The organism is Weissella hellenica (genome assembly GCF_005405545.1).
Lineage (GTDB): Bacteria > Bacillota > Bacilli > Lactobacillales > Lactobacillaceae > Weissella > Weissella hellenica.
On the sequence record NZ_BJEG01000001.1, the window covers coordinates 1 to 57,671 of the forward strand.

Here is a 57,671-nt window from a genome sequence, read left to right on the forward strand (position 1 = left end):
TTTGTCAGATTCGCAAGCTATATTTCACAAACTCTTTAAGTCAATTTCACGATTTTCACGCTGTTTGACATAGAGCCCTTCTTTTTAGTATCTATTAATTTGCTTGTGTAACGTTTTGATAGTCAATTACTGGCTTGATAAATTCTTGGTATGATTGTTGAGACAAGTAAGTAAAAGTTGGCCAGAAGCGATCATCAACCATAAAGTTCAAAGCTTTTACAGTTGCTTCCCATAATTCTCTAGCTTTATCTTCTTGCCCATTCAACGTTAATTTAAGAACCTCTGATAATTTTTTAACAAATATAAAATAACTACCATAGTCAGGAAATTTATTTTCTTCAATATAACGCATGGTTAACGTAACATTTTTTGTATCACCATTTTCTAATGCTAACAACAACATTTGAAAATTTAATAGCCCGACATTCCAAACTGCTGCTGGTGCAAAGTGATCCATTTCAACTAAACCATAGCCTTCTAAAGAAACAATTTTTTCAACCTGCTTTGTCATTTCACCAACCATTGTTTTGACAGAATCATATGGCACATGACGAATAATATTTGCAAACAATAACATGTCAGTAGATGAGTATAACTCACGCTTTTTCAGGAACTTCACAATAGTTGGTCGTGCAATTTCAACCAAACGATATCGTTGGCCAAAATCCACAACTTGCGAATTAATCGCACGCACAACATTTAATAATAAACGGGTATTGTGCGTTTCTTCAAATAAAGCAAGCACTTGATAAACCATATCTTCATTCGGTGTTGTGGTATAAGACTGTAAGTCCAATCCTAACTCTTTAATTGTATCATCCACTAATTCCGGTTGTGTCAAATAAATATGTAATAATAATTCATCGTATGACACATCAATTGTCGTCAATAAATTTACAAAAGTCGTTGCACTAACACGACCATTGCCCTTTAAGTAATCATATAAACGCGATCTTGAGATATCAACAGATTCTAAAATTCTTGGAATAGAAATATTACGTTTTTTAATAAAATGTATTAAGGCATTCCGAACTGCTTCGGCGGGCACACGATTTTTTTCCATTAATAATTATCTCCCACAACGTATTTCTTATAATTACCATTATACAGCTAATTAAGTGCTTTACTAAAAAATTTATAGATTTTATACTAATTATTTTTACTAGATTAGTACCATATAAAAAACATTTAGGTCACTTTTCAATAACCTAAACGTTTTTAACTCAATCATGATGCAAATTAATCTTTGAATTTATTATGATAATTAGCACCTGGGAAATACCAATTTGCTTTACCAAATATTTTAATTGTTGCTGGAATAATTATCAAACGAACAAAGAAAGCATCAAATAAGATACCACTTGCTAATGAAATTCCGATTGCCTTAATAGTTGGATCTTGCACCAATGCAAAACTACCAAACACAGCAATCATAATTAATGCAGCTGTGATAATAACAGGACCACTCTCTTGTAGCCCAGCCTTCACTGCACGTTTATTGTCACCTGTCGTAATATAAACTTCACGAATTCTAGATACCATAAATACTTCATAATCCATTGCTAGACCAAAGATAATACCAATAACAATTACTGGTAAGAATGCTAAGATTGGTGCTTTTTCACTAATATTGAAAAGACCATCTTGCATAATCATGGTTGTTAATCCCAATGAAGCAAACAATGATAAGCCAAATCCAACAATCGCCATAAGCGGAATAATGAACGATTTAAACATAAACATCAACAAAACGAATGCTAATGCCATTACAATTCCCGTAAACATTGGGATAGCGTTATTTAGTTTTTCTGAAATATCGATATTAACGGCATTATTTCCCGTCAAAGTTATCTTCGTATTATCACTCTTTTGCAATGAATCCGAATAGCTATTAATTTTTTGTGCTAGCGTTTCAGTTTTAGCTGAAGCTGTATTTGTCTTAGGCATCACAATAACTAATGCATATTTCTTATTCTTACTAATCTGAGCTGGAATACCTGATAAAGCTGCTTTTTGGGCTTCTTGTTTAATCTTAGCTTGATACTCTTGCGTTGCTTTTTGAATTATTTGTTGTTGCTCTGCCTGACCGGCAGTTGGCTTAGACTTCATGAAGTCCATCACCTTAGCCTGCACATACTTTTGACCATCAGCCTTAATTTTTTCTTGCATAGCTGGTGACTTATACTTTGCAACAGCTTCTTCATCAACAACAGGTGCTAACATTTTCACATTATCCATCTTAGCGATATGATTAGTAGCCTTAGTTAAAATTTGCTTATTTTGTGCATCAGAATTTGACGTATCTAATTTCACAACACCCACTAAGGTTGCATTATAGCCATCCCCAAATTTATCTGCCGTCATATCATACGCTTGGCGTTGCGTACTATCTTTAGGTAGCGCCCCATCAAAAGGCATACCTAGTCGCATATGTGTTACTGGTAACATAAATGCCCCTAACACAATCACACTAATAACTACCATAATAATTGGGTGATTAATAATCGACTTTGTGATAACACCGTCTTTTTTAACCTTAGTTGCCTTAACGACTTTATCAGATGGCTTAACAAACTTACGCAACAATGAAATTAGTGCTGGCAATAATGTCACAGCTGATAATACCGCAAAGATAACACCAACCGCCGCAGCAATTCCCATCTGTGTTAGGAAATCAATACCAACTAATGACAACCCAACTAAGGCAATAATAACAGTGATACCAGCAAACAAAACAGAACTGCCCGCACTAGCTAAAGTAACGCCCATTGCTTCATCTGCAGGTGTCACTTTACCAGTATGATGTATTTCATTTTGGCGACTTGTTTTAACTCACCAATAAAACGGTGCAAAATAAACAACGCATAGTCGATACCAACTGCCAAACTAATCATAATTGACAAAGTTTGCGCAACACTGGCAATTGAAAAAACATTCGTGCCTAGCATTACTACAATTAATCCACTTACTAGACCAACGATTGCCGTAATAATTGGCAAACCAGCTGTTACAAATGATTTAAATAATACTAATAACAATACAAAGGCAATCAAAATACCAATGATTTCTGATGTTCCACCAATGTCAAAGTCTTGCATGACATTTCCTGAATAAGCAACTTTCAAGTTTTGTGAGTTTACTTTATCATTCGTAATTGCTTGAATATCATTTACAACACTTTTTGAAACATTATTAGCATCTTTTTTGAATATAATGCTGATAATACCAGTTGTCTTATCTTCACTAATTGTTTGTGAATCATAAGGACTAGTAATACTTTTAATATTATCTTGATGATCAGCTTTAATTTGTTTAACTGCTGCATTAATTCGCTTCTTATCATCTTGCGCTTGAATACTGTCGTCTTGTTTATTTTGAACAACAATATTCATCGTCCCTGCATCAACTGACTGATTAAATTCTTCCTTTAAAACATTTTGCACATCGGTTGATGGTACACCTGAAATCTTCAAATTTGTATTAAAATGAGATCCCATGGCAATTAAACTACCAATGAAAACAATTAAAATCACTACCCAAGAAATAATGACTTTAAACTTATTGTTATAAGTCCATTTACCAAACCTCGCTAAAAAATTATTCATCTATTGTATCTCCTCCATATTAAACAATTACCTTATAATGTAATTGATTTTATAAATAGTGTCCATGTACAATAAATGTGAAGTGCACATCAAATGGTCATCGGAGGATATTTATATGAGTAATTTAAGTCAAAAACGGATGAACAAAATTATTTTCACAAGTTTCAAGGAATTACTGACAACAAAAAAGTTTTCAGATATTAGCATCACCATGATTGCTAATCAAGCCCTTATTCATAGAAATACCGTTTATCATCACTTTACTGATAAATATGATTTACTAAATAAATATATTGAGTACGAAGCCCAAAACTTTCCGATTGATTTTAGTGATTTTAAAAACCATCCATTCAAAAATATTCATGATTTGCTCGTCAATTCATTTGAAAAAATTACGAGCTATCAAAAAGATGATCATGATTTTAATTTAATCATTCAAAATGGTTTCTTAAGATTAATCGTCAACGCCCAAAAAGATGATCAAATTTTTTGGTTCATTGGCAAAATTGGCAGTATCTTACTGTGGAATGAATTTCACAATAATTATTACGAATTAATTCGTGACTACCAAGCATTAGATGAAATTTATCAAACAGGTATTTTCCCCAATGTCGATTAATTCATTCCAACCAATAAAAAACAATCCCCGTATTGTTTCATACGAGGATTGCTTTATTTTGTTTATTAAATATTATTAACTTGCATCTTTTTTGAACGACGGTACTTATCTAGCTCAGCAACAACCAAAACAAGCAGCCCAATTACGATAACAACTACCCAATCAAATAGTGACAAAGGTCCAGTTGAGAATATGTTATTCATAAATGGTACATAGGTAAAGACTATTTGTAGCACAACCATCAGACCAATAGCTCCAAACGCCATCGGATTTGTCCAAAATGATTTACTCAATACAGAAGCTTCTGTTCTAATATTAAATAGATAGAAAATCTTACCAAATATAATCGTATTAACAGCCATCGTACTTGCTACTGAGAAGCCTACTGAGTTATCAAACACTTCGAAAACAACCAAAGCACCAGCAGCAATAATGACACTCACATAAATCATTTGAAAAACATCATGACGGTTCATTAATTTTTCGATTGTTTTACGTGGTGGTCGCTTCATAATACCTGGTTCAGCAGGTTCAAAAATAAACGCCAATTGTAATGTTAAAGCTGATACCATATTGATCCACAACAATTGAATTGCTGTCATTGGCATTGTTTGTTGCAATAAAATACTAAACACAACAATTAATCCTTCAGCAAAACTTGTTGGTAACAAGTATAGAATCGTTTTCCGAATATTGTCATATAGACGTCTTCCTTGTTCAATAGCTGTTTTAATCGTTGAAAAATCATCATTTGCTAAGACCATATCGGCAGAATCTTTGGCAACATCTGTTCCCTTGATTCCCATTGCAACACCAATATCTGCCTTCTTTAAGGCTGGTGCATCATTAACACCGTCACCAGTCATTGCCGTAACTAAATTATTAGCTTGATAAGCTGCTATAATACGCAATTTATCTTGCGGTGTTGTCCGGGCAAAGACGTCATAGTTTGTAACAATCTGTGCTAATTGATCATCAGACAAGTTTTCCACTTCTGCTCCTGTAATAACCTGAATATTTTCAGCCAAGCCCAATTGCTGTCCAATAGCTTTGGCAGTATCTGGACTATCACCTGTAATCATTTTCACGTGAATACCAGCCTGCCGCATATTCGTAATCGCCTCAATAACTTCTGGACGTGGTGGGTCAATAATCGCAGCTAACCCAAGAAAGTTTATACCATATTTTTGCAACGTATCGTGGGTTACTTCTGACACATTTTGTTCGACATTAATATAACCAACTGCAATAACACGTTTTCCTGATTGAGCAAACTGTGACGCCAAATCAGACCAGTACTGACGATCAAATTTTTCATCATTTGCCGCTAAATCAAACAGTTTATCAGGTGATCCTTTTATTACGATAAATCGCTCTTGCTGTTTATTTTCTGCTAAACGGGCCATATAACGATAGTCAGAATCAGATGGCATCCGATCAATTTCTTTTAACTGCGGTTCTTTTTGACCAAATGCTTTATAGTAGGCTGATAAAAATGACGCATCCGTAGGTTCACCATTAATATCCCAAACACCATCTTCTTCAGTTAAGAAAGTATCATTAGCTTGATGTCCCATCGTTAAGAACATTTCTAACTGCTGATCTTGCGCAACATCTACGGGATTACTATCGTATAAAATATCACCTACCGGGGCATATCCAGTTCCCGTAATCGTATAATGTTTTTTATCAATAACGATATCTTGAATCGTCATCTCATTTTTCGTCAATGTTCCTGTCTTATCGGAAGCAATAATATCTACTGCACCTAATGTCTCAGCAGCAGGCAATGTTTTCACAATCGCATCTTTTTTTGTTAACTTTTGAACCCCTGTTGCCAAAATGATCGATGTTGCAGCAGGCAAACCTTCAGGGACCGAACCAACAATCATTGCAATGATCGCCATCACTAATGTTGGTAATTCATAGATATTTAATACCCATCCTAGAATAAATACCAATAATGCGACAATAATAATTACCCAAGAAATACCATTTCCTAAGTGATCTAATTCCCTAGTCAATGGTGATTTTTCACCAGAAACATCCGCAACACTTTGCGAAATTTGACCAATTTGTGTATCAATTCCTGTCGCCACAACCATTCCTGTTGCACTTCCATTTGTAACAGATGTTGACGCATATGCCATATTAACTCTTTCTGCTAATGGCACTTTACCAGTCAAAGTCGATTCGTCTTTTAACACAGAATCAGACTCTCCTGTTAATGAAGACTCCTGAATTCGTAAATTATCAGCATCAAGAATTCGTAAATCGGCAGGAACGTTATCTCCTGCTTCTAAATAAACCAAGTCACCTGGAACCAATTCACGTGCAGGCACATCAAATCGCTCACCGTCTCGTATAACTGTTGCTTCAACGGACAGCATGTTTTTAATTTTATCTAGCGCATTGCTTGCATTTACTTCTTGGATATAACCAATTAATGCATTCACAATAACAACTAATCCGATAACCACCGCATCTGAATAATGCCCCATTAACATTGTTAAGGCTGCTGCAACAATTAAAATGTAAATGATGACACTATTAAATTGTCGCAAAAGAATCAGCCATTTCGGGACTGATTTCAGCGTGACTTCATTATATCCGTGTGCTCACAATCGTTCATCTATTTCATTTGATTGCAGCCCAGCTGGGTAATTTGATTGTAAATCATCAATAACCTGTGACCAGTCTTGATTATAAAAATCGGACTTGTTTAATAACGGGCCGTCGTCTGATTCACTATTTGATCTATTCATTTGTACACTCCTTTAAGGGAAAAATATTCTCTGCGTCTTGCTATTTAAGGTTGGCCGCTAGATACCTAATCTAGTTAGTCAGTTTCCCACGCGTGCGCGCCGCTACTCCCGCAAGTGATACAAATAAAAAGTAAGTTAATTGCGAAAATCATAACATGGTTAACTTAATTTTCACATAAATACTATTTCAAATAGCTAACAGACTTTTTCACTTCAATTTTCGTACCATCATACGTATCCTGAATATATTTTTGAATAGTTTGATCATGATATAAAGTAACTAATTTTTGATAATTTTTTTTATCCTGATTACTAACATCGGAAGCTGTCGCTAAAATATTGATATTTTGCCGTGTGCTCTGATTAATTTTTTCATGATATAAGGAATCTTTCATAACATTTAGCTTTCCTTCTAGCGCAACCGTATTTGAAATTAATGCAGCACCAACACTATTCAAAATACGAGGCCCGGTTGTATCATCAATTTTTTTAAATTTTAAGTTACGCGGATTTGACACAATATCATCCGTGTTACCTAATGAATCAAAACCAGCTTTTAATTTAATCAAACCGGCATCTTGCAACAACAATAACCCACGTGATGTATTCGCAGGATTATCAGCAATTGCAATTGTTGCACCAGTTGGAATATCCTTGATTTTCTGATACTTATCTGAATATATGCCCATTGGTTCTAAGTAAGTCGTTCCTAAATTCATTAGCTTATGCTTTGGATTTTCATGATTATAAGCCTTCAAATATGAATAAGACTGAAAGGCATTCACATTCACGTTATGTTCTGCTGTAGCGTTGTTTAATTGCACACCATCATTAATTTGTTTAACCGTAATTTTCAAATTGAGCTTTTTTGCTTCCTTACTTTTAGCAATATGTTGCCAAACTTGATAATCACTTCCCATTGAACCCACAGTAATCTGCTCCGGTGCGTGCGCTATTTTATAGCTATTATACGTATGCAAACCAACTGCAACAACACCAAGAACCACCAAACTGCTGATAAATATTAACCAATTTTTTATTTTCACAGTTATGCCTCCTATATTTTGATTTGATAAGCTTAAAATCGTTCAACTTTTTTGGCGATCCAATCACCAATTATCTGAACAATGAAAACCATCACCAAAATAACTAGCAAAGCAGCAATCGTGACGTCATTTTCAAAACGCGCATAACCGACGCTAATCGCAATATCACCTAGTCCACCAGAACCAATTGCCCCCGCCATTGTCGTCAATCCTAACAAACTAATAATAGTTACAACAGAAACACGCATAATATCAGGCAAGCATTCACGTAAATAAATACGATAAATAATTTCACCTGTACTTGAACCCATTGCCTGCGCTGCTTCAATCACTGATGGTTCAATACTTAAAAGTGCATTTTGAACTTGGCGCGCATAAAAAGGAAAAATACCGACAATTAATGGTACTAGTGCAGCAGGCGTACCAACAGTTGTGCCAACAATATACTTTGTTATTGGTGCCATCACCGCCAATAAAATAATAAACGGCACTGACCGCAACAAATTAACCAATTTATCTAAGAAGTTATAGAACGGTGGGTCAGCATTAATACCACCAGGCTGCGTCACCACTAAAAAAATCCCTGTTCCTAATCCTAAAACACCAGCAATTAAAGCTGACCAAAAAGTCATATACAATGTTTCCCAGGTTGCCTGCACAAATTGCGGCCAAATTGGAACAACATTTGGAAACCAATTAGCTAACATAAACCTGCTCCTCTCCCATAGAAAAATCAGTTACGACCACCCCAACTGTTGTCAGATAGTCCAATATTGTCGCAAAGTGTTCATCTGACGCAGTTAATACAATTAACATATAGCCTAATGACAACTGGTCAACTTTTTGAACATTCGCAAATAAAATACTAGCCGATATACCATATTTAATCCCCAAAGATGAAATAACCGCTTCACTGGTGACCTCACTAGAAAAACGTAAATATAACAATCGTTCGTTAGGTTGTAAGTTTTCAACCAGCTGATCATCACTAATCTGTTGACGCATTTCTGTGACATTAGCTGCAGACTCGACAAACTTTTGCGTTAAAGTCTGTTTAGGAGCAGTAAACACTTCACTAACTGAACCGTTTTCAATAATGCGACCATTTTCCATGACGGCAACATTTTGACAAATTGACTTAATTACTTGTATTTCATGCGTAATTAGAACAATCGTTAAGTCCAATTTTTCATTTAAGTGCTTCAACAATTGCAAAATATCTGCCGTAGTTTGTGGATCTAATGCGCTTGTCGCCTCATCGCTAATTAAAACGTCAGGATTATTAGCCAACGCTCTAGCGATCGCAACACGTTGCTTTTGCCCACCTGATAATTCATCTGGATAAGCTTTAGCGTACTCCTCCAAACCAACTAATTTTAATAATTCTAATGCTTTCGCATGTCGCTTACTACGTGACATTTTTTGACTTAACAATGGGTACTCAATATTATTTAAAACTGTTCGCGACCGTAATAAATTAAAATGTTGAAATATCATCCCCACTTTTTTTCGCACACCACGTAATTCTTTATCATGCAAAGATAACAAATCCTGTCCCAAAATATTAACGGATCCTGCATTAGGTCGTTGCAACAAGTTGATGATGCGTACTAAAGTACTTTTCCCGGCCCCAGAATAACCGATAATGCCGTAAATGCTACCTTTTTCAACTTGCAATGACACATTATCTAGCGCAACTAAACTTTCATCATTGCGTTTAAATGTCACGTTTATCTCTTGTAAATCAATTGCGATATCAGCTGCGCTCATACATCAGCCCTCCTTCCCTTTTTCAATGATTGTATTAGCTAAAGTGCATCCCACCATCAACTAACAATGTTTGACCAGTAATATAAGCAGCGTTTGGTGAAGCAAACCAAGCAATCACCTCTGCAACATCTGCGGGGGATCCTTCACGCCCCAAACCAATTTCTGTTAAGCAATTAGCTTGCTGTTCTGGTACTGAAAGTCCTTTGATTTCAGCTGTTCTCGCATCAATACTGTCACGCAAAGGTGTTCGTACAATACCTGGACTATATGAGTTAACAGTAATTTGATCAGCGGCTAACTCCTTAGCTGCCGATTGTGTTAAACCACGAATACCAAATTTTGATGCTGAATAAGCACTTTGTAGTGCTGACGCTTCTACACTAGCTAGTGATGCTGCATTAATAATGCGCCCCCCATGACCTTGTGTTTTAAACGTAGTTGCTGCAGCCTGAATTCCCCAGTAGGTTCCCTTCAAATTTACGTCAAACAAACGTGAAATTTTATCCGGATCAGAATCAATCACCGAATCAATAAAAGCAACACCCGCATTATTAACAAAAACAGCTAATTCACCTAAATCATTAATCGCATCGTCAACTAATTGAAAAACCGCTTCACGATCAGCGACATCAATTACATAGGCTTTTGCCTCAAATCCTTGATTACGTAAATTCTGTGCGACTTGTGTCACTGTTTGTTCATTAATATCAGCAACGGCGATATTAAAGCCATCTTTTGCTAATCGATATGCGGTTGCTTCTCCAATACCTTGTCCTGCACCAGTAATAATTGCTGTTTGTCCCATGTTTTTCCCCTTATTCTGTATTATTCAAATAAAAAAGCCCCACTCCTGTTAAAAACAGAAGCGAGGACGTCGCGATACCATTCTGATTTGTTTGCCGATTACTCTAACAAACCTCATTACCCAAAATTGGGTTAGTCAAATAACGGTGACAAACCGCCTAACGCTTACAATATCGTTCACGTTACGTGATCATCGGCCATTTTTCATGTGCAATCCTTGTTACGACTCTCATCAACTGTCGTTTTTCTGTAAACTTTTTTGCCATTACTTTCCGAATCATATCATTTTAGTTTTTTATTAAAAAGCCTTGATAAACGTCAAAAAACGCCCTCAAGAAATAAATTTCTCAAGGGCGTTCATCCGCGGTACCACCTTAATTCCTGGTAAAAAACCAGCTTATTATGTCAGCTAACATCCTTCCTAACTGCATAATGAACTCGATATTAGTAGTCAACCATTGATGGTTTGCGTGCGCTCACCAATCTTTTGCTCCAAGACCATCTTCGATTAGCTTCATTATTTGCTCACACCACCCGCAAATTCTCTGATAACACCACTGATCTACTCATCTCTTCATCGCTTTTTAATTTGTTTTTAATATGACATGAATTTTATACTCATTTTTATAAACTGTCAACACTGTTTCACATATGAATTTTTGTTACACTAATCGTATAGAGGAGGCGTTAATTTATGACAAAACAATTTCGTGATAACTTAATTGGATTAATTGCCGGATTTATTTTTATAGTGCTCATGTTTATGACTGATCATCTCTTCTGGTTAATTTTAATTATTTTCGGTCCTAGCTTATTAATAACTTGGTTACTTAACAAATATAAGCCTTTAGAAAAAGGACCCGAAATCGCTTGGTGGAAAGAATTGCTCTGGGGTACTTTTTTCTTCATTTTTATTTTAGTTGCTTACAAAATTAAATTTAACGAAACTATTTTTAGTTGGCGAACTCTTTATCTATTTATTATGTGGTTATTAGGTGCAACTTTAGGAATAGCACATCGCCGTTTGAATACAAAATAATCCTACAAACAGCTAAAAAGGAGGCCAGAACACAATGTTCTAGCCTCCTTTTACAATAAACAGTTCAATTCTATTCAGAACTGCTTATTCGTATTTACTTTTCTTCATCGTCTTCTGCGCGTTGCAATAATTCTGCAACTTCACTTGGTTGTTCACCATTTTTAGGAGCCATTGGTAGATCATCAGAAGCTGTTTCCTCTGGATTTACCGTTTGTGTTGTCTCCTCTTCAGGCATAACATATTCGACCTTAGCAAAAGTTGATACGGAAGAATCATCATCCAAACGGATAACACGCACACCTTGTGTTGCACGACCAGTTTTAGAAATTGAATCAACAGTGAATCGAATCATAACTCCTTTGTTAGTCGTTAACATGATATCTTCACTACCATCAACAACCTTCAAACCAGCCAATGGACCATTCTTTTCAGTGACTTGAGCGGTCTTGATACCTTTACCACCACGACCCTTAATTGGATATTGATCAACAGGCGTTTGCTTACCATAACCGTTCTTAGTAATAATCAAAACGTGTCCATTTTCAACTAGTACTTGCGCACCAATTACATAATCATCTGGACGTAATGTAATACCACGAACTCCTGCAGCTGAGCGTCCCATTGAACGAACTGCTTCACTATTAAATGAAACGGCATAACCACCATGCGTACCGATAATAATATCTTGTGAACTATCAGTAATCAAAACGTTAATCAATTCATCCCCATCGTGAAGGTTAATGGCCTTCAAACCATGAGTACGGATATTACCAAATTCATTAACTGGCGTCCGCTTTACAACACCTTCACGTGTCGTAAAGAATAGATAGTCTTCACTTTCGGCAGCATCACCGCGCACATTAATAATGGCTTGAATACTCTCACCACTTTCAATACCTAACAAGTTAACGACTGGGATTCCCTTAGCAGTACGACCATATTCAGGTATCTCATACCCCTTCATCTTGTAAACTTTACCCGAATTAGTAAAGAACAATAGGGTATCATGCGTTGATGTACCAATTAATTCATCGATGAAATCATCATTGTTCACACCCATACCTTGAATACCACGACCACCACGGTTTTGTGCACGGAAGTCTGCTTGTGGCATACGCTTAATGTAACCCGCATGTGTTAGTGAGACAATAATGTCTTCTTCTTCAATCAAATCTTCATCTTCAATGCTTGTCACATCACCAATTTGTAGTTCAGTACGACGAGCATCACCGAATTTATCTTGAACTTCAAGTAATTCAGTATAAATGATTTCATCAATTCTTTCAGGCTTAGCCAAAATATCTTTGAAATCATTGATTGAAGCTAACAAACCTTGATACTCTTTTTCAATCTTATCGCGTTCCAAACCAGTCAAACGAACTAAACGCATATCCAAGATAGCTTGTGATTGTTTATCTGACAAAGCATAATCTGACATCAACTTTTGCTTAGCAATTTCTGACGTTTGCGATTGACGAATAATTGCAATAATCGCATCGATGTGATCAAGCGCGATTCGTAACCCTTCCAAAATATGGGCACGTGCTTGCGCCTTACGCAAATCAAATTCCGTTCGACGACGCACCACTTTTTGTTGGTGAGCAAGATAAGCAACTAACATTTCTTTTAGACTTAATAACTTTGGACGACCATCTTCAACAGCTAGCATATTAAAGCTAAAGCCAGTTTGCATCAAAGTGTTTTTGTACAAATTATTTAGCACAACTGAAGCTGAGACATCACGACGAATTTCAATCGCAATTCGGGTTCCTTCTTGATCAGACTCATCATTAACACCAGTAATACCTTCAATACGCTTGTCACGACCTAACTCAGCAATACGCTCAATTAGCTTTGCCTTGTTAACCATATATGGCAACTCATTGACAATAATATGTTCTTTACCAGACTTTTCGGTCTCAATTTCCGTCTTTGCACGAACAGTGACCACACCTTTTCCAGTTTCGTAAGCCTTACGAATACCAGACTTACCCATCACAATCGCACCAGTTGGAAAATCTGGTCCTGGAATGGCTTCCATCAACTCAGCAATTGTAATATCAGGATTCTTCATCAACATATGAAGACCTGAAATGACTTCACCTAAATTGTGTGGTGGAATATTAGTTGCCATTCCAACGGCAATTCCGTTGGCACCGTTGACTAGCAAATTAGGAAAACGTGCTGGCAAAACAACTGGTTCACGATCAGTACCATCATAATTGTCTTGGAAATCAATCGTATCTTTATTGATATCGCGCAACATCTCAGTAGAAATTTTACTCAAACGTGCTTCAGTGTAACGCATAGCGGCAGCTGGGTCACCATCGACTGATCCAAAGTTTCCGTGACCATCGACTAGCATATAACGATATGAAAAGTCTTGTGCCATACGAACCATTGAATCATAAATTGCTGAGTCTCCGTGTGGATGGTACTTTCCCATGACATCCCCAACAATACGCGCCGACTTCTTATGTTGCTTATCCGGCGTAACACCCAATTCATTCATGCCGTATAAAATACGACGATGAACTGGTTTTAACCCATCACGCACATCAGGTAACGCACGTGCCACGATAACTGACATGGCATAATCCAAGAAAGATGTTCGCATTTGCTCACCAAGTTTGGCAGGCTTAATGCGGCTGTTCTTTTGTTCTTCTTCAGCCATTTGATTTCCTTTCTCTTACTTTAAATGTTTACACAGTAATGAACCTAAACGTCTAATTCAGCGTATTGTGCATTTTCTTCAATAAACTTGCGACGAGGCTCAACCTTGTCACCCATAAGCATTGAGAACACTTGATCTGCCTCAATCGCATCATCCATTTCAACACGTAACAAACGACGTACGGATGGATCCATGGTTGTTTCCCATAATTGGCTAGCATCCATTTCACCAAGTCCCTTGTATCGTTGGATAACTGGCTTTGGTGATGCTGGTAACGTTGGCAACAACGCTTCAAGTTCTTCATCAGCATCCAAATACTGAATAAACTTACCTTGGCGAACTTGATATAGCGGTGGCTGCGCAATATAAATGTATCCTGCTTCTAACAATGGACGCATGTAACGATAAATTAGCGTTAGCAACAACGTACGGATGTGTGCACCATCGACATCGGCATCAGTCATAATAATTAATTTATGATACTTAGCCTTTGTAACATCAAACTCATTACCAAAACCCGTTCCCATTGCTGTAAATAATGAACGGATTTCTTCGTTGGCTAAAATCTTTTCCATTGATGCTTTTTCAACATTCAAAATTTTTCCACGAATAGGCAAAATAGCTTGTGTTAATCGCTCACGACCTTGCTTAGCGGAACCACCGGCAGAATCACCCTCAACAATAAACAATTCGGAAATTTTAGGATCTTTTGACGTGTTATCAGCCAATTTACCAGGCAAGTTTGCAATTTCTAGTCCTGACTTCTTACGTGTTGCTTCACGTGCACGCTTAGCGGCCATACGCGCCTTACCTGCAAGAATACCTTTTTCAACAACTTGCTTAGCAATTTTGGGGTTTTCCATCATAAAGCGTGCGAAAGTATCTGAAAACATACGATCAACTGCTGTACGTGCATCGGAATTACCCAACTTAGTCTTTGTTTGCCCTTCGAATTGTGGATCAGGATGTTTGACAGAAACAATTGCCGTTAATCCTTCACGAACATCATCTCCAGAAAGGGTGTCATCATTTTCTTTTAGAATTTTATTCTTACGTGCATAATCATTAATGACACGCGTCAAAGCTGATTTAAACCCTGTTTCGTGCGTTCCACCTTCATACGTGTGAATATTATTAGTGAATGATAGTAAATTACTGTGGAAATCATCCGTATATTGCAATGACACTTCTACGGCAATATCATTTTCCATTCCTTCAACATAAATAGGCTCATTAAAAATAACATCCTTATTGACGTTTAAGAAATTAACATATTCTTTAATCCCACCTTCATAGTGGAATGACTCAACAATTGGTTCATTCAGACGCATATCTGTAATCGAAATACGTAACCCTTTATTTAAAAAGGCTAACTCACGAACACGATTCATCAATGTTTTGTAATCAAAAACTGTTGTTTCCCGGAATATATCTGGATCCGGTGCAAAACGAACAATTGTTCCACGTGAAACAGGAGCATCCTCTGCAGAAACTTCATGCATGCTTGTTTTAACATGACCACGCTCAAAGTCCATCGCATAGCCTTTACCGTCACGAACGACTAATACGTCTAAACTTGTTGATAGCGCATTAACAACTGAAGCTCCCACACCGTGAAGGCCTCCAGAAACTTTATAACCGCCACCGCCAAATTTTCCACCAGCGTGCAAAATCGTAAAGACTGTTTCAAGTGCTGATTTACCAGTTTTTGCTTGAACATCTACTGGGATACCACGACCGTTATCAATAACCGTAATTGAATTATCTTTTTCAATAGTTACTGTAATATGATCCGCAAATCCTGCCAAAGCCTCATCAATACCATTATCGACAATTTCCCATACAAGATGGTGTAGTCCTTGACTAGATGTCGAACCAATATACATACCTGGACGCTTACGAACCGCTTCTAATCCTTCTAAAACTTGAATTTGACTGGCGTCATAGGCATCTGCTTGCGTATGCATTTGTGAAACATCTTCTTCAGCCATGATTCCCTCCTTAAACTTAACAACTAGTTATCTTTACTAACATTATTTTCAGCTTCTACTAAATGCCCCGAATCAACATGAAATACTTTTGGTTCATGAATTAATTGTCGCGCTACATCACTTAATGAGGGCGTCGTAATAAACGTCTGTACCTTATCTTGCATAGCAGCTAGTAAATGGGTTTGCCGATTACTATCTAATTCAGAAAGAACATCGTCCAATAACAATACTGGATATTCACCTGTCTCTTCTTTCATCAAATCAATTTCGGCTAATTTAATGGCTAATGCTGTCGTTCTTTGTTGGCCCTGTGAGCCAAAACTAGCCACATCATGCTGATTAACTTCAAAACTCAAATCATCACGATGTGGGCCTAACAAGGTTGTCCCCATAATAATTTCACGTTCACGCAATTGTTCAAATCGCGTTAACATTTCTTGTTTAATTAATGTCACATCTTGTAAATGATTAACATCAAGCTGTGAAACATAATGAACCTGTAATTTTTCATTATTTTGTGTAATGGCAGCTTGAATTGGTTGTGCAGCATTATTTAATTTCACAATTAAATTTTTCCGCCACATAACCAATTCACTACCAAAATTGACTAATTGTTCTGTTAAAACATCTAAATATAATTTATCAGTTGCTTGCTTACTTTGTAGTTGCTTTAAGTAACGATTTCGTTGTTTTAAAACACTTTTATATTGATTTGCAATATACAAATATTTCGCACTCATCTGACTAAACTCACGATCAATAAATTGACGCCTAATTGTGGGCGCCCCTTTAACTAAATCTAAATCTTCTGGTGCAAATAAAATAACATTTAATTGCCCAATATAATTAGCTAATTTAGCTTGGTCCAAATGATTGATTCGTGCTTTTTTACCTTTACTAGTAAGTTTTAATGATAATGGCACATCACTATATTGTCGTGCTACCGTTCCGGCAACCCGTGCTTCTTTTGCTTGCCAACCAATTAATTCTTTATCGGATGACGTACGATGTGAACGAGTTAAAGCTAAAACATAAATGGCTTCCAATAAATTGGTTTTACCCTGTGCATTCGGTCCCAAAAAGACATTTACACCAGACGAAAAAGTGACATCTAAAGTATCATAATTTCGAAAATTGTTTAGTTCTAACGACATTAATTCCATTAGTTTGTACTAGCACCTGTTCCATTAATTACAAAACGATCTCCTGATGGAATTGCAACAACATCTCCTGGATACAACTTACGACCACGACGATCGTCAGGTTCTTCATTTACCAAAACTATATTTTCTCGCAAATACCATTTTGCCTGACCACCAGTTGCAATAACACTCTCTTCTTTTAATAATTGCCCTAATGTAATAAATGGGGCTTGAATTTGAACTTCTGTTGCCAATGTTTAGTCCTTCCTATCGTTAAAAATAACGACATTTACACGATTTCATATTAAATATATTATACGCTTTTTTTTAACTTTCCACAATCTCAAAAAGGCACTACAGCCCTTCTCAGGTTGTTTAATAACTTTTAAATAAAAAAGCCAAAAAATGCTTTTTCTTCGTAAAATAGCATTTTTCGGCTTTTTTATATTTTTAGTAAGTTCGAACTGGTGTAATCAGTTGAATAAAGTTTGTTTCATTATTTGTGGGTACCAATGTAAATGGATCCAAAGCTGTCTTAAAACCAATTTGAATTTGCTCATCACCAAATGAACGAAGTGCTTCACGCATGTAATCTGGATTAAATGAAATTGTCAAATCATCCCCTGCCGTTTCAGCAGCAAATATTTGCTCTTCAACACGTCCAATTTCAGGTGAATTAGATGAAATCAAAGACTTTTCACTTGTAATGGCAAATTGAATCACATTTGAACGGCCTTCATGACTAAGTAAAGCAGCACGCTCAATTGTTTGTAACAAATCATGGGCATTAATTGTTAGAGTTGTCCGCTTTTCAGTTGGAATTAAACGTGATGCATCAGGATAATTTCCTTCTAGTAGTCGTGAATAGAAAGTTGTATTTTCACCTAACTGGAAAATCACTTGATTTTCAGCAACGCGAACATCAACTTTTTCAACATCGTCCAACATTGCTTGTAATTGTGATAGTGAAGCACCAGGTACGATGATATCTGCATTAACATCTGAGTCATCAAATCCGACAGAGCGTTGTGCTAATCGATGACGATCAGTAGCAACAGCCGTTAAATTACCACTAGCTAAGATAAAGTGAACCCCTGTTAAAATGGGTTGGCTTAATTGCTTAGAAACCGCAATAACGGTTTGCCCAATAATCTCATTTAAAGTATCTGCAGCTAAAGTCAAATTATTTCTAACTTCAATTTCTGGTAAATGTGGGTAAGCACTAGCATCTTGCCCATTAATATCAAATTCTGCACTTTCAGATTGAATTTTTGTTTGTAATCCTGATGTATTTGTTAATTTAAATGTTTCACCAGGCAATCGTTTAACAATATTTGAAAAGAAATTAGCTGGTAAAACAATGGCGCCTGATTCAACGATTTGTAAATTAGCTTCATCATCATTAACTGGAATTAATATTTCAATTGAGATGTCTGTATTTGATCCCGTCAAAACAAGACCTGTTTCATCAAGAACTAATTTAATTCCTTGTAAAATTGTCATTGATGTTCGTGATGAAATAGCACGATTAACATTATTCATTGCTTTTATAAAAGCTGCTCGATTAATTGTAAATTCCATTAGATCTCCTTAATGTACAAAATCATAATTATGAAGTGCGTAATAACTTACTTAATTATAAATAAAAAGATAATAATAATAATAAGGGGTGTGAATATTGTGGAAAACTCTTGTGTATACCAATGTACCAAGAAATGGTCTATGTATACAACCCTGTGGATAACTACGCATCGGTTTGTCGTTTATTCACAAGCACTATTATTACCCATTGCTCAATTCTTCACGAATTTTTTGAACTTGTTCAGCTAAAATACTATCATTTTCGATGGCATTTTCAATTTTTTCAGTTGAATGCATAACCGTTGTGTGATCTTTACCACCAAATGCACGGCCAATTTGTGGCAATGAGTCTTGCGTTAATTCACGAGCGATATACATCGCAATTTGACGTGGGACAACAATTTCTTTGTTTCGTTTTTTTCCATTTAGATCTTGAACAGTAACATTGAAAAAGTTAGCAACAGCTTCTTGAATTAATGGAATCGTAATCGCACGTTGGCGTTTGAAATTCATTGTTTCTAAGATTGTGCGAGCCGTTTCAACTGTAATCGGTACATTTGAAAAACGCATTTTTCCCACAACTTGGTTAAATACGCCTTCCAAATCACGGACGTTGGTATCTACTGCTGCAGCAATTTCATCAATGACATCGTTAGGAATACTTAGATTTTCAAGATCGGATTTGTTTCTTAAGATAGCAACACGTGTTGGTAAATCAGGCTTGGTAATATTAGCTGAATAGCCTTGACCAAAGCGGGTTACTAAACGCATTTCTAATCCCGGTATTTCTTTGGGTAACTTGTCAGATGTTAGAACAATTTGATGATTTTCACGAGTAATGGCGTTGAAAGTATTAAAAAATTCTTCTTGGATTTTTTCTTTGCCGGCTAGGAATTGAACATCATCTACCATCAGTAAATCAGTTGAACGATATTCACGTTTAAAAGCTTCGGTCTCTTTTTGGCCACGACGTAAAGCTTCCGTAAAATCATTGATAAAATCTTCAGTTGTAATGAATTTAACATTAGCATTTGGGGTACGTTCTAAAACTTTGTTACCAATGGCTTGCATTAAATGCGTTTTTCCTAAACCAACCCCGCCATAGATTAGTAAAGGATTCCACTGCGTACCAGGTTTATCAGCGACAGCTTGCGCAACAGCATAAGCTTCGCGATTTTCATCTGATGAAACAAATGTTTCAAAGCGGAATTCAGGATTCAAAATTGATTGGGTTACAAATTCTGAAGCTAAATTAGTATTTTTTGTGTATTCTGTTGTTTCACTTTTCTGATCATCTGGTAGATCAAATAAAGTCGTTGGTGTTGGTGAAACATAAGTGACAGAAGGAATGATAAATGTTGGTTTACCGGTTAAATTCAATGTTGCCGTCATGGCAGCTTGCATAAAAGCTTGGTAGTAAGAACTATTTGTATCTAACCATTCTGATGCAACTGGTTCATATGTAGTTGTCAATTGCAAAGTAACGGTATTATTTTCATTTTCTACTAATTGCAATGGATTAAGTGTATCTACGTAATTAGTAAATGAGAATCCTTGCGAAATTGACTTGCGTAGTTCTTGTTTGATGGCATTCCAAAGTTGGATGGGATCCATTTGGCAACCTCCTTTAGGGATTAAGATATCTTTTTGTGGGTTTTCCACAGGACGTTTGCTGGGCTTATTTTCATAAGTAGCACAATTCATCAAATTTCATTTTAGCAGTATGTGGATAAGTTTTCCACAAGGAATATGCCAGTAATACCAACGATTTAGGGAGTTCTAGATAACAAAATGGGATATTAACATGCTGTGGAAATCTAAATATGAGTTATCAACCGGATGTGAAACAAAGTTTAGAGTGAATTCTGGAAAATGTGGATAACTTAGGGGAAAAACAAGAAATTTACAGGTAGTTGTTAACAACCTAAGTTTGGTGTCATCATGTTTATAAGAGTTATACACATATCCACAAGGAGAAGGATGAATAGTTTTACCAATATGTGGAACATGTGGAAAAACTGTGGATTATGGGGAAAACTCATGTAACGCTCTGTTAGATTACCTATTTTTATTAACATAACGCTCTGTTAGATTATGGAAAACTTTCAGTAAATTTAGCTGTCTATAAAAAGTAAAGATTTTGCAAAGGTAATGAATGTTGTCTTGTTATTAATAAATTAAAATTGGCTCCAATAGTTAATATTCTTGCTTTGATTTGGGGGTAATGTTACAATTGAATACGAATTGTGGTTTGGCCATGCCAACCGCAGGCCAAATCTAACTACGAATGGGAGGTGTATTCATATGAAGCGTACATACCAACCTAAGAAGCGTCACCGCGAACGTGTGCATGGTTTCCGTAAGCGCATGAGCACTAGCAACGGTCGCAAGGTGCTAGCACGTCGCCGCCAAAAGGGCCGCAAGGTATTGTCAGCCTAATTAGGTCAGGCCTTTTATTAGGATTACTGATAATGATCGCGCATGAGTCGGCTATTGTGGCTGATTCATGCGTTTTCTTTTGTCATAAAAAAATTTGGAGCAAAAACAAATGCGTAAGAGTTACCGTGTAAAAAAAGAAGCTGATTTTCAATTAGTTTTTGAGCAGCATCACTCGGTCGCAAATAAAATGTTTATTGTTTACACAATGACGCGTGAACAACCAACCCACTTCCGTTTAGGAATTTCAATTTCTAAAAAAGTGGGCTTGCGTGGTCATGAGCGTGTGTGGGTTAAGCGTCGAATTCGGCAAAGCATTCTGGAATTTAAGCCCAAAATGCGTTCGGATCTTGATATTTTAGTAATTGCGCGACCAGCAGCACATGATCAAGACATGGCGATCATCAAAAAGAATTTAGAACATGTTTTTAAATTGGCAAATGTGTTTGTCGATGAAGAAACGGAATAATAATATACTATATATGGAGAAAATGAATGCAGACTGCTAAAAAAATGTTTACCATGCGTTCGGCAATTACGGCCTTAATCGCATTAATCATTATGATTGTAGCGGCCGTGATGTATGATGGCCAAGTATCCGGAAGTGGATTTTGGCGTGGTATTATCATTGCTAACTTCTCACGTTCCATTTTAGGAGTATCAGCCTGGTTTGGTGATAATTATGGTTTTGGAATTATTATCTTTACTGTATTAATTCGTTTATTGATTTTACCTTTGATGGTTTATCAAACGGGTTCAATGCGTAAGATGCAAGAAATTGCCCCAGAACTAAAGAAGTTACAACAAAAATATTCAAGTCGTGATCCTGAAACAATGCAAGCGATGCAAGCTGCACAAAAGAAGTTGTATAAAGATGCCGGAGTAAATCCATTTGCTAGTTTTATCCCGCTTATTGTGCAAATGCCAATTTTGATTGCATTGTATACAGCGATTCGTACAACTAATGTATTGGAAACAGGTACCTTCTTCTGGGTACAACTAGGAGAACGTGATCCATACTTTATCTTGCCAATTTTGGCAGCATTATTTACATTTGCTTCTTCATATTTGGTAATGATGGGTCAACCTGAAAAGAATGGTATGACAACGTCAATGACATATATTATGCCAATAATGATTTTCTTCTTTGCTATTTCTGTTCCATCTGCCCTATCACTTTACTGGGTTATCTCAAATGCGTTCCAAGTGGCACAAACTTGGACGATTCAAAATCCATTTGAAATTCGCCGTGAACGAGAAGCTAAGAAAGAAGCAGAACGTGCTAAGCAACGAGCAATTCGTAAGGCTATTCGTGATCATAAACGTTAATTTTAATATGAGAATCAAGATGAATCATCTTGATTTTTTTTTATTGTTAAAAAAGACGTTAACCTCTTTTTAATTTACAAACTCTATGCTATAAATTATGGTAAAATTAGTCATTAATAATAATATTTATAAGGAGCGTACCCATGAAAGCATTTCGTGAAATATTGTCTTGGGTGATTCCTATCTTAGTAGGATTACTGATTGCTGTTGGGATAAGGACTTATTGGTTTACAATGGTTAAAGTTGACGGTTCATCAATGGAACCTAATTTAACAAGTAATGAACGTGTTTTTGTTTTTCGAACTGATAAAATTGAAACTTCAAAAATTCATCGTGGTAGTGTCATTGTATTTGATGCTTATGGTGAAGATCCTTCAGCGACAGAAAATAAAGATTATGTAAAACGTGTTATTGGTATGCCCGGTGACACGGTAAGTGCTGTTGATGGTGTGATTAAGGTTAATGGTAAGGCTGTTGATCAAGATTACATTTCAGAGTCTGAACAAAAAGCAACTAATACGATTAATGATGTCGGTAACTGGCAGTCATTAGCACAATTAGGAAATCGCCAAGGCTGGGAAGGTGATAAAACAATTAAGGTCCCTGCTGGTAAGTACTTTGTGTTAGGTGATCACCGTAGTGTTTCAAACGATTCTCGTTACTGGGGATTTGTTGATGATGATAAAGTTCTAGGTGTTGTCAAAGTACCATTCTGGGGCAGCGAAACTAAGCGTGATAACATTAACACGGCTTGGAAATCATATTTTGAATAATTGCAAATTAAAAGCAGACAAGAAAATCATGTTATTTTCTTGCCCGCTTTATTTTTTAGTTGAAATTTATGCTATAAACCTATTTAATAATCCTAGGTTATCAATTTTTAAAAATATGAACATATCAGGACCGTATAGATTGATGGTCCTTTGTACCTTTCCCCTTTACTTTATGAACTACTTTTATTTTCGTTATTAGAACTAGATGATATATTTTAGTGAACGTTAGATTTAAACAGCGTATACTATATGCTACAAGGGGGGTGGTATGATGCAGTTAGGATTAAAGGCAAGTACGAATAAAGTACAAATTGATGATCGACTACAGTATCAACCAGATGTTTTTGAATTTCATTTGGAAGACACGGATTTTACATCAGCAGGTTGGCAACATTTTATTAAAATGGTGTCTTATGTGAGTGACAAAGTACCCCATATTGTTTTTCACCATCCAATGAAATGGCATGATCAACGTTGTGAATTATATACAAATTCAGCGGTTAATCCAGCATTACATGATTTTGTTATGCAAAGTGCTACGCAATTAATTAAATTAGCACAAGATGTTGATGGTTATGCACTTATTCATGGCGCTTATAAAAATAATCTGCCCAAAATTGTTACGAATTGGTCGACAGTATCTAAAGCACAAGATATTGTATTTGAAAGAATGAATCAATTGCGAGAAATTGCGCCAGATAATGTGGTTTTTGAAAATGGCACGTCCCCTGTTTATGCGTATGGGGATGCTGAATTTGAAAATCGGATTATTGCAGCTGACCTCCCCTTAGCTTGTGATGTGAGTCATACCTTTATTTCGGTGCATGGCAATAACGATGCCCTCATAAATAGTTTGCAGCACCTTAAATCACAAATTAAGCACTATCATTTAGTGGATTCAATGGGACAACGCCATGATAGTCTAACACTTGGCAAAGGTTTAGTTGATTGGCAACGTGTTTTAAATGAATTAAATCCGCAAGCAAGTCGTATTTATGAAATTAATTTAGCAGATCAGCAACATTGCCAAGAAATGATGGCAAGTCATGAATATTTGATGTCACTACAAAAATAAGTTAACAAAAAAGCAGCCCTGGATTATTTTTATCCAGGACTGCTTTTTTACTTAGGCTGAAGAATTACTTGGTCAGCCGTTTGAATGAGCTGTAAGGGTGTTTTAAAGGCATCAGAAAGTAAGTCTACTTGGTGATGCATCTGAGCTGCTGAAGCATTCACTAATTCACCTGTTGGTTGTAACAACCAGATATGTTGACTATAACGAAAGGCTTGATTTAAATCATGAAGTACCATTAACACTGTTGTTTGGCGCTTTTCTTGCAACTGCTGAAGCGTTTTTAAAAATAATTCTTGAAAATGTAAGTCTAAAAACGTCGTTGGTTCATCTAAAATCAACAAATCAGGTTTTTGTTGTAAGACAAAACCTAACCAAGCGAGTTGTTGTTGACCACCTGATAATGCAGGCATTTCTTTATCAAGTAAAGCATCAAGTTGTAATGTTTGCATAACTTCCTGATCTAACTTGTCATCCGCTAATGTTAATAGTTCACGAACGGTTAATGGTTCAAACAATTGATTGTGTTGTGAAAGCAATGCAATTCGCTGCGGATGGTTTTTAATTGTTCCTGTCGTTGGCAATAATTCGCCAGTTAACAGTTGAATTAACGTTGATTTACCAACACCATTTGGGCCAATAAGCGCTGTGATTTGATGATCAGGTAGTTGTACTGAGAGATCATGAAATAATTGATGATTATCACGATTAAATGACAAGTGATTAATGTCGAGCATGATAACCTCCTTTTATTAACATCAGCGCGAATAACGGTCCGCTGATAACTAGTAAAATCGCACTCGTTGGTAGCTCTTTCGGTGCTAGAATCGTTCGCGCAATTGTGTCAGCATTTAGCAGTAGTAGGCTTCCCCATAGTGCGGTTGGCCAAATTAAATGCTGACTTTTTTTGTTTGGACTCATGAAGCGTGCAATTTCTGGCAAAATTGCTCCTAAGAAGAAGACAATACCAATCAAACTTGTTAAAGCACCGGTCCATAGACCAACTGCAAGTAAAACAAACCAGGTTGTTTTTTGTTCCGCAATGCCCAGTAATTTTACCTGACGTGTTGGTAAAGCAAAGTATTTTAAATTAGGCCAAATCATGATGAGTAATAAACAACCCAAAATGGTCATGATGACTAATTGCATAACTTGTGACCAATCGACTGTGCTTAATGTCGGTAGCGGTACACCAAGTCCTTCACTAGCAATGTTAGTTAAGGCTTGAAAAATCATCGCCGTTGCGATTCCTAACAGTACAAGTCGTAACGGTGCTTGATGCTTAGGTGAAACTACGAACCAAGCGATTGTTAGTAGAATACCGGTAATGCCACCAATGATGACATTAAAGTTGAGTACACTGGGGATGATAACAAGGATCGCCATTAATAAAAATTGGCTGCCATTCATAACTCCCAAGATTGAGGTATCAACTAAATGATTGCGTAAGACAACCTGTAGTAGCAAACCACTGACACCAATTAATGCGCCACCGATAGTAGCAACTAAAATACGCGGTAAGCGATAATTAAGTATTAATTGCCAAGCATCAGGTTGTCCATGTAATACTGACGTGAGACTGATTGTTGTGCTACCGACCAGTAATGCAATAACCACGCTTATAAGAACCAATCCAGCTAATATAAAACGATAATATTTTTGCATTATCCCTCCTACTTGTTCAGCCAAGTTTGAATTTGTTTATAAGCATCCGGTGCATTGAGATTGGCTGTCATGCTAAAGGTTGGTTCATTTGCCTGATAAACATGTCCTTCTTGAACAGCGGGGATGCTTTGCCAATTAGCTTGTTTAAATAAACTATCAAAGTTTTTAAAAACATTTTTGGGCATTGCATGTGCCATTGTAATAATAACAGTTGGTTTAGCTTGTGCAATTTGTTCAGCATTCATTGCAACAAATGGGCTAGAACCTGAACCTACGACATGACCACCAGCACGATTAATCAAATCACCAACGTAACTGTTTTGGGTACCAACGAGGAATGAACCACCTGGCATCCCCATCAATAGCAACACATTGGGGCGATTTTTGGGATGCTTAGTTGGTATATCTAACTGTGCATTTAATTTTTTAGCAGCACTTTCTTTATGATATGTCGTACCAAGTTTTGTGATGGCTGACTGTAAATCTGTTAATTTATTAAAGTCTAATTGGTGATGCTTAATGTTGTCACTATCTAATTTTTGTTGATAGTCATCAGCAATCGCAGCATCAAGATAAACTAAATCAGGTTTTAATTGACCAATTTTTTCAAGATTAGGTGCAACGTGGTTACCAACTTTTGGTAAATCACGATATTGTTTTGGTAATGTTTGTTTATTACCTGGCGTTGCAACACCAACTAAAGGTACATCTAATTTATTAAATACCTGAACTTGTGCATTTGTTGTCGCAATAATGCGATCAGTTGTTGCACTTTTTTGGGTAGGACGCATCATCAACCAAATCCAGCCGGCGCTAATGATTAACAAAACGATTAATAAAAGCGATAATATTTTTTGTTGTTTTTGCATCGTCACTTACTTCTTTTTCTTCAAATTAAAGACAAGACCAAGAAGGATACCTAAAACTAAAACACCACCAACGATAGCAACGATGGGTAATTGCTTACTTTTATCTTCATGCTTCTCTTTGGCAACTTGTGTTTTAGATTCTGACTTTGAAGTTACTTTGGCAGAAGATGAAGATTTACTACTTGCAACGCTAGTGTCAGTTTCATTACTTTGTGAACTTGAACTCGTGACTGGTTCACTTGCACTACTTGTTGTAACAGATGAACTGCTTGGTTGTTGGCTAGAAGTTGATACTGCAGGTTTACTTGAAGAACTAGCTGCTGGTGCAACAGGTACTTTAGAAGCATCTAATACTAAACCAACAATGTAGTTGTGATGATAATTAATACTATTAACGTCAACTTTAATTGCTGCATTATGACGGGCACTTAAGTTTGATGTGACGAAACTATACGTAATGGTCTGTGAATTACCAGACTCACCACGTGAAACATTTGCACCAGCGCCATCAATATTGAGTACTTGAACAGGATAGTTACCAAGATCTTTGCCGGTTGTAACAGTCGACGTTACGGTATAAGTATTGTTACCGTTTGGTGTGACTGTTGCAGAATGTGAAAAGTATGCGGCTGCATAAGAAGTATTAGATGAACCATTTTCTAATACCTGCATGGGAACAGTATAAGATTCTGCATGAACAGCTGTTTGCATACCAAACATGCAAAGAACTAATGCGAATAGTCCAAGAAACGACCGAAGATATTTATTATTAGCCATTTGCCTACCTCATCTTAAAGAAATTAGTCAAAAGGGCGACACCAACGTAACCCAATGCAGCAGCTAAAATACCACCAGCAACAATTAATACATTTCGTTGTGTTGTGTTATTGCTTTTAGAATCAGATTGGTCATCTTTGGTCACTTGTGTTGCATTACTATTTTTCTTAGTTTGCGGCTTGGTAGTATCATTTTTCCCATCATTATTTTGAGAGTCAGTATTTGCGTTATTTAAAGCCGTAAATGATGAGCCAGTGATAGTATCATCATTAAAATCGGTAGCAAATGTTCCATGTGAAACATCAGAATTTAATGGACTAGTTGTAAGACCAGAAGCATCAGGCAGACCAGTTGTTGGTTGCGTTGCCTCACCAGCATTATTTAGGATACGACCGATAACTAAACGAATAGTATAGATATGATCGTAATTCAAAGGCGCTGTGAATTTAACGTGAATACTTGTTGCAATTGGTGCTTTAATTTCATTTTCTGATAATGATAGTTGATAAGTTGATTGATAGTAATTACCAGTTTTAATAGTATTAACAAGCTTTACTTGATGTTTACCATCCATAAATGAAATTGGGTTACGTCCCATCATAACAGGCGTATGCGTTGTAATATATCCAGTGTATGATCCATTAGCATTGTGAACTAATTGAACAGTAGGCAAGAAATATTGGGCAGCAACTGATGTGCTGTTATTATTACCATGCAAAATAGTTAATTGATGCAAAACAGCATTGCGAATGGCGTTTTGATGGCCAGTTGGTAATGAAACAGCCCCATTTGCACCAGTTGCTGTATTTTTATCGGTTTTAGTTTTTGTGAAATCAGAATCTTTAGAACCGCTCTTTTTAAGGCTATTCAAATCAAATGCAATATCAGCATCGGGATGTTCCGTGAAATTGATTGCTGGAACAAAGATCGTCATATGTGCTTTTAATGTTTGACGGAGTGAAGATACAGGTACCGTCACTTGCCAAGCATTGCCATTTTTATGAGCAGTAACCCCATTAATTGAGAAAGCCTTCATTAATGACATCGCACCATTCTTAGTTGCAAACTTGACTGTAGCTTTGCCATCTTTAACCAAAATATTTGCGGAAGCTGTCATGTATTGTTGCATCGTTGAGGTTGTGTTCGTACCAGTTTTGTAAACACGGTAGTTGATGCTGTAAATACCGTTATTCTTAAGGCTTAGCTTTTCATTATTAGCAGTAGGTTTTGAACCGTTATTAGTAGGCTTTGTATTAGCATTACCATCATCTTTACCACCACTGTTATCTTGATTACCTTCACCCTTAGCGATTTCAAATTTAATATCGGCATCAGGATCTTCAGTTAGGCCAATTTGTGGCACTTCAATATGCATATGAGACGTTAGTGTCTTTGCAAGGTTCTTAGCAGGAACTGTGACAGTCCAGTTATTACCGTCTTTCTTTGCGTTGACACCATTAACTGAGAAGGTCTTCATCATTGACATTGCGTTGTTCTTAGTTGCAAAGCTGATTGTAGCTTTGCCGTCCTTAATCACAACTTTAGCAGATGTCGTCATGTACTGAGACATGGTTGAGTTCTTAGTAGTACCTGATTTATAAATATGGTAGTTAACATTATTGTAAGTACCGTCGTTAAAATCAGTCGTTAGCTTTTGCTCAGGTTTACTTGAACTAGCGGCGCTAGAAGAACTAGAACTAGGCTTGCTTGAAGAAGACGCGCTAGAAGAACTTTGGCTAGGCTTGTTTGAAGAAGCCGCACTAGAAGAGCTTGAACTAGGCTTGCTTGAAGAATCGGCACTAGAAGAGCTAGAACTTGAACTTGATGATGAACTACCATCATTATCTAGTACTTTAAGACTCTTCATGTCAAATCTAATGTCTGCGCTAGGTGTTTCCGTGAAATTGATAGCAGCGACAAAAATAGTCATCTGGGCTGTCAACGTCTTATTCAAGTCCTTAGCTGGTAAGGTTACAAGCCAAGAATCCCCTTTAGCTTCTGCCTTAACGCCATTAACTGAGAATTTCTGCATCATTGACATAGCAGCGTTTTTCGTTGCGAAATCAATGGTTGCTTGGCCGTTTTTAACGGTTACCTTAGCTGATTCAGTCATATAGGTAGCCATGGTTGAAGTATCCGTCGTACCAGACTTATAAACCTTGTAGTCTATTGTGTATTTACCGTCATTTTCGATAGTTGGTTTAGCTGGTGTCGTTGGCTTACTTGAACTAACAGCACTAGAACTTGATGATGAACTACCAGTGTTATCCAAGTTTTTAATACTATCCATATCAAAGATAATATCTGCACTAGGCTTTTCTGTGAAGTTGATTTGTGGTACTTCAATCGTCATTTGCGCAGTAGCTGTCTTAGCTAAATCTTTAACGGGTAGCTTTACAATCCAAGAATCCCCTTTGGCTTGTGCCTTAGCGCCGTTAATAGAAAATTCTTTCATCATTGACATTGCATCATTCTTCGTTGCAAAGTCAATGGTTGCCTCTCCTTTCTTAACAGTTATATTGGCTGATTGCGTCATGTAGTTTGCCATCGTTGAAACATCGGTAGTACCTGACTTGTAGACATTATAATTAATAGAATAAGTGCCGTCTTGCAAGATGTCTTTGCCAGGTTTTGTTGATGTTTCTGATGATGAACTAGATGATTGATCAGGTTTATCATTTACTGGGTTAACCAGTGCAGGATTCATATTGAAAGTTATGTTTGATGCATAACCTTTATGTGGACTCATTGGCACACTAGTAAATGATGCAATAGTAGCTTTACCATCCTTGTCAGGCATTAAGTCCTTAGTAGGAATAGTAAAGTCAACTGTAGTTTTACCCTTTAGATCCTTTGTTTGACCGTCAAATGTGACATTTGGAATCATTGCTACCATGTTTGGATCCTGATAAGTAACCGTTACAACGCTGGTTACATCACCAACTTTAACATTGAACTTTGGCGCAAAGAAACGATCCATATTGCTGTCAGGACTAACGGCAATTTGATAGTCACCAGTTTTGAATGTCTTTTGCGCTGGCATTAATTGACTAATATTGAAAGTCAAATTTGATGGATAGTCCATGACATGGCCCATTGCATCCACATGGGTCGTTGATGCAATGGCCACATTACCATCTTTATCTGCTGTTAAATCCTTAGTAGGAATAGTAAAAGTGATATTTTGACTCGTTACTTCTTTCTTTTGACCGTCAAAAATCATGTAAGGAATCATGCTAATAACATCTGTACTGTTAAAGCTTAAAGTAACGTCTGTGGTGTCCCCTTTGATGTTAATGTAAGCAGATGGCTTTAAGAAGCGATCCATGCCTTGATTAGCACTCATCTTCACTTCTGTTCCAGCTGGGGTTTCAACTGTACTTTCGGTAGTTTTTGAATCATCAACTGTTGAAGCAGTTGTGTCGCTAGTTACTTGTTGTGAATCATTTTGTGCTGGTTCAGTTTTTGCAACAGTTGCTTTAGATGTATCAGTTGATGATACTGTGTTGTTTTCAGTGCTTTGTGGAGCACTATTTGCAACAGATGACTCAGTTTTTGAACTAGGAACAACACTTGACCTTGGTGTAACTGATGAGTTGTTGGTAGTTGAAGCACTAGAAACACTAGATGTGCTCTGTGAGCTGGTAGTAGTTTCAGGCTTAAATCCTTGGATACCTAAACGAATTGTATAGTTATGGTCATAGTTCATCATTGGAATATTAACGTGAATATTCGTCTTGATAGGTTGTCCGCTTGCTAATTCACTAGCTGACAAAGTCATCCGATAAACGGTTTGGTTATAACCATTTTTTTGTGTGGTACCCATGTTCACCACTTGGTGTTGGGTATCTGTACTAGCAATTGGTTCATCCCCTAAATTAGTTGGGGTGTTCGATGTTAGGTAGGCATAGTGATTACCATTAGCTAACTTTTCTAATGAAATTGTATCTAAATAAAATTGAGAAGCTGTTGAAGAGGCATCTTTATCCCCTTGTAAAATTTGTAATTTGTAACTTTGCTTTTGTGCAGCAGTTTGGGTTGTTTCAGCAGCGTGAATAACGGTGTCAACACTAGATACCGTTGAAGCTGTTAGCATACTTCCCAAAGCAACAGTTGAAAACAAAGTTGCGGTTCGTGAAAAAGTACTCATAATTGTCTATGGTCTCCTTATAAATTTTTTAATGTTTGTCCGATAAACGGGACATAGATAGTTTTCTTTGAAAATTCAAAGAATGTTCATAATTGAACATAAACCATTTTAAAGCTTATTTTTAGGTTTATCAAGCGACAGTTGTTATCCCAGTTTAAATGTGATTAGTGATAAAATAAATAGAAGAAAAATTAAGAGGTATGGATATGAAACAGACGTATGCAATTGTTGGTTTAGGCCGCTTTGGTAGTTCGTTATTAGAGTCGTTAATTAACGCTGATCAAGAAGTTTTAGTCATTGATAAGGAGCCAAATTTAGTAGAAGGTTATATGGATATTGCCACACATGCTGTCATTGCTGATGCGCAAGATGAAGATGCGTTACGCGATTTAGATTTAGCTAGTTTTGATCATGTCGTTGTCGCGATAGGTCATAATCAACAAGCATCAATTTTGACGACTATTTTATTGAAGGATTTGGGTGTCCGTCATGTGGTTGCAAAAGCTGAAAATAATCTACATGCACGTGTGTTAGATAAAGTTGGAGCTGATCAAGTTGTGCGTCCGGAAAGTGAAATGGCCCATCGATTAGCTGAACAACTGATGACCCCCAACCTACTTAATTTTATAGACTTAGGAGATAAACACTCATTAGGTGAAATTAAAATTGGTAATTTGCGTTTTGCAAATAAAGAGATTGAAGAACTTGATGTGCGTAAGCAGTATGGTTTGACAATTATTTCCATTCGCTCCCAAGATCGTGTTGTGATTACACCAGATCCAGATGAAATAATTCAAGTAGGTGATGTTTTGACGGTAGTTGGTGCAACAAAAGATGTTAAACATTTTGAATCATTGGTAGCTAAAATCAGATAATGTTTTCTTGACTAATAATGTCAAACGGCATATAGTTAACCATACTAATTTCAATCTCGAAGAAAAAAGAGATTACTAGTCATAAACATGATTTTAGAAAGTTTGCGGTTGATGAAAGCAAATGATTGTAAACTAGTAATGGCGCTTTTGGAGGGATGAAAATTACCTGTAATTAAGTGGCTTAGTCAGTGACTAAGAATTAGGGTGGAACCGCGTTATCAAACGTCCCTATGTCAAATTTAATTTGGCATGGGGGCATTTTTTTGTCCTCATGCAGTGAGGTATATATGATGAATAATGATGTAGAACGTGAGCTATCACGTGGACTTAAGGCGCGCCATGTACAGATGATTGCCATTGGTGGTGCGATTGGAACAGGACTATTTTTAGGTTCAGGTTCAGCGATTAAAGCAGCTGGTCCTGCCCTTATTTTAGCTTATGCAATCACGGGTTTGTTTGCCTATTTTATGATGCGAGCAGTCGGTGAATTATTGTTGTCTAACACAAAAATCCGATCATTTATTGACTTTGTGCGTATCTATTTAGGTAATAAATGGGAATTTGCGATTGGTTGGGCATATTGGTTAAGTTGGTCGAGTCTAGCCATGGCCGATCTAACGGCAAGTGGTATTTATTTACGCTATTGGTTTCCAACGTTACCACAATGGGTCACACCTTTGATTGTCATTGTGGTGTTGGTGGCTTTCAATTTAATTAATGTGAAGTGGTTTGGTGAGCTTGAATCATGGTTTGCCTCAATTAAAGTCTTTGCGATTTTGGCTTTGATTGTTGTCGGTATTGGTTTAATTTTGACTGGTTTCCATACTGGTGGGAATACGGCTAGTTTTTCAAATTTAGTTTCACATGGTGGCTTTTTTGCGACCGGTTGGCAAGGATTTATCATGGCATTTCCAATGGTTATCTTCGCCTTCACCGGTATTGAAATGGTTGGTTTGACTGCTGGTGAAACGGAAAAGCCAGCGCGTGATCTACCAAAGGCAATTAACTCAGTCCCTATTAGAATTGGTTTATTTTATGTTGGTGCGATTGGGATTATCATGTCAGTTTATCCTTGGAATCAAATTGATACGACACAGTCGCCCTTTGTTCAAGTTTTTGCTGGTCTAGGGATCAAGTTTGCAGCAACGTTAATTAATTTCGTTGTTTTGACGGCAGCATTATCAGCAGCTAACTCAGCTATTTTCTCAACATCACGTACATTGTATGTGTTGGCAAAGAATAGGCAAGCACCAAAATCATTGGCACGAGTATCAAAAAACATGGTACCTGTAACGGGAATGTTAGCATCAGCAATTGTCTTTTTAGTTGTTGTTTTGCTAAACTACTTCTTCCCTTCAAAAATTTTCACATTAATTACGAGTGTCGCAACAATGAGTTTTATTTTTGTTTGGATTTTGATTATGGTTGCCCATATTAAATATAAGCAATCAGCGGCGTCAAAAAACAATCCATATAAAATGCCATGGTTCCCAGCAACTAGTTACGCTACTATTTTGTTCTTCCTGATTGTATTGGTAATTCTTACAATTGATGGTGCAACAAGATGGTCAGTGCTAACGACAATTCTATTTTTTGTAGCATTAGTTGGTGGTTATAGTTTGTGGTCTAAGCGGCATGATGAACTTAAATAGATGATGACATGAGGTTGGTACAAAATATTTTGTACCAATCTTTTTTGTATAAACGTTGCTATGACGGGAATGCAACTAATAGGTGCTAGGGAATTTAGGTAGAATTTGATAAGTTAAAATCAACGGAGGAATATGTGTAATGGATTTAGGGACGAAAATAAAAGTACAACGGGAGAAGAAGAATTGGTCGCAACAAGAACTGGCTGATCAAATACATATTTCACGTCAATCAATTTCCAAGTGGGAACAAAATAAAGCCATCCCAAGTATTACTAATATTGTGATGATGAGTAATCTATTTAATATTTCATTAGATGAATTAATGAAGGATGATGAAATTTTGGTAAAAAAGATGGATGCACAGATGAAAATTGCAAGGAGTTTGCGCAATATTATGATTAGTGTATTAATTGCGTTTGTTTTGTTTATCATTATTGCGTCGTTCCACGTGAATATTTATAATATTAGAGAATATTTCACGGATGCTGCATTAGTAATTGTCATTATGATTATGTTTAAAATAGATTGGCATCAATTAGATAAAGCTATACCAAGAAAAATTAGTGTATTAATTGTAATAGCTTTAGTTTTATATTTGATTCCGGGAATTAATGATTTCATTATGAGTTTTATTACAGGTTGGCAAGATGCTGTTAAAGATGCTACAAATGGTTAGCACAAAAAAAGGTTGAGACAAAACGTCTCAACCTTTTCGATATCGTAACAAAACTTAATCAGTCAACAATAATTGAAATGCCAACCGATCACCATTTGGGACAGGCATTAATACGTGACCACGATATTCAAAGCCAGCTTTTTTAACTGTTTTTTGCATCCCTTGGTTAATTTCATGTGTATCAATACGGATATCTCGGTAACCATGATCCAATGATAGCAAAACTAAGTCATGAATTAGTTGATGTGCTAATCCTTGCCCACGAACGTTGCCATCAATGGCAATGCGATGTAGTGTCATATATTGCTGTTCATTCCCTAGCCATGAACCATCGATATATTCATAGGCTTGTTCTGGACCGGGAACTAGTTTGCCAACACCGGCAATCGCATGATTATGAATTAAAACATAAACAGTGCCCTCTTGAATGTCATTAATAAATTCATCACGTTTTGGTTCGGCCGTTCCCTGCCACTGTGGTGAGTTTTGACTCCCTAAATAGGCGACAGCTTGTTGAATAATGTCAAAAATAGCATCAACGTCTCCTGGCTTAGCTAAACGTGTATAAGTTAAAGGCATATGCTTCTCCCCCTACGGAAATTTATTTTGTGTTTTATTATAACAAATATCTAAAAATTTAATTTTGAAAAATAAGTTAATAAAAAGTACTTTTTTAACTTATTATAAGCTTTTATCAGATATAATTGAGAGATTAACGTAAAAGTTTAAAAAGTGATAAATGAAATGAGGACAACATCAATGCAAAAACGACCAGGAGATACTATCTTCCGTGCTGTTAAGGGCGCATTAATTGGATCAGGATTTATTTTACCAGGAATTAGTGGCGGTGCTTTAGCCGCTGTATTTGGGTTATATGAACGTATGATATTATTCATGGCTAATCCATTTAAAAATTTCAAAGCTAATTTCTTGTTTTTCTTGCCAGTTGGTATTGGCGCTTTGATTGGTATTTTTCTACTTTCCTTTGTGATTAGTTTTATGCTAGGTGAAGTAGAAAATGTGGCGCGTTGGTTCTTCATTGGTGCCATTGTAGGAACGATTCCGACTTTGTGGCAAGAAGCTGGTAAACATGGTCGTTCTAAAACTGATCTGGGTATTATGGTGACGACTGGTGTGCTGATGTTGCTGTTCTTATGGCTCGGACAACCCCTATTTTCAACTATGACGCCTAGTACTAGTGCTTGGTTACTATCAGGCGGGTTAATTGGTTTGGGATTATTAGTGCCTGGACTAAGTCCATCAAACTTTTTGATTTATCTAGGATTATATAAAGGCATGAGTGATGGGATTAAAACTGGTGATTTATCAGTACTTGTCCCATTGATTATTGGTTTATTAGCAATTGTTTTAGTCTTCGCAAAAGTGATGGCATATGTGTTTGAAGTTGCTTATGCAAAGTTATTCCATGCTATTTTTGGAATTGTCATGGCTTCTACCGTTATGATTGTGCCACTTGACTACACTGGTTTCACCATTTGGCATTATTTGTTTGCAATAGCTTTATTGGTCTTGGGAACTTGGCTTGGTTGGTGGATGGGAAATCTGGAACAGAAAGTTAAACCAACAACGATTTAGTAATGGAACCGTTTTCCTAAAAAGATTGTATTAATAAAAAAAACATGCTACTGTTAAGTAGTTAAGTTAATTAACGTATCTGGGGTGCCTGAAATGGCTGAGATTACACCCACTGAACCTGATTTGGTTAATACCTGCGCAGGAAGATACAATCCATTTATAGAAATTAGTGGGTAGTCTTTTTGTGTATGCAAAGAGACTACCTTTTTTGTTTTATGGGGATTGCCGAAAGCACTTGGTAAAAATTAAATCTAAATAAACATCGTCTGGGGTGCCGTAAGGCTGAGAAATACCCATGAACCTGATGTCGGTAATGCGATCGAAGGAAGAGCGATATTTGACTATGTGCAAATACCCTTCTTTCGTGATCAGAAAGGAGGGTATTTTTAATGATTAATGTAAATGGCGAGCAAGTTGATCAAATGGTTGGTAAAACTTTGACGGATTTATTAAAAGTTAAAACAGATATGATGCAAAATGTTGTCGTTGAATTAAATGGCGAAATTATTCATCGTGATCAATTAGATACAAAAATCTTAGTTGAAAATGATCATGTTGAATTAATTTCTTTTGTTGGTGGTGGTTAGAAAAGAGGACGATGAAATGATACCAAAGTTTCAAGGCGTAGACGTTGAAGATTTTTTTATGGGCATGAAAGAACGTAACGTTGCTGGTACAACTGAGCAATTACAAAAGGCACATGTCATCATTGCAGGTGCTGGTGGTTTAGGCTCAAATATTGCCATTGCCCTTACACGGAGTGGTGTTGGCCATTTAACAATTATTGATTTTGACACGATTGAGATGAGTAATCTTAACCGGCAGCAATATAAAGTTAGCCAAATTGGGTTACCAAAAGTAACAGCATTAAAACAAAATTTGTTGGAGTTTAATCCATTTATTGAAATCGATACAGTGCAAACGGAAATAACATCAGAAAATATTGCAGAACTATTTGCAGATGCAGATATTATCTGTGAGGCATTTGATAATCCAATGGCGAAGGCAATGTTACTAGATGGTGCCACAAAACATTATCCTAATAAGCCGGTAGTGATGGGTAATGGGATGGCTGGTTTACATCTTACTAATGAGATACAAACGAAGCAACAATTACCAAATGTTTATATTTGTGGGGATGGTTACAGTAAAGGTATGGAAGGATTGATGGCACCACGCGTCATGGTATGTGCCGGTCATGAAGCCAATGCTATTTTACGCCTATTAACTAACCAACCTGTATTGTCAGAATAGGAGAAACATAATGACTGAAAATAATGATGAACTAATTCTTGGTGGACACCATTTTTCTTCACGTTTTATTTTGGGTTCTGGTAAGTATTCATATGAATTAATTGATTCGGCAATTCATCATGCCGGTGCGCAAATTATTACGATGGCGCTTCGTCGTACGAATACGCAGGAAGAAAATATTCTAAATTATATTCCTGATGATGTTACCATTTTACCGAATACATCAGGTAGTACGAATGCCCAAGAAGCAATTCGTATGGCCCGAATTGCACGTGAATTGAGTGGTAGTGATTTTATTAAATTAGAAGTTGTCCCTGATAAGACATATTTATTGCCAGATAATGAAGAAACAATTAAGGCAACTAAAGTATTAGCTGATGAAGGGTTTATTGTTTTGCCATATATGTTGCCTGATTTAAATGCAGCTCGTAAATTAGTTGAAGCTGGTGCAGCTGCAGTGATGCCATTAGGTGCCCCTATCGGAACAAACAAGGGATTGGCAACAAAAGACTTAATTCAAATTTTGATTGATGAAATTGATGTGCCAATCATTGTGGATGCGGGGATTGGACGTCCTAGTCAAGCTGCTGAAGCGATGGAAATGGGTGCTGCAGCGGTGATGGCAAATACAGCGATGGCAACGGCTGGTGATATTCCATTAATGTCAGAAGCTTTTAAATTAGCTGTTGCAGCTGGTCGTAAAGGCTACTTGGCCCATCCTGGTCGTGTCTTAGATAAAAAGGCTGTTGCTTCATCACCTATTTCCGGTATTAGCAAGTAGCTAGGTTATTGATATGACACAATTGTTAGATTTATTGGATCAATTTACTCATCAACATGATCAAAACAGGCTTGTATATAATCAAGATTGGCTAGCTAATCAACGAGACTTAATTTTTTTAGGTCAACGTTGTGGAGCGACAGCAATAGTTGATGATTATGGCAATGTTTACTTGGATTTTCCTGGACAAATAAATGACCAACCGGTCGCAACGGGCTCACATATGGATACTGTAAAATATGGGGGTCGTTATGACGGTCTATATGGTGTTTTGGGTGGCTTTTGTGCTATTCAACAACTATATGAGCAACACGGTATTCCTAAACATCCAATACGTTTAATTTCATTTAGTGAAGAAGAAGGCAATCGTTTTCTGGCCGCTTTTACTGGTTCAAAATATTATACGGGTACCTTACAAATTGAAAAATTGTTAGATAATCAAGGGATAACGTTTGACGAAGCTAGACGTTTAGCAGTAACGCAATTGCAACACCTACCCTATGTTAAAGCGCAACACGTGGCACTGCCCGTAACTTTTACCGAATTACACATTGAACAAGGACCACGTCTGGCGCAAAATAACAAAAAAATAGGGTTAGTGACAGGTATTGTCGCACAAAACCGATATGAAGTGACTGTACATGGGCAAGCTAATCATGCTGGTACGACGCCAATGGCGCAACGGCAGGATGCGATTGCAACTGCTAGTCTATTAATGACGAAGTTGTATGCATTAGCAGCTGATACGGCAGAGGATTTAACGTTTACAATTGGTGAAATACATGTTTCCCCTAACGTCAGCAATGTTGTCGCTGAAAGTTGCCGTTTTACTATTGATTGTCGTGCGAATACCAATGATCAGTTAATGACTTTTGTGACTAAGATGCTGCAGTTGCTTGAACAGTCTAAACGAACAAGTGTTATTGAAACACTACACGTACCTGCAACGCGATTGTCAGATGATTTACTCACACAAAATGCAGCTTTGGCAACACAAATGAATTATTCATATCAAACATTATTTTCTGGTGCTGGTCATGATAGCCAAATTATGAGTTCGTTTGTACCGACAACGATGATTTTTGTCCCTAGTGAGGCTGGCATTAGTCATGCTCCTGCTGAATATACAAAACCAGCTGATTTATTGACAGGTGTCACACTATTGTCAGCCAGTTTATTTATGCAGGCTAATGGTGAATAAGATGAAAATAAAAATAAATCTAACGACGCAAATTATTATTGGTACGGTATTAGGCATCATCTTAGGCGCTGTTTTAGGCCCTAAGATTGTCGGTATTAAAATTGTTGGTGATATTTTTTTACGATTGATTCAAATGGCAGTAATCCCTTTGGTTTTCTGTACGGTTATTGCGGCAATTGGTAAGTTACCTATTAAGCAATTAGGGCGTTTGGGAATGCGCATTGTATTATGGTTTACGATTACCACTCTGATTGCGGCCTTAGCGGGTCTAGTTTTAGGATGGTTATTTCATCCAGGTGTGGGCCTACATTTAACACTTGATACAGCATTGACCAAAGAAATTACTAGCAATAAAGTTTCATCAACCGATATGATATTAGGCTTTTTCCCAACAAATATCTTTGAATCCTTAGCACAAGGTAACACGATTCAAGTCATTATCTTTGCTTTGTTATTCGGATTTGTATTAAGTAAGGCGAATACTAACCAACAATATGATTCAATTTTGATGGGACTGCAGCAATTAAATCAATTATTGGTGTCATTAATTCAAGTTGTTTTACGATTAGCACCATTTGGAATTGGGGCTTTAATGGCAGCGGTAACGGCTGATAATGGATTAACAGTATTAATCCCATTAATCAAATTTTTAGGTATATTTGGGATGGGAACACTACTATTTTTAATAGGCTTATTTGTGATGATTATGTTGCGGGCACATTTGTCTTTGCATACGGTGATGCATGGTTTTGCGAATATTCTATTGATTGCCATGACGACCACGTCTTCTGCGGCCTCATTACCAGTCGAAATGCATGATGCTGAAAAGCGATTAGGTGTTAGTAAAGAAATTAGTGAATTAGTGCTACCTTTGGGGATGGCATTGAATAGTAATGGTTTGGCGATGTATTTAGCTTTAGCTTGTGTCACCATGACGCAATTTTATGGCTTGTCGCTTTCCTTCATGATGATGTTAAAAATTGTTTTATTAGCAATTGTTGCTTGTTTAGGCACTGTCGCTGTTCCAGGTGGTGGTTTAGTTGCTTTAACGATTATCGTCCCTGCCCTTGGTTTACCACTTGAAAGCATTGCTTTATTGGCTGGTATCGACTGGTTTGCGGGTATTTTTAGAGCAACTTTAAATGTCGTTGGTGACACAACAACTGCGATTATGATTGCGGCAGATGAGCATGAACTATCACAAGTGTCCGTATCAATTTAAAATTAGAAATCATACAAAAAAGCAGGTTGCAATTTAAACATTGTGACCTGCTTTTACGTATTCTTCAGTACCATCGGCAACCGCTTGTGTATAGTAATGACATTTATAATTAATTGTATCTAGTGTTTTTTGGAGTTCAGCCATTTGCCCTTGAACTGATTGTTGTAGTTGTTGGAACATATTAAGGCGTTGTTGAAGTGTTTCATCCCCCGTCTCACACCATTCAATGAACGTCTTAATATCTTTAATTGACATATTTGATTTTTTTAAACATTCAATGATATTAATGGTGTCCAAGTTTTCTTGTGTGAAAACTCGAGTCCCTGCTGTATTCTTTTGTAAATTTGGAATTAAATGCTCTTTGTCATAATAACGGATGGTTGAGATTGAAAGATTAAATTGTTTAGCAACCTCACCAATTGAGTAGACTGTTGTCATAATTACTACCTTCCTTATTGCTTGACCTAAAGTTAGGTTTAGGGTTTAAAGTAATCCTATCATATATGTAACCAAGGGGGAAACATAATATATGTCAATTAAAGATAAGGTGATTGTTATTACAGGTGCTTCAAGTGGTATTGGTGCTGCAACAGTTGCAAATTTAGCAAAACAACATGCAAAGTTAGTTATTGGTGCACGACGTGTAGATAAATTAGATGAGCTAAAAGAAAAATATTCTGAAGCAGAAATCATCACACAAAAAGTCGATGTCACTAATTTTGATGAAGTTAATGATTTAGTAAAAACGGCAATTGAACATTTTGGTAAAATTGATGTCCTATTTAACAATGCAGGTATTATGCCGATTAATCCTTTAATTAAGGGTGCTCGTAATGAGTGGCAAAATATTTTGAATGTTAATGTTATGGGTGTTCTTAATGGAATTGCGGCTGTTTTACCAATCATGCAATCGCAAAAATTTGGGCATATTATTGCAACTGATTCGGTAGCTGGTCATGTCATTGTACCCAATTTAGCAGTTTATAATGGGTCAAAATTTGCGGTACGAGCAATTATGGAAGGTTTGCGCCAGGAACATCATAATGATGGCATTCGTACTTCAATCGTGTCACCTGGTGCTGTAGCAACGGAATTATATAAATCATCTACTGACGAAGCAACGCAACAAGAAGAACTAGAAAACGAAAAGGCAATTGGACTTTCTGCTGAAAATGTGGCGACGGCTGTTGCTTATGCAATTGATACGCCTGACAATATGGATGTTAATGAAATTATTATTCGACCTATCAAACAATCAGTTTAATTTTATGAAAGAGGTAATATAATGACTAAAATTTTAAAGGATACACGTGTATTTACAGTAAACCAAAATATAGATGTGCAAGATGTGAATTTTCAAAATAGGTTCGGTTTTGTTTTAGCAGGTCACCTCTATAAGCCGTTGAATTTTGAAGAAGGAAATAAATATGCAGCAATTGTGATATCAGGACCTTTTGGGGCTGTTAAGGAGCAATCAAGTGGTTTATACGCACAAACTTTAGCAGAACGCGGTTTTGTTACCTTGGCATTTGATCAATCTACTACTGGTGAAAGTTCAGGAAATGTCCGTAACATGGCATCACCAGATATTTTCACGGAAGATTTTTCAGCTGCTGTTGATTTTATTGGTATGCAAGATTATGTTAATCGCGAAAAAATTGGTGCTTTAGGTATTTGTGGACTTGGTAGTCATGTGCTTACTGCAGCTGCAATTGATAAACGTATTAAAGCCGTTGCAACAAGTGTTATGTACGATATGGGTGAATCAATGTGGCAAGGCATAGATGGTTCTAAGACGCCAAAGCAACAAGATATTGAACGTGATTATTTAGCAGAACAGCGTTGGCATGATGCTGAAAATAATACTCACGAAGGCGGACCACATGAGTTACCTTTCGATGAAAATGACCAACCAATTCATTTAACAAGTATATTGCCAGATGAATTGGATGAAGATGCGGATCCAGTAACCACCGACTTTTTCCACTATTATAAGGAACGGGCATTCCATCCCCGCTCAGTTAATTCAAATGGGGCTTGGGCAGCTACGACTCCTTGGAGTTATTATAATTTTAGCTTGCAGCAAAAAATTGCTGAAATTGCTCCTCGACCAGCATTAATTGTAACCGGTGAGAAAGCACATTCACGTCATATGGCACAAAAATCATATGAGTACTTGCACGAACCTAAGGAATTAGTTATTGTACCTAATGCAACCCATGTGGATTTGTATGACCAAATGACATTAATTCCATTTGATAAATTTGAATCATTCTTTAAAGGTAATTTAAAATAAATTTTCTTTATTTGCTGTGTTAGTAGATAATTAGAGAAATTTTAGGGGCATAATATGGAAATAAAAGAACTAATAAATAAGATGGACGCAGATCATGTTATACCTGAAAATTCGGAACTTAGTCGTGCGATGAATGACGTGTCATTAGAAACACGCCGTTTGTGTATGATTTTAAATACAGGTGTTTACACTGATGATGAAATCAGAGGCCAATTTTCTCAGATTATTGGCAAAAAAGTTGATTCAGCATTTACGCTGTTTTTACCTTTTACAACAAATTTTGGTAAAAATATTGTTGTTGGACAAAATGTATTTATTAACTCAGGGTGCCGTTTTCAAGATCAGGGTAAAATTGAGATTGGTGACAATAGTTTAATTGGTCATAACGTTGTCATTGCAACGATTAATCATGATTTAGATCCAAAACATAGAGGAACTTTGCATTTACAACCTGTGAAATTAGCAAATAATACATGGATTGGTTCTAATGCAACAATTTTAGCCGGTATTACGGTCGGCGAAAATTCAGTCGTTGCTGCTGGTGCGGTGGTTACCAAGGATGTGCCAGCTAATACAGTTGTTGCAGGTACCCCTGCTAAAGTTGTTAAACATTTGGAATATTAAATAAAGGAAGCAAGTTATCGATAGTTGGTAGCTTGCTTTTTTTATTTACAAACCTTTACGCTGTAGTACAGTTACAGTATACAAAAAAGTTGTATAATGGCTCTAATAGTATAGATGTTTGTAGAGGGTGAAATCATGTATGGGCAAGAATCAGAACAACAACTAGAAGAAAAGCTAATGAGTCGCTTTAATGGTTTAGGTTATAGAACAATTTCTTTACCTGATGAAACGAGTTTATTAGCACATTTTCGTGAGTTATTAACACAGCAAAATATTGAGAATCTCCATCATGAGCCACTAACTGATGGTGAGTTTAAGCGAGTCTTAAATGAGTTAGTTGGTGCCAAATCACATTATCAAATAGCAAGGCAGTTACGTGGATCGGATATGAACCCAATGGGTAAAATCAGTATTCAACGTGATAATGACGAGACGGTATACTTAACGATATTTGATGGTTTAGATGCAACTAATAATATATATGAAGTTGCCCACCAAATTACAGTCGCTGGTACGCATGAAAACCGGTATGACGTGACAGTATTAATCAATGGATTGCCGATTGTGCAAGTGGAATTAAAGCGTCGAGATGTAGACTTCCGTCAGGCTTTTAATCAGGTTATTCGCTATAAGAGTGAAAGTATGCGCGGTTTGTTTAGATTTGTGCAATTATTTGTTATTTCTAACGGCGGTGAAACACGTTATTTTGCAAATGGCGATGGTGATTTAAATGCCAATTTTATGTTCTATTGGACTGATAAAGAAAATAATTGGCTTAATGATCTAGGTGCATTTTCAGCATCATTCTTCACTAAGGAACGTTTACATAGTTTAATTGCTAAATATACTATCTTTGATTCAGCAAAAGAACGTATGATGATTATGCGACCTTATCAGATATATGCAGTGGAAGCAATTATGCATCAGGCATTAAATAATCCGCATAAAAATGGTTATATTTGGCATACAACAGGTTCAGGAAAGACAATTACATCGTTTAAGGCTAGTCAATTATTAGCACGTGACACGGATGCAGAAAAAGTCATCTTTTTAATTGATCGTAATGATTTGGATGTGCAAACATCAAAGAACTTTAATTCATATATGACGACTATCCCAGGTGAACAAGCATTAGATTCGACGACGAATACAGGTAGTTTAGTTCACCAATTACAATCACATGATAACTCCTTGATTGTGACAACGATTCAGAAAATGAATAACGCTGTTAACAACCCACATTATAAGAGTTTACTGACAAGTTACCATGATAAACGAGTCATTTTTATTGAAGATGAGGCACACCGTAGTCAATTTGGTGAAATGCGTAAAAATGTAAATCGTTGGTTTACAAACGCACAGCACTTTGGTTTCACTGGTACCCCTATTTTTAGTCAAAATATTGGGCCAGATAAGCGCACGACCGAGTCTCTTTACGATGAAGAATTGCATCGTTATTTAATCAAAGATGCAATTCGTGATCATAACGTATTGGGCTTTAATGTTGAACAAATGGGTACCATTAAAGGTAGAGACACTATTTCTGATGAACAAGTAGAAGGTATTGATACGCAAGAAGTATTGACCAATGATGATCGTCTTAACAATATTGTTAACCATATTATGTTAAACCATGATAATAAAACGAAAAATCGAACGTACAATGCCCTATTTGCTGTCCCTAATACAACGATTGCATTGCGTTACTATGAATTATTCCAGGAAAAGATTAAAGCCGGCAGTAGCGATTTGAAAGTGACGACGGTGTTTACTTGGACGGCAAATGAATATTCTAATGAGCAGAATCAAGGTACGGATAATGATACTTCACGTCATGGTTTAGATAAGGTGATTGATGATTATAATCAAACATATCGTACCAATTTCAGTACAGAAGATTTTAAGGGTTATTTTAACGACATTTCGCAACGTATGAAGAGTCATGATAGCCGAACACGTAACAATAATATCGATATTTTAATTGTTGTAGGGATGTTTTTGACTGGATTTGATTCACCACGTTTATCAGTTTTGTACAACGATAAAAAGCTAGAATGGCATGGTTTAATTCAGGCCTACTCACGGACTAATCGTGTTGAAAAAGATACAAAATCATTTGGTTCAATTGTTAATTATCGTAATTTAAAAGCAGCAACTGATGCAGCTATCACCCTATTTTCTGCAGGTGATGAATCATCATTTTACGTGAAAAAATATGATGAATTATTACAAGAATTTATAGGTAATATCAAAGCACTTCATAAAATTACAGAACAGCCAAACGATGTTAATGATTTGTACAATCAAGGTAATGATGCTTTGAAAAAATTTGTTTTAGCATTTCGTGATGTTATGCGTACGAATAATCAAATTCGTGTTTATGATGAATTTAAGTGGGAAGATGTCCCTGGTTTTAGTAAACAGGATTTAGAATCATTCCAAGGTAAATATCAAGAGGTGTATCATCAAATAAACCCCAATAAAGAAAAGAATAAAGCGTCTATTTTAGAAGATATCGATTTTCAAATTGATTTGTTATCAACGGACCGAATTGATGTGCAATATATTGTTAACTTAATTAAGGCTATTAACTTGGAAGACGAGGATAGTCGACAAGCGGATGTTAATAAGATTAAACAATTATTGGATAAAGCAGCAACCAATGATTTAAAGTCAAAGGCTGATTTGATTGCAGCTTTCTTAGATGAGATGGTCCCTACTTTAAAGACTGGTGATAGTGTTGGTGATTCATTGAATGCTTATTTGGCAAAGCGACGTGATGCAGCAGTTTCTGAATTTGCTGAAGATGTTAAATTACCCGTTGATGTGATTGAAAAACAAATTATTGAGACACAGTTTTATGGTCAAGCAGATGTTAATGAGATGAATAAAAACTTGAGTACAGCTGGTTATGGCTTTAAGGCTAAAATCAATATTAAAAAGCGAATTAAGAGCTTTATTGATGACACAATTAAGCGATTTACCGTAGTTTAAAATTTATAAGTAAGAAAGAGAAAATTATGTCAGATACACATACAGTGCAAGCAACACAACAGGCAGAGTTGCAACGTCGTTTATGGTCTATTGCTAGTGATTTACGTGGTAACATGGATGCTAGCGAATTTAGAAATTATATTTTAGGACTAATCTTTTATAGATTTTTGTCTGATCGTGTTTCTGAATATGTAAAAGGTTTGTTGAGTAATGATGATTTAACCTTTGCTGAAGCATATGCCGATGATGAAGTGCGCGACGAACTAGTTGCTGATATTACTAATGCGATGGGATTTTTCATTGCACCTGAATACTTATTTGAAACGTTGGTAGCTAGCGCACAAGCTGGTGATTTTGACGTTGAAAAGTTACAAACAGCTGTTAACGCTGTGCAAACTTCAACTATTGGTGAAAGTTCTGAGGAAGATTTCCGTGGGTTGTTCGATGATATGGATTTGAATTCAACTCGTTTGGGAAATACGGTGGCAGAACGTAGTGCCTTGATGCAAAAAGTTTTGTTGAATTTAGCTGATTTAGATATGGGCCATGACGAAGTACAAATTGATGTCTTAGGGGATGCATATGAATATCTAATAGGTCAGTTTGCGGCTAATGCTGGAAAAAAAGCTGGTGAGTTCTATACACCACAACAAATTTCAAAATTGTTAGCACGAATTGTGTCTAAAGGTCATGACAAATTACAAAGTGTTTATGACCCTACTATGGGATCTGGTTCACTATTATTGCGAGTTGGTGATTATACAACAGTTGGAAACTATTATGGTCAAGAACTAAATCGTACAACCTATAATTTAGGGCGTATGAACCTATTAATGCATGGTGTTAACTATAATCAATTTAGTGTACAACAAGGTGACACGTTAGAAATCGATTATTTTGAAGGACAACAATTTGATGCAGTTGTGGCAAACCCTCCCTACTCTGCTAAGTGGAATACTGAGGGTAAGTTAGATGATGAACGTTTCCGAAAGTATGGTAAAACGGCACCAAAATCTAAGGCTGACTTTGCGTTCGTACAACATATGTTGGCACACTTGAATAGTAATGGAACAATGGCGGTTGTGTTGCCACATGGTGTCCTTTTCCGTGGTGCCGCTGAAGGTGTTATTCGTCGTTACATGATTGAACAAGATAATGTTTTGGATGCTGTTATTGGCCTACCCGCTAACTTGTTCTTTGGTACCTCTATTCCAACAACAGTATTAGTCTTTAAGAAGAATCGTGCAACGCAAGATATCTTATTTATTGATGCTTCGTCAGAATTTGAAAAAGGGAAAAATCAAAACAACCTTACAGATCAGCAATTAGAAAAAATTGTGACAACGTACGATAACCGTAATGATATTGATAAGTACGCACATGTTGCAAGTCGTGATGAAATTATTGAAAATGATTATAATTTGAATATTCCCCGTTATGTTGACACGTTCGAAGAAGAAGAACCAATTGATTTGGCAGAAGTAAATAAAGAACTTGTCGAAATTGATGCTGAAATCGCCAAATTAGAAGCAGAATTTGAGGCAATGGCAGCTGATTTAGTAGAAACGAGTGAAGAATAATGGCGGTGCAACCAAAGCTAAGATTTAAGGGATTTACGGACGATTGGGAAAAGCGTCAGTTGGGTAATGTGGTAGATAAGATTAAGTCTTATTCGTTATCTCGGGATGTTGAGTATAACGAAAGTACAGGCTATAAGTATGTTCATTATGGTGATATTCATACTGGTAAAGCAGACATTATTAACAAAAAATCTGTTTTACCAAATATTAAACCAAGTCAATATACTACGTTGTCGGTAAATGATCTTATTGTGACAGATGCTTCTGAAGATTATCAAGGAATTGCTTCACCCGCTGTTATACAAGAATTACCAGATGCAAACTTAGTTGCAGGATTACATACAATTGCTTTACGTCCACAAGCCACCAATGCCACATTTTTGTATTATTTGCTTCATACTAATAATTTTAAACATTTTGGGTATCGGACTGGCACAGGTTTAAAAGTCTTTGGAATTAGTTGGCCCAATTTATCAAAATTTGAATTTAATTTACCAAGTTTAGAAGAACAGGATAAGGTTGTTGATTTACTCAGATTCCTAGATAACCTTATAACTGTCAACCAGCGTAAAGTAAATTTACTTAAAAAGAAAAAGACAGCTTATCTACAAAAATTATTTCCAAAAACAGGTTCGAATATTCCGGAGCTACGTTTTAAAGGATATATTGATGCTTGGGAAAAGCGTCAGTTAGACGATGTAGTTGAAAAACAGATAAAAGGCAAAGCACAACTGAAAAAATTAAACGCAGGAAAGGTTGAATATTTAGATACGGTACGACTTAATGGTGGCTCTCCTATCCTAACAGACGGAATTCAAGATGTAAGTCAAGATGATATATTAATTCTATGGGATGGTTCAAAAGCAGGCACTGTTTACAGTGGATTTGAAGGTACATTAGGATCCACATTGAAGGCATATAGAACCAGCGTAAATTCTCAGTTTGTGTATCAATTTTTAAGACTTCATCAAAAGAACATTTATAGTAATTATAGAACGCCAAATATTCCTCATGTTCAAAAAGACTTCTTAAATGTATTTAAAATTGACATCCCTAGATTTGAAGAGCAAAGAAAAATAGGTGATTTTTTAAGTTCATTGGATAACCTTATAACTGTCAACCAGCGTAAAGTGGATTTGCTAAAAGAAAAGAAGAAATCCCTATTACAACAGACGTTTATCTAAATATATAAATTTTATAGTTTGTTGTTTTGGAGTTTATAATAATCCAAAACGTTGTACAGATAACAAAAAATGATGCAAATAAATAGTAAATGTAAGTCATCAGTTAATTCTGGTGGCTTTTTTACAGCGTAAATATAGTTAGACAGTAAAATTATACTTTTTTGATTTAGGCGCTGGTTGACAGTTATGAGGTTATCAATACTTTGAAGGAATTCTCCAATTTTAATTTCTTCTTTTTTATCATCAGGAATCATAATTTCTAAATTTTTAATGATTGACCCAGATAAATTACCTTGACCACCTTGTAAATAAGTATTGACTATATGCCCTTTTCGTCCCTTCAACCACTGCATAATAAATTGTGCATTATCGCCTTCCGTAGGCTTTATGGTCAAAATATCCTGATTTATGGCTCCGTTTATCTTTGATATTCCTACTTCTCCACTCGTTGCCCCGTATAAAGCATAAAGAATATCGCCTAACTGAACCATTTTTGCAGATGAATTTTTAAATCCACTTTCCGTTAAATAAAGTTCAGTTGAATTTGAATTTATTTCTGCCGATCTTATAAAGGGGATTTTGCCACCATAATAATCCGTTCTACTTGCACTCGGAGTTCCACCAGAATAACTGTTCGATACATTTCCCAACTGACGCTTTTCCCAAACTTATAAATTTTAAAAAATTTAATAATATGCTTTTGCTTGGGAAAAGCGTAAGCTAGGTGACATTTCTGATATTACTAAACTTGCGGGGTTTGAGTTTACAAAATATGTGAATTATAAAGATGTTGGAAAAGTTATAGCTTTAAGGGGATTAAATATAAAGAATGGGAAAATAGTATTAAATGATGTTAAATATATTGATAATAGTGATTTCTCTAAATTAAACAGAAGTAAATTATTTAAAAATGATTTACTATTTACTTATGTTGGTACAATTGGAGAAGTTGCTATAGTGCCTGTTGATGATAGGTTTTATCTAGCCCCTAATGTAGCGCGAATTCGACTAAACAAGGGTGATGACGCACATTTTTTGGGTCAAATAATTGCAAACAAAACTTTTTATAATCAAGTTATATATCCATTAATAGCTACATCATCACAACCAGTCTTGAGTATGGAAAATATTCGAAAATTCAATATAATACTTCCAACATTAGAAGAAGAACAAAGATTAGGAGGAATTTTTAGAAAAATAGATAACCTCATAACTGTCAACCAGCGAAGCCCACCGCCTCACTATTTTCTAGTGATTTTATACCTTTACGCGGTGATTTTCACGTTTAAACAGACTAAATCGGCATAAAAGACCATGTGAGACGAAATTTCACATGATCTCATAAAATACTTTTTAAATCAAATCACATTAATGTTGTTAAATAGCGCATAATTTTATCGGTATCGGCATTTTCTAATTCTTGGATAACGTGTAGATATGTTCGCTGGGTTGTATTCATATTTGAGTGTCCAAGACGTTGGGCAACAGACCCAATTGAAACACCAGCGTAAAGCAATAACGATGCGTGTGTGTGTCTCAGACCGTGAATACTGATTTCTGGGATGCCGGCTTTTTTACAGTAACGTTCTAGTCGATCGTTGGCTGTCTCATTATAGAACTTCTTACCTGGGGTGATAAAAATAGGCTGTGTTTTTGGCAAATCTTTGATTAGTTGGGCAAATTGCATTGCAACTTGCCAATCAATAGGGACTTTACGGATAGAGGCTGTATTTTTAGTTGCTGTAAATCCCCCCTTATTTGACTTGTAGTTCCATGTCTTATTAATGGACAATGTTAGCCGGGACAAGTCAAAATCGTTCGGTGTGACTCCTAAAGCTTCGCTAAAACGTAATCCAGTCTTAGCAATTAACAAAAAGAAGTAATCGAGTGATAATTCATCCCCTAATTCAAGTTGAGCAAGTAATTTTGTTAATTGCTGTTGGTTGAGATATTTCACTTTGTGATGCTGTGTTACAGTCCCTTTAATGACAATTTTTCGAGTTGGATCAACAGTTAGTAAGCCCTCTTCCAAGGCGTCTAATATTCCCGATTTTACTTGATGATGAAAATCCAATACGGTTTGTTTTTCATGTGTTTCAGCATAGCGATTTAGTAAGTCTTGGTAGATTTGACGGTTTAAATCACACAGTCGTAAATGCGGTGCCAGCAGGCGAAGCTGTTTATGAGTTTGCTTATATTTGGTATAAGTAATAGCTCTTACAGCCCCTTCTTTGTATAAGGACATCCATTGTTGGTAGTATTTGTGGAATAGAATCGTGTTATTTTGTGACATAACGTCACCTCCTGAATAATATTTACCTTACATACGGTAAGGTAAGAATATCGTCAGAAATTTTAATAAAAAAAGCAATTAAAGTGTTCGTAGATGTGTACGTACACGTACACGTGTACGTTGATAGTATAATATAGACAATAAATCATGTATTGAGGAATAATTATGGGACGTAAAGAACAAAATGCACCGGATTGGTATAATCAGTTTGGTATGAATCGGCATATTGATGCAAAAGAAGTTAATATGCCGGCATCGTCAGTATCAAATTTTAATGCTAAGTTATCGCGAATCGAAAAAATATCTGTCATTGCAATTTTAATAGCATTGAAGGAATTTGGTGGTCCAACTAAGGCTAAATTGGTGAAAGATCGGGCTACTGAGTATGATTACTATACACAAGAAGAACGTGATGCTACAGGTAATTCCGGTTATGGTATTTTAGATTTGCACTTACAATTTGCTATGTCTAATTTAAAGCGAGCTGGACTACTTGCTTCTCCTAGTCGAGGTGTTTGGGAATTAACGGATGAAGGTAAACATGTTAATTTTTCAACTTTTGATATTTGGGATGATGTGTATGCTAAGTCAATTCCCGTCTGGGAGGCTGCAAAAGCAAAAAAGAAACAAAAGCAAAAAGCAGCTAAAAAATTATCGTTGGATGAAGAAACAACGAATGACATTACAAGTGAAGAATTTGTTAATGATATCGATGAAGGTGAAGTTTGGCGTAAAGAATTATTGAATAAATTACAGCGTATGAATCCTTATAAATTTGAGGAATTAATTGTTAGCTTAATGCGTAAAATTGGCATTAAGATGGAAAAAACGCCTAAGTCTGGTGATAGTGGGATTGATGGAATTGGGTATTTGCGCACACCAGAATTATTGACTTATAAGGTGGTTTTACAAACAAAACGTTTTAATAAAGGACAAGTAACGGGCCCAGATATTAGTAATTTCGCGGGTAGTATTAGTAGACATAATGCTGATCGTGGTATTTTTGTGACAACCTCTGTCTATACTAAAGATGCTGTTGAACGATCACGTCAAGGTGCCAATTTGATTACGTTAATCAATGGTGAAGAATTAATTGACATATTATACGATAATCAAATGGGAGTTCGTGAGAAAACAATTGTTGTTATTGATGACGATTTATTTTCTGAAGATTAGGTATACGTATACACGTACATATACATTGGGTGTGTTTACGTAATGATGTAACTATTGTAGAGAGGTAAAACAAAATTTTACAGATAAATTTGCATTTACACCTGATGAGAATCGACGTTTTACACGAATGAATTACACAAAGTTGGTTTATACTAATGCGCGTTTTGAAGGAGTTAAGACAGCCCTTCAAAAAACACAAACAATCATGGATGATATGAGCGTTGCTAAAGTGTCGATTGTATATTTTTATAGAACGGACAAGACGATGACGATATGCAACAACCAAAAGAATGGACCTATAAACATGCGATTCAAGGTTTAGAAGTTCGACAAAAGTAATATTATTACGTGTACGTATACATAAACGGAAGTAAATCACTAATCTGATTTGCTTCCGTTTTTCTTTTATTACGCAATCCCACTTGTTCGCCCGTTTTAGATTTACGATTTTGAATTAAGTTCAAATTTATTTTGGGTTACTAACATCTAAAAAATATGATTTACATAATTTTTTGGATAAATTAAAAAGCCAAAGAATAACTTTGGCTTTTAAGTATTATTTATTTTTAATCAACGTAATTTGTCTTAGTCTTGTTCATCCAAGCGTAAGTCATACCGATGACCAATGCCCCACCAACATAATTACCAATTAAGGCAAAGAAAATATTGTGTAGGACGCTTCCTAATGTCATACCAGCGATTGTACCGTGTGAGGCAAAGAATGCTAGTGAGAATGCTGGGAAGTTTGCGATAACGTGTTCGTAACCCAAGAATGCGAAGATAAAGATGACAAAGATAATGGCCATAACCTTACCGGCATCATCCTTCATACGAAGGTTAATAAAGAACGCCGTGTTAACAATGATATTAGCAAAAATAGCTTCAACGAAGATTTGAATTGATGACTTGCTTAGTTTACCAGCAATTCCGTCGAACAAATAATTACTTGATGGTAAATCTTGGAAGGCTCCTGTTAATGAAATTAGGTAAGCGAAGAAGACACCACCAATCAAATTGAATAATAGCGTCGTACCAAGCACCTTAGCTGCCGTTGAAAAATGAATTTTCTTACGATAAACGCCAACTGTGACGAATAACATATTTGATGTTCCTAATTCAGCACCCATGAAGATGATCATAACCAATGACCAACTAAACATGAAGGCGAAAGTAAATTTACCAGATCCTGGCAAAATCTTTTCAGCTTGCAAAGCAGTCCCGAAAGCAGCGGCTGTTCCTAGTGTTAGGAATAATGTTGCCAATATGGCACGAGCTGCGTAACGTGCGTAACTGCTTGTGAATAAAGCAACCTTATTCATTAAAGCTTCATCTATTTTTTTAAATAGTGGTGATTTTTCAGCTACGGTCTCCTGCTCATTAATAGTATCTGTGGCTGGCAAATCGGTAGTGTAATCTCTTACCTGTGGCATATCCATGTTATTTTCTCTTTTCTATAAAATTTGAAGCTTACGGTGTATTGAGAAACATAACATGTTAAATGGTAGATATTCTTTATTGTATTTGTAATATGCGAAGCTGTTACAAAATTCTCCTCATTTGGTAAATAGTGGCTTAATTAAAAAAAGACTGGTAAAACTAGCCCACACTAGACTTTACCTTGTCGATAATCAATGATTATATAAGTTCTTCTATTTAAAGTTTACTTTGCCAATTCGTTGATTTTAATAAAGGATTCTCTGCACATTTAAAATAATAATGTACTCACTCATAACATAATCCTTGAACACAAAAAGCAAAAAGGTGGAATCGCTTACATCTTTTCCCTATAAGTTTACGTTACTCCGTTATCGTCCGAAATTCAAGAGTTATTTTGTGAATTTTGTGAAAATAAATGGAATAAATATGTAATTATGTGTAAAAAAGCATACTGAAGAGATAATCAGTACGCTTTTATGGGTAATAGACTTATTTATGATATGGTGTGTGGGCGTTAATCATAAATCCTCTATAAATTTGTTCAGTTAAGACGAGACGCATTAATTGGTGTGGCAAAGTAAAGCGGCCAAAACTAATTTGCGTATTGGCGCGTTTTAAAACTTCAGGTGCTAATCCTAAAGAACCACCAATGATGAATGTTAAGTCTGATTTTCCTTGAACAGTTAAATGCTCAATTTCAGCAGCAAGTTCCTCGCTAGAACGTTCAGATCCTTTGATAGCTAGCGCAAAAACATATTCTTTATCTTTAATTTTGCTTAGAATTCGTTCGCCTTCTTTGCCCATGACTTGGTCCATTTGAGCTTTTGATAATTATTCAGGCGCTTTTTCATCCGGGACTTCGATAATGGATACTTTTGTAAATTTATGCAATCTCTTAGTATATTCAGCGATGCCATCCTTTAAATATTTTTCTTTTAGTTTACCGACACCAATAATTTTTATGTTCGCCTTTCTATAAAAAATGATTGATTTTTAAAATTTATTTGTTTAAATGTGGATAAATAACGAAAATCATATTAAAAATAAGGTTATCCACAAGTTACTAACAGGTTTTAAAACATCTATAAACATTATTATATCAGACTTTTTAAAGGTTTACGTTAACGTTTTTACCTATTTATGCACAGTTGTGGGTTATGGTTGTGTATAACTTTTAAAAAGTTATCATAACGGTATTTGTAAACGCTACATTAAATGAATTTCCCATAATATAAGAATGGTTATAAAAAGTTATACACAGACTATATTTCATATTTATGATTTATTAACAAAATATATGACTTGTTTAAAAGAAAAATATTCGATTTTAGCAGTTTATTTCACTTTTTTAGTTAATTAAATGATAGTAAAACGATTTAAACACATATTATTTTGTAAAAATTACGGTTAATTTTATTAAAAGCCTAAAATTTAATAAGGTTTAACCTAATTTTAAGTTAAAACCCTAATTTAATAGTGTTTTGCTTTATTTATTTTAAAAAGGTTATCCACATTGAGGTATTGGTTGATTTAACAAGGTTTTCTTTGGAAAAACCGTAAGTTATTAACAGGTTATCCACAGATGACGGTGGAATACGTGGACTTTTCCCCTATTTGTCCACAAAAATCTGTGAAAAACTTTTGTGTTCCTCCTGTATAATATAAATATGTTGGGAGATACTTAATTATGGAAAAAATATTTAGCAAATTAACGCCACCGCAGATCTTAACATTGGGATTTTTGGTTATTATATTTGTTGGTGCTTTTGTATTAAGGATGCCGATATCACAACAACCAGGTGTACATGTTAACTTTATGAATGCATTGTTTACAGCAGTTTCAGCTACCGCCATAACGGGACTGACGGTTGTTAATACTGCGACGACTTGGTCAGTATTTGGTCAGATTATCTTGTTGATTATGATAGAAATTGGTGCTTTAGGCTTTATGACGTTTGCGGTGTTGTTGTTTGCACTTACCGGTCAACGTTTGGATTTAAAAGCCCGTTTAATGGCACAACAAGCATTAAATCTTAGGAATTTAGCTGACGTTAAAAGTGTGTTATCATATGTGTTTTCACTGTCAGCTATTATTCAATTAATTGGTGCATTCTTGATGCTGCCTGATTTTATACCACGTTTTGGTGTGACCAAAGGGATTTATCTCAGTGTAGCATCATCAATTTCATCATTTGGAAATGCTGGTTTTACATTTTTTGATAAACCAGTCTCTTTTTTACAAAATGATCCGTATATTTTGATCATTTGGATGTTACTGATTACGGCTGGCTCGCTTGGCTTCTTAGTTTGGCGGGATCTGTTGTTGTTTTATAAACAACGCCGCGTCAGCTTGCATACCAAAGTGGCAATTCACGTATCTGGTTGGTTGATAGGTATTAGTTTTGTTTTATTCCTTATTACTGAAAAAGTTTTAGCACCACTTATGACGACCAGCTCTATTGGTAATCGTATTGTGGATAGTTTGTTTTTAGCAGTTGTACCAAGAACCGCTGGCTTAGAGGTTATACCACTATCTAATTTATCTGCTGCGGGGATTATGATTATTACCTTTCTAATGTTTGTCGGTGGAACCCCAGGATCGACATCTGGTGGTATTAAAACGACAACATTAGGTATTTTATGGATGCAATCAATGGCTGCATTACGTGGTCAAGAGCAAGTGAATTTTGGTGGTCGACGATTTAGTCAAAAAATTGTAATTA

Annotated in this window: 46 protein-coding genes, 5 pseudogenes, 2 riboswitches and 1 other annotated feature (1 of these 54 running past the window's edge); of the genes and pseudogenes, 26 read left to right on the forward strand and 25 right to left on the reverse strand. The window is 36.1% G+C overall.

Going from position 1 to position 57,671, the window contains the following annotated elements; translation table 11 throughout:
* Nucleotides 1–94: 94 nt before the first annotated feature.
* The 3 genes from FFM61_RS00005 to FFM61_RS00015 form a co-directional block, all read right to left on the reverse strand.
* Nucleotides 95–1,063 carry a helix-turn-helix domain-containing protein gene (locus FFM61_RS00005; protein ID WP_137604577.1) on the reverse strand — a complete coding sequence of 323 codons (969 nt, stop codon included), beginning with the start codon at nucleotides 1,061–1,063 and terminating at the stop codon, nucleotides 95–97.
* Between the two features lie 176 nt (nucleotides 1,064–1,239).
* Nucleotides 1,240–2,769, reverse strand: a complete 1,530-nt coding sequence (locus FFM61_RS09170; RefSeq protein WP_137604578.1) for an MMPL family transporter — start codon at nucleotides 2,767–2,769, stop codon at nucleotides 1,240–1,242.
* A gap of 17 nt (nucleotides 2,770–2,786) precedes the next feature.
* A complete protein-coding gene (locus FFM61_RS00015; RefSeq protein WP_074426726.1) occupies nucleotides 2,787–3,605 on the reverse strand; it encodes an MMPL family transporter in 819 nt (272 codons plus the stop codon).
* A 115-nt stretch (nucleotides 3,606–3,720) separates the two neighbouring features.
* On the opposite strand from FFM61_RS00015, the gene FFM61_RS00020 reads away from it, so the two are divergent.
* Nucleotides 3,721–4,224, forward strand: coding sequence for a TetR/AcrR family transcriptional regulator (locus tag FFM61_RS00020; protein WP_074426725.1), 504 nt, complete (start codon nucleotides 3,721–3,723; stop codon nucleotides 4,222–4,224).
* Between the two features lie 65 nt (nucleotides 4,225–4,289).
* Here the strand turns inward: FFM61_RS00020 and FFM61_RS00025 are convergent.
* The 5 genes and pseudogenes from FFM61_RS00025 to FFM61_RS00045 all read right to left on the reverse strand — a co-directional run bounded on the left by FFM61_RS00025 (nucleotide 4,290) and on the right by FFM61_RS00045 (nucleotide 10,610).
* Nucleotides 4,290–6,989, reverse strand: a pseudogene (locus FFM61_RS00025) (HAD-IC family P-type ATPase).
* A gap of 182 nt (nucleotides 6,990–7,171) precedes the next feature.
* A complete protein-coding gene (locus FFM61_RS00030; protein ID WP_074426724.1) occupies nucleotides 7,172–8,035 on the reverse strand; it encodes a MetQ/NlpA family ABC transporter substrate-binding protein in 864 nt (287 codons plus the stop codon).
* 32 nt (nucleotides 8,036–8,067) lie between these two features.
* Nucleotides 8,068–8,742 carry a methionine ABC transporter permease gene (locus tag FFM61_RS00035; RefSeq protein WP_074426723.1) on the reverse strand — a complete coding sequence of 225 codons (675 nt, stop codon included), beginning with the start codon at nucleotides 8,740–8,742 and terminating at the stop codon, nucleotides 8,068–8,070.
* A complete protein-coding gene (locus FFM61_RS00040) occupies nucleotides 8,732–9,805 on the reverse strand; it encodes a methionine ABC transporter ATP-binding protein (RefSeq protein WP_074426722.1) in 1,074 nt (357 codons plus the stop codon). Before FFM61_RS00040 ends, FFM61_RS00035 begins: the two co-directional genes overlap by 11 nt.
* Before the next feature lie 34 nt (nucleotides 9,806–9,839).
* Entirely contained in the window at nucleotides 9,840–10,610 is a 771-nt protein-coding gene (locus tag FFM61_RS00045) for an acetoin reductase (protein WP_074426721.1), read from the reverse strand.
* Between the two features lie 53 nt (nucleotides 10,611–10,663).
* Nucleotides 10,664–10,899 (reverse strand) — a binding site (T-box leader).
* 404 nt (nucleotides 10,900–11,303) lie between these two features.
* Here FFM61_RS00045 and FFM61_RS00050 point away from each other — a divergent pair.
* Complete coding sequence (locus FFM61_RS00050; RefSeq protein ID WP_074426720.1) at nucleotides 11,304–11,648, forward strand: hypothetical protein; 345 nt, start codon at nucleotides 11,304–11,306, stop codon at nucleotides 11,646–11,648.
* Nucleotides 11,649–11,742: 94 nt separating this feature from the next.
* Here FFM61_RS00050 and gyrA read toward each other — a convergent pair whose 3' ends face one another.
* The 6 genes from gyrA to dnaA all read right to left on the reverse strand — a co-directional run bounded on the left by gyrA (nucleotide 11,743) and on the right by dnaA (nucleotide 20,650).
* Nucleotides 11,743–14,322: a DNA gyrase subunit A gene (gene gyrA / locus FFM61_RS00055; protein ID WP_074426719.1), complete on the reverse strand. Its 2,580-nt coding sequence runs from the start codon at nucleotides 14,320–14,322 to the stop codon at nucleotides 11,743–11,745.
* 44 nt (nucleotides 14,323–14,366) lie between these two features.
* Complete coding sequence (gene gyrB / locus FFM61_RS00060) at nucleotides 14,367–16,313, reverse strand: DNA topoisomerase (ATP-hydrolyzing) subunit B (RefSeq protein ID WP_074426718.1); 1,947 nt, start codon at nucleotides 16,311–16,313, stop codon at nucleotides 14,367–14,369.
* A 23-nt stretch (nucleotides 16,314–16,336) separates the two neighbouring features.
* Nucleotides 16,337–17,476 carry a DNA replication/repair protein RecF gene (gene recF / locus FFM61_RS00065; RefSeq protein WP_074426717.1) on the reverse strand — a complete coding sequence of 380 codons (1,140 nt, stop codon included), beginning with the start codon at nucleotides 17,474–17,476 and terminating at the stop codon, nucleotides 16,337–16,339.
* Nucleotides 17,476–17,709 (reverse strand): S4 domain-containing protein YaaA, encoded by a 234-nt coding sequence (yaaA, locus tag FFM61_RS00070; protein ID WP_074426716.1) that lies wholly within the window; start codon nucleotides 17,707–17,709, stop codon nucleotides 17,476–17,478. The genes recF and yaaA overlap by 1 nt, the downstream gene beginning before the upstream one ends.
* 196 nt (nucleotides 17,710–17,905) lie before the next feature.
* Complete coding sequence (dnaN, locus tag FFM61_RS00075) at nucleotides 17,906–19,036, reverse strand: DNA polymerase III subunit beta (RefSeq protein WP_074426715.1); 1,131 nt, start codon at nucleotides 19,034–19,036, stop codon at nucleotides 17,906–17,908.
* A 201-nt stretch (nucleotides 19,037–19,237) separates the two neighbouring features.
* Nucleotides 19,238–20,650: a chromosomal replication initiator protein DnaA gene (gene dnaA, locus FFM61_RS00080; RefSeq protein WP_074426714.1), complete on the reverse strand. Its 1,413-nt coding sequence runs from the start codon at nucleotides 20,648–20,650 to the stop codon at nucleotides 19,238–19,240.
* A 690-nt stretch (nucleotides 20,651–21,340) separates the two neighbouring features.
* Here dnaA and rpmH point away from each other — a divergent pair.
* From rpmH to FFM61_RS00105, 5 genes are all read left to right on the forward strand, one after another.
* Nucleotides 21,341–21,475: a 50S ribosomal protein L34 gene (rpmH, locus tag FFM61_RS00085; RefSeq protein WP_002828338.1), complete on the forward strand. Its 135-nt coding sequence runs from the start codon at nucleotides 21,341–21,343 to the stop codon at nucleotides 21,473–21,475.
* Between the two features lie 109 nt (nucleotides 21,476–21,584).
* Nucleotides 21,585–21,941, forward strand: a complete 357-nt coding sequence (gene rnpA / locus FFM61_RS00090; protein WP_074426713.1) for a ribonuclease P protein component — start codon at nucleotides 21,585–21,587, stop codon at nucleotides 21,939–21,941.
* Between the two features lie 26 nt (nucleotides 21,942–21,967).
* Entirely contained in the window at nucleotides 21,968–22,801 is an 834-nt protein-coding gene (locus FFM61_RS00095; RefSeq protein ID WP_074426712.1) for a YidC/Oxa1 family membrane protein insertase, read from the forward strand.
* Between the two features lie 143 nt (nucleotides 22,802–22,944).
* Nucleotides 22,945–23,574 carry a signal peptidase I gene (lepB, locus tag FFM61_RS00100; protein ID WP_074426711.1) on the forward strand — a complete coding sequence of 210 codons (630 nt, stop codon included), beginning with the start codon at nucleotides 22,945–22,947 and terminating at the stop codon, nucleotides 23,572–23,574.
* A 271-nt stretch (nucleotides 23,575–23,845) separates the two neighbouring features.
* Nucleotides 23,846–24,649, forward strand: coding sequence for a TIM barrel protein (locus FFM61_RS00105; protein ID WP_074426710.1), 804 nt, complete (start codon nucleotides 23,846–23,848; stop codon nucleotides 24,647–24,649).
* A gap of 47 nt (nucleotides 24,650–24,696) precedes the next feature.
* Here FFM61_RS00105 and FFM61_RS00110 read toward each other — a convergent pair whose 3' ends face one another.
* Genes FFM61_RS00110 through FFM61_RS00130 form a run of 5 tightly spaced genes read right to left on the reverse strand, consistent with a single transcriptional unit; the run spans nucleotide 24,697 to nucleotide 32,107 of the window.
* A complete protein-coding gene (locus tag FFM61_RS00110) occupies nucleotides 24,697–25,383 on the reverse strand; it encodes an ABC transporter ATP-binding protein (RefSeq protein WP_074426709.1) in 687 nt (228 codons plus the stop codon).
* Nucleotides 25,370–26,311: an iron ABC transporter permease gene (locus FFM61_RS00115; protein WP_074426708.1), complete on the reverse strand. Its 942-nt coding sequence runs from the start codon at nucleotides 26,309–26,311 to the stop codon at nucleotides 25,370–25,372. Before FFM61_RS00115 ends, FFM61_RS00110 begins: the two co-directional genes overlap by 14 nt.
* Before the next feature lie 8 nt (nucleotides 26,312–26,319).
* The gene (locus FFM61_RS00120) at nucleotides 26,320–27,180 is read right to left on the reverse strand and encodes an ABC transporter substrate-binding protein (protein ID WP_074426707.1); all 861 of its coding nucleotides are present in this window, start codon (nucleotides 27,178–27,180) and stop codon (nucleotides 26,320–26,322) included.
* Nucleotides 27,181–27,186: 6 nt separating this feature from the next.
* Nucleotides 27,187–27,957, reverse strand: coding sequence for an NEAT domain-containing protein (locus tag FFM61_RS00125; protein ID WP_074426706.1), 771 nt, complete (start codon nucleotides 27,955–27,957; stop codon nucleotides 27,187–27,189).
* Nucleotides 27,958–27,961: 4 nt separating this feature from the next.
* A complete protein-coding gene (locus tag FFM61_RS00130; RefSeq protein ID WP_074426705.1) occupies nucleotides 27,962–32,107 on the reverse strand; it encodes an NEAT domain-containing protein in 4,146 nt (1,381 codons plus the stop codon).
* A 206-nt stretch (nucleotides 32,108–32,313) separates the two neighbouring features.
* Between FFM61_RS00130 and FFM61_RS00135 the strand changes: the two genes are divergently transcribed.
* The 3 genes from FFM61_RS00135 (at nucleotide 32,314) to FFM61_RS00145 (ending at nucleotide 35,310) form a co-directional block, all read left to right on the forward strand.
* Entirely contained in the window at nucleotides 32,314–32,982 is a 669-nt protein-coding gene (locus tag FFM61_RS00135) for a potassium channel family protein (RefSeq protein WP_074426704.1), read from the forward strand.
* A 290-nt stretch (nucleotides 32,983–33,272) separates the two neighbouring features.
* Complete coding sequence (locus FFM61_RS00140) at nucleotides 33,273–34,634, forward strand: amino acid permease (RefSeq protein WP_371258034.1); 1,362 nt, start codon at nucleotides 33,273–33,275, stop codon at nucleotides 34,632–34,634.
* Nucleotides 34,635–34,773: 139 nt separating this feature from the next.
* Nucleotides 34,774–35,310, forward strand: a complete 537-nt coding sequence (locus FFM61_RS00145; RefSeq protein ID WP_074426702.1) for a helix-turn-helix domain-containing protein — start codon at nucleotides 34,774–34,776, stop codon at nucleotides 35,308–35,310.
* Nucleotides 35,311–35,364: 54 nt separating this feature from the next.
* Here the strand turns inward: FFM61_RS00145 and FFM61_RS00150 are convergent, their stop codons facing one another.
* Nucleotides 35,365–35,889, reverse strand: coding sequence for a GNAT family N-acetyltransferase (locus FFM61_RS00150; RefSeq protein ID WP_074426701.1), 525 nt, complete (start codon nucleotides 35,887–35,889; stop codon nucleotides 35,365–35,367).
* A gap of 180 nt (nucleotides 35,890–36,069) precedes the next feature.
* On the opposite strand from FFM61_RS00150, the gene FFM61_RS00155 reads away from it, so the two are divergent.
* The 6 genes from FFM61_RS00155 (at nucleotide 36,070) to FFM61_RS00180 (ending at nucleotide 41,364) form a co-directional block, all read left to right on the forward strand.
* Entirely contained in the window at nucleotides 36,070–36,906 is an 837-nt protein-coding gene (locus tag FFM61_RS00155) for a DUF368 domain-containing protein (protein ID WP_083194381.1), read from the forward strand.
* Between the two features lie 70 nt (nucleotides 36,907–36,976).
* Nucleotides 36,977–37,068: riboswitch (TPP riboswitch) on the forward strand.
* 95 nt (nucleotides 37,069–37,163) lie between these two features.
* A riboswitch (TPP riboswitch) is annotated at nucleotides 37,164–37,252 on the forward strand.
* Between the two features lie 43 nt (nucleotides 37,253–37,295).
* Nucleotides 37,296–37,493: a sulfur carrier protein ThiS gene (gene thiS / locus FFM61_RS00160; RefSeq protein WP_074426699.1), complete on the forward strand. Its 198-nt coding sequence runs from the start codon at nucleotides 37,296–37,298 to the stop codon at nucleotides 37,491–37,493.
* Nucleotides 37,494–37,509: 16 nt separating this feature from the next.
* Nucleotides 37,510–38,160 (forward strand): sulfur carrier protein ThiS adenylyltransferase ThiF, encoded by a 651-nt coding sequence (thiF, locus tag FFM61_RS00165; protein WP_074426698.1) that lies wholly within the window; start codon nucleotides 37,510–37,512, stop codon nucleotides 38,158–38,160.
* A gap of 10 nt (nucleotides 38,161–38,170) precedes the next feature.
* Nucleotides 38,171–38,941, forward strand: coding sequence for a thiazole synthase (locus tag FFM61_RS00170; RefSeq protein ID WP_074426697.1), 771 nt, complete (start codon nucleotides 38,171–38,173; stop codon nucleotides 38,939–38,941).
* A 13-nt stretch (nucleotides 38,942–38,954) separates the two neighbouring features.
* Complete coding sequence (locus FFM61_RS00175; RefSeq protein WP_074426696.1) at nucleotides 38,955–40,142, forward strand: hydantoinase/carbamoylase family amidase; 1,188 nt, start codon at nucleotides 38,955–38,957, stop codon at nucleotides 40,140–40,142.
* 1 nt (nucleotide 40,143) lies between these two features.
* Nucleotides 40,144–41,364 (forward strand): dicarboxylate/amino acid:cation symporter, encoded by a 1,221-nt coding sequence (locus FFM61_RS00180; RefSeq protein WP_074426695.1) that lies wholly within the window; start codon nucleotides 40,144–40,146, stop codon nucleotides 41,362–41,364.
* Between the two features lie 33 nt (nucleotides 41,365–41,397).
* Here the strand turns inward: FFM61_RS00180 and FFM61_RS00185 are convergent, their stop codons facing one another.
* Nucleotides 41,398–41,802 carry a MerR family transcriptional regulator gene (locus FFM61_RS00185; RefSeq protein WP_074426694.1) on the reverse strand — a complete coding sequence of 135 codons (405 nt, stop codon included), beginning with the start codon at nucleotides 41,800–41,802 and terminating at the stop codon, nucleotides 41,398–41,400.
* 91 nt (nucleotides 41,803–41,893) lie between these two features.
* On the opposite strand from FFM61_RS00185, the gene FFM61_RS00190 reads away from it, so the two are divergent.
* From FFM61_RS00190 to FFM61_RS00215, 6 genes are all read left to right on the forward strand, one after another.
* A complete protein-coding gene (locus FFM61_RS00190) occupies nucleotides 41,894–42,628 on the forward strand; it encodes an SDR family oxidoreductase (protein ID WP_074426693.1) in 735 nt (244 codons plus the stop codon).
* Between the two features lie 21 nt (nucleotides 42,629–42,649).
* Entirely contained in the window at nucleotides 42,650–43,660 is a 1,011-nt protein-coding gene (locus FFM61_RS00195; protein ID WP_074426692.1) for an alpha/beta hydrolase, read from the forward strand.
* A 54-nt stretch (nucleotides 43,661–43,714) separates the two neighbouring features.
* Nucleotides 43,715–44,284, forward strand: coding sequence for a DapH/DapD/GlmU-related protein (locus FFM61_RS00200; RefSeq protein ID WP_074426691.1), 570 nt, complete (start codon nucleotides 43,715–43,717; stop codon nucleotides 44,282–44,284).
* Between the two features lie 135 nt (nucleotides 44,285–44,419).
* Nucleotides 44,420–47,278, forward strand: a complete 2,859-nt coding sequence (locus FFM61_RS00205; protein ID WP_074426690.1) for a type I restriction endonuclease subunit R — start codon at nucleotides 44,420–44,422, stop codon at nucleotides 47,276–47,278.
* A gap of 26 nt (nucleotides 47,279–47,304) precedes the next feature.
* Nucleotides 47,305–48,858: a type I restriction-modification system subunit M gene (locus FFM61_RS00210; protein WP_074426689.1), complete on the forward strand. Its 1,554-nt coding sequence runs from the start codon at nucleotides 47,305–47,307 to the stop codon at nucleotides 48,856–48,858.
* Nucleotides 48,858–50,042 (forward strand): restriction endonuclease subunit S, encoded by a 1,185-nt coding sequence (locus FFM61_RS00215; protein ID WP_074426688.1) that lies wholly within the window; start codon nucleotides 48,858–48,860, stop codon nucleotides 50,040–50,042. The genes FFM61_RS00210 and FFM61_RS00215 overlap by 1 nt, the downstream gene beginning before the upstream one ends.
* 11 nt (nucleotides 50,043–50,053) lie before the next feature.
* Here the strand turns inward: FFM61_RS00215 and FFM61_RS00220 are convergent.
* A pseudogene (locus FFM61_RS00220) lies at nucleotides 50,054–50,695 on the reverse strand (restriction endonuclease subunit S); the annotation flags it as partial.
* Nucleotides 50,696–50,759: 64 nt separating this feature from the next.
* Between FFM61_RS00220 and FFM61_RS00225 the strand changes: the two are divergent.
* A pseudogene (locus FFM61_RS00225) lies at nucleotides 50,760–51,350 on the forward strand (restriction endonuclease subunit S); the annotation flags it as partial.
* A 55-nt stretch (nucleotides 51,351–51,405) separates the two neighbouring features.
* Here the strand turns inward: FFM61_RS00225 and FFM61_RS00230 are convergent.
* Nucleotides 51,406–52,335 carry a site-specific integrase gene (locus FFM61_RS00230; protein ID WP_074426685.1) on the reverse strand — a complete coding sequence of 310 codons (930 nt, stop codon included), beginning with the start codon at nucleotides 52,333–52,335 and terminating at the stop codon, nucleotides 51,406–51,408.
* A 165-nt stretch (nucleotides 52,336–52,500) separates the two neighbouring features.
* Here FFM61_RS00230 and FFM61_RS00235 point away from each other — a divergent pair, with 165 nt between their 5' ends.
* Together FFM61_RS00235 and FFM61_RS09035 are read left to right on the forward strand one after the other, a co-directional pair.
* Nucleotides 52,501–53,511, forward strand: coding sequence for a restriction endonuclease (locus FFM61_RS00235; protein ID WP_074426684.1), 1,011 nt, complete (start codon nucleotides 52,501–52,503; stop codon nucleotides 53,509–53,511).
* An 82-nt stretch (nucleotides 53,512–53,593) separates the two neighbouring features.
* Nucleotides 53,594–53,749: pseudogene (locus FFM61_RS09035) on the forward strand (filamentation induced by cAMP protein fic); the annotation flags it as partial.
* A gap of 328 nt (nucleotides 53,750–54,077) precedes the next feature.
* On the opposite strand, the gene FFM61_RS00245 reads toward FFM61_RS09035, so the two are convergent.
* Together FFM61_RS00245 and rlmH are read right to left on the reverse strand one after the other, a co-directional pair.
* Nucleotides 54,078–54,941 (reverse strand): formate/nitrite transporter family protein, encoded by an 864-nt coding sequence (locus tag FFM61_RS00245; RefSeq protein ID WP_083194387.1) that lies wholly within the window; start codon nucleotides 54,939–54,941, stop codon nucleotides 54,078–54,080.
* Between the two features lie 496 nt (nucleotides 54,942–55,437).
* Nucleotides 55,438–55,932, reverse strand: a pseudogene (gene rlmH, locus FFM61_RS00250) (23S rRNA (pseudouridine(1915)-N(3))-methyltransferase RlmH).
* A gap of 703 nt (nucleotides 55,933–56,635) precedes the next feature.
* On the opposite strand from rlmH, the gene FFM61_RS00255 reads away from it, so the two are divergent.
* Nucleotides 56,636–57,671, forward strand: the 5' portion of a protein-coding gene (locus FFM61_RS00255; protein ID WP_074426681.1) for a TrkH family potassium uptake protein. The gene runs 308 nt beyond the window's last position; the window shows 1,036 of its 1,344 coding nt (coding positions 1–1,036); its start codon is at nucleotides 56,636–56,638; its stop codon lies off the right edge, out of view.

Coding starts and splice junctions, on each gene's coding strand:
- rpmH (WP_002828338.1), top strand. CDS start 21,341: ATGAAGCGTACATACCAACCTAAGAAGCGTCACCGCGAACGTGTGCAT.
- FFM61_RS00105 (WP_074426710.1), top strand. CDS start 23,846: ATGCAGTTAGGATTAAAGGCAAGTACGAATAAAGTACAAATTGATGAT.
- FFM61_RS00150 (WP_074426701.1), bottom strand. CDS start 35,889: ATGCCTTTAACTTATACACGTTTAGCTAAGCCAGGAGACGTTGATGCT.
- FFM61_RS00125 (WP_074426706.1), bottom strand. CDS start 27,957: ATGGCTAATAATAAATATCTTCGGTCGTTTCTTGGACTATTCGCATTA.
- FFM61_RS00110 (WP_074426709.1), bottom strand. CDS start 25,383: ATGCTCGACATTAATCACTTGTCATTTAATCGTGATAATCATCAATTA.
- FFM61_RS00170 (WP_074426697.1), top strand. CDS start 38,171: ATGACTGAAAATAATGATGAACTAATTCTTGGTGGACACCATTTTTCT.
- FFM61_RS00175 (WP_074426696.1), top strand. CDS start 38,955: ATGACACAATTGTTAGATTTATTGGATCAATTTACTCATCAACATGAT.
- FFM61_RS00130 (WP_074426705.1), bottom strand. CDS start 32,107: ATGAGTACTTTTTCACGAACCGCAACTTTGTTTTCAACTGTTGCTTTG.
- FFM61_RS00200 (WP_074426691.1), top strand. CDS start 43,715: ATGGAAATAAAAGAACTAATAAATAAGATGGACGCAGATCATGTTATA.
- FFM61_RS00185 (WP_074426694.1), bottom strand. CDS start 41,802: ATGACAACAGTCTACTCAATTGGTGAGGTTGCTAAACAATTTAATCTT.
- gyrB (WP_074426718.1), bottom strand. CDS start 16,313: ATGGCTGAAGAAGATGTTTCACAAATGCATACGCAAGCAGATGCCTAT.
- dnaN (WP_074426715.1), bottom strand. CDS start 19,036: ATGGAATTTACAATTAATCGAGCAGCTTTTATAAAAGCAATGAATAAT.
- FFM61_RS00195 (WP_074426692.1), top strand. CDS start 42,650: ATGACTAAAATTTTAAAGGATACACGTGTATTTACAGTAAACCAAAAT.
- FFM61_RS00145 (WP_074426702.1), top strand. CDS start 34,774: ATGGATTTAGGGACGAAAATAAAAGTACAACGGGAGAAGAAGAATTGG.
- FFM61_RS00050 (WP_074426720.1), top strand. CDS start 11,304: ATGACAAAACAATTTCGTGATAACTTAATTGGATTAATTGCCGGATTT.
- FFM61_RS00205 (WP_074426690.1), top strand. CDS start 44,420: ATGTATGGGCAAGAATCAGAACAACAACTAGAAGAAAAGCTAATGAGT.
- FFM61_RS00095 (WP_074426712.1), top strand. CDS start 21,968: ATGCAGACTGCTAAAAAAATGTTTACCATGCGTTCGGCAATTACGGCC.
- FFM61_RS00155 (WP_083194381.1), top strand. CDS start 36,070: ATGCAAAAACGACCAGGAGATACTATCTTCCGTGCTGTTAAGGGCGCA.
- dnaA (WP_074426714.1), bottom strand. CDS start 20,650: ATGGATCCCATCCAACTTTGGAATGCCATCAAACAAGAACTACGCAAG.
- FFM61_RS00235 (WP_074426684.1), top strand. CDS start 52,501: ATGGGACGTAAAGAACAAAATGCACCGGATTGGTATAATCAGTTTGGT.
- FFM61_RS00230 (WP_074426685.1), bottom strand. CDS start 52,335: ATGTCACAAAATAACACGATTCTATTCCACAAATACTACCAACAATGG.
- FFM61_RS00015 (WP_074426726.1), bottom strand. CDS start 3,605: ATGAATAATTTTTTAGCGAGGTTTGGTAAATGGACTTATAACAATAAG.
- FFM61_RS00245 (WP_083194387.1), bottom strand. CDS start 54,941: ATGCCACAGGTAAGAGATTACACTACCGATTTGCCAGCCACAGATACT.
- FFM61_RS00180 (WP_074426695.1), top strand. CDS start 40,144: ATGAAAATAAAAATAAATCTAACGACGCAAATTATTATTGGTACGGTA.
- FFM61_RS00215 (WP_074426688.1), top strand. CDS start 48,858: ATGGCGGTGCAACCAAAGCTAAGATTTAAGGGATTTACGGACGATTGG.
- FFM61_RS00005 (WP_137604577.1), bottom strand. CDS start 1,063: ATGGAAAAAAATCGTGTGCCCGCCGAAGCAGTTCGGAATGCCTTAATA.
- FFM61_RS00045 (WP_074426721.1), bottom strand. CDS start 10,610: ATGGGACAAACAGCAATTATTACTGGTGCAGGACAAGGTATTGGAGAA.
- gyrA (WP_074426719.1), bottom strand. CDS start 14,322: ATGGCTGAAGAAGAACAAAAGAACAGCCGCATTAAGCCTGCCAAACTT.
- FFM61_RS00020 (WP_074426725.1), top strand. CDS start 3,721: ATGAGTAATTTAAGTCAAAAACGGATGAACAAAATTATTTTCACAAGT.
- recF (WP_074426717.1), bottom strand. CDS start 17,476: ATGGAATTAATGTCGTTAGAACTAAACAATTTTCGAAATTATGATACT.
- thiF (WP_074426698.1), top strand. CDS start 37,510: ATGATACCAAAGTTTCAAGGCGTAGACGTTGAAGATTTTTTTATGGGC.
- lepB (WP_074426711.1), top strand. CDS start 22,945: ATGAAAGCATTTCGTGAAATATTGTCTTGGGTGATTCCTATCTTAGTA.
- FFM61_RS00210 (WP_074426689.1), top strand. CDS start 47,305: ATGTCAGATACACATACAGTGCAAGCAACACAACAGGCAGAGTTGCAA.
- FFM61_RS00140 (WP_371258034.1), top strand. CDS start 33,273: ATGAATAATGATGTAGAACGTGAGCTATCACGTGGACTTAAGGCGCGC.
- FFM61_RS00115 (WP_074426708.1), bottom strand. CDS start 26,311: ATGCAAAAATATTATCGTTTTATATTAGCTGGATTGGTTCTTATAAGC.
- FFM61_RS00040 (WP_074426722.1), bottom strand. CDS start 9,805: ATGAGCGCAGCTGATATCGCAATTGATTTACAAGAGATAAACGTGACA.
- FFM61_RS00135 (WP_074426704.1), top strand. CDS start 32,314: ATGAAACAGACGTATGCAATTGTTGGTTTAGGCCGCTTTGGTAGTTCG.
- FFM61_RS00035 (WP_074426723.1), bottom strand. CDS start 8,742: ATGTTAGCTAATTGGTTTCCAAATGTTGTTCCAATTTGGCCGCAATTT.
- FFM61_RS00190 (WP_074426693.1), top strand. CDS start 41,894: ATGTCAATTAAAGATAAGGTGATTGTTATTACAGGTGCTTCAAGTGGT.
- FFM61_RS09170 (WP_137604578.1), bottom strand. CDS start 2,769: ATGGGCGTTACTTTAGCTAGTGCGGGCAGTTCTGTTTTGTTTGCTGGT.
- thiS (WP_074426699.1), top strand. CDS start 37,296: ATGATTAATGTAAATGGCGAGCAAGTTGATCAAATGGTTGGTAAAACT.
- rnpA (WP_074426713.1), top strand. CDS start 21,585: ATGCGTAAGAGTTACCGTGTAAAAAAAGAAGCTGATTTTCAATTAGTT.
- FFM61_RS00120 (WP_074426707.1), bottom strand. CDS start 27,180: ATGCAAAAACAACAAAAAATATTATCGCTTTTATTAATCGTTTTGTTA.